The organism is Pallidibacillus thermolactis, from assembly GCF_025660415.1.
Classification (GTDB): Bacteria; Bacillota; Bacilli; order Bacillales; family Caldibacillaceae; genus Pallidibacillus; species Pallidibacillus thermolactis.
Genome location: NZ_JAOUSE010000004.1, coordinates 57672 through 115342, shown reverse-complemented (window position 1 = coordinate 115342; position 57671 = coordinate 57672). Strand labels below are relative to the sequence as shown.

Sequence of the window (57671 nt, the reverse complement as noted above, 5' to 3'; positions counted from 1 at the left end):
GTGCATTTTTACAAGAGGAAATTAAACAAGCTTGTTATAAAAACTGTATTATTATATTTCTTGATTTATCATTCGAATCTTGGAAAGACCGCATCAATCTCATCATCGATAGTCGTCCTGTTTTACAAGGGAAATCGTTGAAAGAAATGGAAAAATTGTATTATGAAAGACAACCCATTTATTCGACCTATCACTCGAAAATTAAAACAGACCGTTTGGATATTGAAGAAACGGCGGAATATATTAAGGATTCTTTGAAACTAGCTTGGGAGCTTTATGAATAATATTAAATCCAAGATGCTCATGCACTTCATGGTCTAAAATTTAAGAGTTAGTTCATCAATAAAATGTAAAACATTATAAAGGGCTCTTCCTTCGAGAAATCTTGACTTTAGGATAGCCCTTTTTAATTAATTGTAAGTTCCATTCCCACTCTCGCGAAATGAAAATCAATACCTGGTTGTAATTTATCGTATTGAAATTGTACAAATGTTACATTACTGGGTATTTTTTGTAATAAGGATTCAAACCTGGTTGGATCACCCAGAAACCCATTCCATTGTACAAAATCCATCCGATCTGATTTCCAATCTAATTCTTGTATCTTCATATCTAAAATACGATACTTCTTTGAAAAAAGACGTAAGCAACTTTGCTTACGTCAAAATATACTAGTACGTTAATTTTTCTCTTGTTCTTCTTTCCAAACTTTAGTTAACACTTGTACAAATGTATCAACTGGCTGTGCTCCAGATACAGCATATTTATTATTAAATACAAAGAAAGGCACACCTTGTACCCCCACACTTTGGGCTTCATAAATATCCTGCATCATCTCATTTGATGGGTCTTTATCGTCCAAGACGTTACGGACATCCACTTCGGTAAGCCCGATTTCACGTGCTAAACGAACAATTGTATCATGATCGCTTAACAATTCGCCTTCAGAAAAATGAGCGCGATAGAATCGCTTGAAAAAGGCAGTCCCTTTACCAAGTTTTTTTGCAAATTGGAACACACGATGGGCATCAACGGTACTTGAAAGTTTAGCAATATCGTAATTAATTTCAATACCTGCCTGTTTTCCCATATTCACCACTTGGTTTAACATCGTTTCAGCTTGTTGTAACGACAAACCTTTCAGTTCAGCAAACGTTTCTGCGTAACTTTTCCCTGATACATATTTTGCATCAGGCATTAAAAGAAAACTTTTATACTCAATTTCTACATCGTTTGCCTGTTCAAAATGTTTTAATGCTTGATCTAAATGGGATTGACCAATATAACAAAACGGACAGACAAAATCAGACCAAATTGTAATTTTCATTCCTTTACCTCTTTCTTTTTCGAAATCGGACCACAAACTCCCGTATTTACATCACAAGTGTAACCTTCAACTGTTTCATTCAGTTGTATGTCTTTTAAGTCAACGAATTGAATTGGAGTCGCATGTTTCTCTTTTTTCGGATTTTCTTTCACCGTTACACACTCCTTTTTAACGGTTTTTTTAATTATATAGGAAATCTTACGTGGAATCGAATCATCCGAATCGAAAAAGATTAGATTCTTAATGTTCCAATGTTGTCAAACGCTTCATTTCATTGTTTATACTTTTAAAATCATGTCCAGACGGATTTTGGAAAATCCGCAGGTCAAATTCTGGTGCAATCGCAAACAAATGATCGAAAATATCCCCTTGAATGGTTTCATATTCTCCCCAGTCGGTTGTATTTGTAAAACAATAAAGTTCAACAGGCAAACCTTTTTCAGTCGGCTCCAATTGTCTTACCATTAAGGTCATTCCTTTATGAATACCTGGATGATGGTTTAAGTAGTTTGTAATATACGCACGAAAAACACCTATATTCGTTAACGCCCTACCGTTTACCGGTGTGCTCCGATCAATATGATGTGTCTCATTATATTTTTCGATTTCTGCCAATCGCTCATCAATATAATCCGAAAGAAATTGTATTTTCCGAAATCTATTGATCATCTCATTATCACAAAATGAAATGGAATTCACATCAATAAAAATAGAACGTTTAATTCTTCGACCACCAGCTGTTTGCATCCCTCTCCAGTTAATAAAAGAATCGGAAATTAACGAATAGCTCGGAATTGTCGTAATCGTTTTATCAAAGTTTTGCACTTTTACCGTATGTAAAGAAATTTCAATGACATCCCCATCTGCTCCATGTTTCGGCATCGTGATCCAATCACCGACACGAACCATATCATTGGCAGATAATTGCACACCTGCTACAAGTCCTAATATGGAGTCTTTAAACACAAGCATTAGTACTGCAGAAAGTGCACCTAAACCGCTTAGTAAAATAAATGGACTTTTATTGATTAAAATGGAAATGATCAGAATGATCCCTAAAATTCCCATTACAATTTTTACAATTTGGATTACGCCTTTGATCGGACGAATCTTTGAAATTTCATAAGTTTGATAAATATCATTAAATGCATCGAGTGCCGTACTCATAATGATTAATCCAACTATGATAAGATAAATATTAGCCCCGTTTTCAATAAAATGTTGATAACGAGGAAAAGTTGGTGCGAAATAATAAATAATGATTGCAGGTACGATATGGGAGAGTTTATGAAAGACTTTTCGCTTTAAAAGAACATCATCCCATTTAAATTTTGATTTACTTACCATATGGGAAATAATACGGACAACAATCTTTTTCGTAAAAAAATTGGCAACAATACATAGTAACGCAACTAAGATAATAGTCAACGTTGTAGAAAAGTAAATAGCAATATCGGCGTCGACTCCTAAGTTAACAATCCAATGATGTATAAAATCCATAAAAACCCCTCCATAAGATAACTTCAAAATAATTATTCAAGACGTTAAAAATTACTTTATGTATACGAACTTCTAAACCTTCTTAATCGACTCACAACCTCCATTGATTATTTATAAATCACTTGAATCGCTTCTATCTTCTTTCATTATTGTTCATTATTTCACTTTACTTAAACCTCATCCACTATTTCCCTGCAAATTATTATTTTAACAAGAATGAACAACAAATTGAGATTAAAATTTGATTACAATTCATTGTATAATTTATATATTGCTTGAAAAACTAAGTAAACGATAAACGTTTTATAAAAATTTGTATACTTTTTGGATATTAAATATTTGACAAAAACTTTTATACAGTTGTATTATCATCTTTGTGCGCAAAAAAATTTACAGTAAGGAGAACGACATGGATATATTAATTGGTTTATTAGGGGTAATTTTTGCTATTGCAGTTGCATATTTATTCTCAAACCAAAAGAAAAATATCAACTATAAAGCAATAGGTGTTTTACTTGTTCTACAAGTGATTGTAACGCTGTTTATGTTAAAAACGACCATTGGTACAAAAATTATTGAAGTCGTTTCCAACGGCGTTTCTAAAGTCATCAGTTATGGATATGAAGGAATAGACTTTGTCGTTGGTGGATTAATTCCAGAAGGTGTATCTGTATTCTTTTTCAATGTCTTAATGGTCATTATTTTTACTTCTACATTACTTTCAATATTAACGTATATAAAATTTCTACCTCTTGCAATTAAATACGTTGGGGGATTTTTAGCTAAAATTACAGGATTATCCAAAGTTGTTACTTTTAACAGTGTAAACTCTATCTTTTTCGGACAAAGTGAAGCTATTTTAGCGATTAAAACTCACTTGGACAACATGAGTAATAATAAACTATTTATTATTTCAACAAGTGCCATGGCTTCTGTTTCAGCTTCCATTATGGGTGCTTATATGACAATGATCCCACCAAAATTTGTTTTAGTTTCGATGTTATTGAATGCGCTATCAGGATTAATTGTCGCATCAATGATGGCTCCAATTAAAGAAGAGGAAGACGAAAATATTAATATAAAAGATATTTCTACTTCTAATTCACTATTTGGTGCCATTGGTGACGGTGCTCTTGATGGTGGAAAAGTGGCGTTAATTGTTGCAGCACAACTCGTTGCCTTCGTTGGTTTAATGGCGTTAATTAACGGGATTTTTACAGCCCTAATTAATATTTCCTTTACCGAGATACTGGGATACATCTTTGCACCGATTGCTTTTATAATGGGTGTTCCTTGGAGTGAAGCGATCACAGCAGGATCCATTATGGGGACGAAATTGGCAACCAATGAGTTTGTTGCTATGTTACAACTGCAACCGCTCGTACCTGATTTATCAGCGAAAACAGTTGCAATCGTTTCATCATTTCTTGTTTCTTTCGCTAACTTCTCATCCATTGGAATTATCGCCGGCTCGATTCAAGCTGTACATGCAGAAAAAGCCAGCATCGTTGCGAAATATGGCCTTAAAATATTACTTGCCGCAACATTGGCATCTGTGTTAACAGGTACAGTTGTTGGTATTTTCATTTAGTTTTTCAAATATAATTTAGACTAAAAAAGAACAGAGACCAAGGTGATCATTCCCTTGGTCTTTATAAATTTTATATAGTTATCAAAAACAAAACCAAATGTTCAACTCATGTTTTTGTTAAATCTAGACTATTTAGAATATCTGCTTTATAAATCGCATTTTGACTGCTTGTTCGATTGCGTGGCCTTGGTTCATTGAAACAAATTTCTTTTACCACTTCACTTGGCTTTCCTCTTAAGATAATAACCCGATCACATAAATATATTGCTTCATCTATATCATGGGTTACTAATATAATGGTTGGATGATAAGATTCCCATGTCTCTAGTAATAAGTCCTGCAATTGCATTTTTGTAAATGCATCAAGGGCACTAAATGGTTCGTCTAATAATAAAATTTCAGGGGAAGTAACAAGTGCTCTAGCAATCGCTACCCGTTGGGCCATTCCACCAGACAATTCCCTTGGATAAAGTTCTGAGCTATCTGACAAACCTACCTGCTCTAAAATTTTTAACCCTTTTCCCTTTTTTTCATCTTTACTTCCTTTTAAACCAAACGTGACGTTTTCTAAAACATTCAACCAAGGAAACAGTCTTGGCTCTTGAAAAATAAAACTGATGCTACTATTCATTCCCTCAAACTGTTTATCATTCATTATGATTTGACCTTCATACTCTGTATCAAGACCAGAAATAACACGAAGTAGTGTACTTTTCCCAGAACCACTAGTTCCAACGAGTCCTATAATTTCACCCTGTTTCGCACGAAATGATACATTACGAATGACAGTCTTTCCATTAAAACTTCGATTTATATTTCTCAGTTCTAAACTCATCAAAGATCTCTCCATTTTATAAAATTATTGAGGTTACTCAGCCTATTCAAACTTTATATCACTCGTCAATCCGGTATGATTACCAAACTTATTGTTGAACAAAACCGTCTTGCCATGTTAAAGTACGTTTTTCAACTAGCTTTAACATCCAGTCTGAGAGTTTTCCAATAATTGCAAACAAAAGAATACTCGCAATGATTAATTCAGGTGACAATGTATTCTGGCCGAGAACGAGCAAATAACCTAAACCTTTACTTGCCCCCATTAGTTCCGCTGCAACAACAAACATCCAACCCAGTCCTAAACCACTTCGAAGCCCAACAAGAAACAATGGAAGTGCTGCTGGTAAAATGACTCTCCAAATAAGTTGAAAACTCGAGAGACCATACATTTTACCAACTTCAATAAGTTTTCTATCGACTCCCGTTATTCCACTTACGGTGTTTAAATAAACTGGAAAAAAAACACCGACAGCAATCATTGTAATTTTTGAAGTTTCACCAATTCCCATCCAAAGGATAAATAATGGAACCCATGCTAGAGATGGAATAGAACGAAAAGCCTGGATCATCGGATCAAATAATTGCTCAGCTTTTTTATATAAACCAACAAAGGAGCCAAGTATAACAGCCAAAGCACTGCCGAGAATAAAAGCAATGAACACCCGTAATGTTGTAATTCCAATATGCGTCCACAAACTTCCGTCTTGAAACAAAGTGATAATTGTTTTTAAGATTACACTTGGCGCAGGTAATTGATAGGTTGGAAACACACCTTGTCTACATAATAACTCCCAAAGCATAATCAGTATTGTAGGCGTTAAACTTCCGAATATAATCGTATGAAGCGTATTTGTTTTTTGTTTCTTTTGTGATTTTTTCACTTCTTTCGTTGTAGTAACAGTCGCCAATAATTTACCCATTTGATGTTCACCCCCATAAATTACTTAATAGTACTCTCTGCTATCGAAGAATCAATTAATTCTGTTGCGATTTCCTGTATATTGACAGTTTTATCTATCACTTCACTTTGTTGTAAAATCTTTCCTGCTTCTATAATTGCTTTCTGGTGAGCATTCCCTGGAATACTCTCAGTAAAATCATTCCGTTCAAGTTGTAATTTTGCCACTTCAAGATCAATTTGTGCTTCCTCAGCTAGAATTTCAGCTACTTTTTCAGGATTTTCCAATGTCCATTTTCTAGCCTTTTCATATGCTTCAATTACTCTTTTAACATACCCTGGATATTTTTTGGCAAAATCTTCTCGCACATTTAAAAAACCGTATGTATTAAAATCGGGATTTCGATATAAAAGTTGCGCACTGGATTCAAGCTCTACTCTTGCCATATGGGGATCAAGACCGGCCCACGCATTTACAGAACCACTCGTTAATGCAGTTGCCCCATCACCGTGTTGGAGATTTACAATTTCTACTTCAGATGGGTCAATACCTTGTTCATTTAAAGCACGTAATAAAAAAATATAAGGATCTGTACCAATGGTTGCCGCAATTTTTTTCCCTTTTAAATCCGCGACTAAGTCTATATTTTCATCTTCCAACGTAACAAGCGCTGTCCACTCAGGTTTTGAGAAAATGTAAACATTTTTAATTGGTGCACCATTTACCTTTGAAATTAGCGTAGCTGCTCCAGCTGCAGATCCAAAATCCACACTGTTACTATTTAAAAATTCTAGTGCTTTGTTGCTTCCTTGACTAAATACCCACTCAATTTCGATCCCTTCATCTTTTAACTCTTCTTCTAAAAATCCAAACTCTTTTAATACAAGACTTATTGGGGAGTAAGTTGCATAATCCAATCTGATCTTATTTGGTTTTCCATCTGTATTTCCTTCAGAACAACTAACAAGTATAAAACTAATGAGTCCAATTAAAATAAACAGATACCTTTTCATGTGCTCCCTCCTATCCTCTCTACTTTCATAAATGATATTTTATTGTAATTGATTACAATTAAACTTATATGTTTACTTGGTTTTTGCACAAAAATATCAATCAGTTTTAAATTGTGCCAGCCATCCCTCCCCTTAAAATCAAAAACCCCCTTCATTAAGAAGAGGGCTGAATCGCGATCTCTTCTTATCTTTCAGAATTACTTCTGCAGGAATTAGCACCTTGTTAAACGAATTTAACAGGTTGCCGGGTTTCATTGGGCCAGTCCCTCCACCACTCTAGATAAGAATCCAAAAAAGTATTTGTTTTTTTATTTTTTTAAATTATTAAAATAAAATTTAACATACTACATATTTTTTGTCAATTTAAGTATAGAAATATTTTTCATGACAAACACATTGATGATCTCTCTTCTCTTCATATTTCCTTTAAATTGATCAATATTTTGCCAACATAGTGGGCCAGTGACTGGACTAAAAAGGTGAGGAACGCCAGTTTTGAAGGCAATTCATTTCATAACCTATATATGTATCAAATTGATCAACTTGTTGAATTCCCATGTGACAATACCAATTTTGCCCACTTATTATTACGTGATGTCTCGAAACGACTTAAGGCAATATGTTTTCCCCTTTTTCAGCCTCATTAAGCAAGCATCTTCTGATTCCTCGTCAAGCAAAAAATGGTTTTGCACTTTAAAACAATAATGTCTGGATTATCCCCGACAATAACATTGTCTGGCCCATCCTTTGTCACGACAGATTCGGATGCAATAACAACATTATTCCTATGAACAGACTATATTTCATGGTCGTTTTGTCATTTGTTATTTTTTAAATCCCCCCATTTTCCCATTCAAAATTTATCCTTGAAACCATAGTTTTTTCACTTTTGATTTTTTAATTCTTGGACCTCCTTTTCTAGTTGATCTAATTTTTCTTGTAGTTCTTGTTTCGGCTCAGTCATTCTTAGACTGTATGCTTTAACTAGGCCAAGCCCCGCTATAACTATGCCCAAAAGACCAACAACAATCAAAATAATCAATTCCATCTACCTCATTCACCTCAATTGGAAATACATATTATCTTCTTTTACGAATTTTAAAAAAATAGTTGCATCGTTCAGAATTATATTAATTAAAACAAAGAACATAATAAATTATCCTGTAAATTTAGTATATTCCTATTATTAAGTTTATTTGTAGAACAAAAAAGTGCTAAAATCTCCAACGATTTAGCACTTAAACTAAAAATGATGAAAACTAAGGTTCTATTTGTTTAATAATTTTTGCTGGATTTCCCCCGACAATAACATTGTCTGGCACATCTTTTGTCACGACTGATCCGGATGCAATAACAACATTATTCCCAATCGTTACACCAGGATTAATGATTGATCCTCCGCCTATCCAAACATTATTGCCAATTTTAACAGGTTTCCCATATTCCCTTCCGGAATTTCGTTCAAAAGGATGGATTGGGTGAGTTGCAGTATAAATATGCACATTTGGGCCAAGCATACAATTGTCGCCAATCCGCACTTCACAAACATCTAAAATTGTACAATCAAAATTTGCATAAAAATTCTCACCGACATAAGTATTATAGCCATAATCAAATCGAATATTAGGTTCCATTTTGATATTGTCTCCTGTTGAACCAAGCAAATCCTTCAAAATTTCTTCCCGCTTTTCTATTTCCGTTTCAAGTGTTTGATTATAGATTCGAACTTTTCGTCTTGCTTCCTCACGTTCTCTTACTAATAGTGAATCAGCTGGATCATACATCTGGCCCGCAAGCATTTTTTCCTTTTGCATGAATTTCCCTCCTTTTCAGCTTCATGATACATATATTTTTATGTATAAAGTATACAATCCTTTTTTATAAACAGATATTGTTGACCCGTATGGACTAACAAATGGTGTGTAAACATTTTCCAAATATCCGATTAATACACCAAACTGATTGGGCTTGTGGCCAATTGCAAAAAATTTACAACAAACACAATAGAATCATACAAAAGATAAATTTAATTTTTAAATAGTAAGTCACCCCATGGATAAAAAGAAAATTTCCTGCCAAATTTTTGATTAGTCATGGCTTGTACGCATGAATAGACGGTAAGAAATAAAACAAGGTTTGTTGAGCGTCTAATATATTTGGAATGTGTCAACTCTCGGGTCCATGCAATTCTATATCACGAAGAACAATAATTTAATGAAGCAAAATAGATTAAAAGGCTTCTCTAAAACAATGATCACTACTCATCATACTCTCCCCTATCTCATTCCAAGTAACCCTTTGATTTTTCTAGTTTACATTTATTAAATTATAATTATATTAGAATTTTCTAAAAAAAGTGACCCTTTTTATTTGTTTTTGTCGTCTAATAATGAAAGGGGGGAAAATTGTGTTAAGCAAGCAGGTAAGTCAAGGATCGCATGAAAAGGAATTTAAATTTCTAATTGAAGAATATGCTACGTATATCAATCGTCTAGCTTATATATATGTGAAAGACTGGGCAATTGCTGAAGATATTACCCAAGATGTATTTTTAAAATGCTTTGTAAAACTGGATCGTTTTCGAGGAGAAAGTTCCTATAAGACTTGGCTTTATAAAATAACAGTAAATAAATGTAAAGATTATTTAAAGAGTAAATGGTACCGAAATATTTTCCCAACGGATTACATAAAAGACGTTTTATTATCGACAAATCGGACACCGGAACATCAAGTGGTCGCTAATGATGAAAAACAGGCTCTCATAACATTTATTCTGTCTCTACCAAGCAAACATAGAGAAGTAATTATTCTATATTACTACGAACAATTAAAAATCAAAGAAATTGCAGAAATTACAGGTATGAAACAAGAAACGGTACGAACCCGTCTTAAACGTGCGAAACAAATCTTACAAAGTAAATACGAAAGGAGGCATTTTAATGAACATGAATCAGCAACTTAATCATTTAAAAGAAATTATGGATCAAACAATCTTTAAAAAAGACACACTATCGTCTAAGAAAAAACAAGAAATCTATGAAAATGCAATAGTTACTAAAAGAAAGAAAAGACATCATTTTTCCGCCCCTGTTCTTTCAATCGCGTTAGCTTCTTGTTTCATTTTACTCATTGTTGGACTTTCACTTACTCAATTATTTTATAAACAATCACAAAACTTATCCCACTTACCCGAACCGCAAAATCATTTCCGGTCAATCATTGCCAATGAAAATAAAGAAGACAATAAGTCTGATTATGAAGAAACTGTATATTATTTACCATTTCAAAACTATAATGATCCCGTTGTCGATGGTAATCAAATGTTCGTTCATGTTCACGGTGATCGTAATAAACATTTAGATATTGATACGTTTATTCAATATAATTTAGAAACTAATGACTATAAAGTTTTATATAAATCCTCTTTTTCTCAGGCTGATATGGGAAATACACAATTAAATGAAGATTGGATAATTTGGAAAGATTTCAGTCGTTCAGGTAAAAGCAAAATCATGACTTTGAATCGCTCAACTGGTGAAATGAAAAAAATTACTGAAATAAGCGGTAAAAATGAAGCACTTCGATCCCCTACACTCTATAAGGAATACATCGCTTGGATCTATTTGAATATAGCTAATAAAGAAGCACAAGTTCATTTGCATCATTTATTGACGGGTGAAACAATAATATTGGCAAATCTTATTTATAATCCAGAAAGTTACCCTACTGTACATATGGGAGATGGGAAACTAGTCTGGGCAAGTCATGAAGATGGAAAAGGCTTTTTTTATTTATATGATCTTGAGACAAAAAACAAGGAAAAGTATGAAGCACCAGCTCCATTTGTCATTTATGCGAAATATAGCAACGGAAAAATTTACGCTATAAATAGCAGTGGAAAAGTCTACCCTCAAGAAGGTAGAGTTACACAATACTGGGACGAATTAAACTACGGTTTTCTTGATATAAACAAAAAGGAATTCCATACGATTATTGCTAATGGCAAACGTGGTTGGTTTGATGCTTATGATGATAAAATGGTATTTCTCGATACAGAAGATGTTTTATATGTCCACGAATTTCAAAAAAATCATCTCAACTCAACGAAAGTACCCTTAAAAAACGAAGATCCCACATCGGTTTCCTTTGATAATGATGGAAACATTATAATCGATTATATGATCCAATCCTTCGATAAGGGTCACATTGAAAATCAAAGTAAGGTTGGCGTTATAAGAGAAAACTAAGATTTTAGGGGGGGGGAAGTATGCGAAAGCTTTACAACTATATAACTATCGACCAAAAAAAAGAAGTCTTGAAGGAACTACAAAATTCCCTTAGCCAATTAAATGATGAATTAGAAAAAAACGCCCATCTTTTCTCACCAATTGTTCGTGAGATTTTACTAGATACAAAAGATCGCTGGAGATTTGAAATTGAGTGGTTAGAAGAAGATATTAAGAAACATATTCGTACTGAAAAACTGGAATAGATAAAAAGGGATGACAAAAAATCACATGTTACAATGTGATAAGGCTTTAGACCTAGCCTTATCACGACTTTCTTTATTGGATCTTATACTGTTTCAAAATTGATTCTAATTTCAATGCTTTTGAAATATCTCCTTTTAATTTCAATTTCCCTGTCATAAATGCTACCGTCCCACTTAATTTTCCAATGAGAAACTGTTGAAAGCTTTTGAACGACATCGTTAATACACAATCAGCTACTTCTTTATCCCCTTGAACAATTTTGGCTTGTCCACCTTGTAATTGAAGTTGAAATGTATCTTCTTCCTCACCTGTTATATGAAACTCGTAAATTGCCTTAACATCTGAAATTGGTTCAGAATTTTTATTTAGTTCTTCTTCTATAAAATTTTTAATTTCCTCAAGTGTTGCATTTTTTAATTTTCCACTCATACAAACATCTCCTTTTTCAGTTGTTTGGTGAATGAGAATTCATTCATTATGTTTTTCAAAAAATAACAAATGAATTGATATTTCATATTTTAACATATATGCTGCATTATTATAATTAAATTTTTGTATATTTTTTATATTCGAATATTTTTTGTGATGAAATTAATAAAATTGAAACAAATAATGTAAAATCGCTTTTATGATATTCATTTTTTTATTTTTTTAGAAACAGAGGTTAAGTAATGCACCATTCTATTAATCTTTTTTTCGAAATAATTACTGATATCAAAAACATATAAATTATATAAAAATAGAAACTCTTTTTACTTTGGGTTACTTTACTCCATTACATTGACATAGTAAGCACTTTTGTAATACTATAGAACAATAATAAAGGAGGTTTATTTTTCATGTCTTCAAACAATAGTCAAAAAATTTGGGAAACTGTTCCTCAAAAAGGATTTTTTGGACATCCTAAAGGTTTATTTACTTTATTCTTTACAGAGTTTTGGGAACGGTTTTCTTATTATGGAATGAGGGCTATCCTCCTCTTCTATATGTATTATGAAGTGACAAGAGGTGGGCTCGGATTAGATAAAGCAACCGCCCTTTCAATTATGTCGATTTATGGATCATTAGTATATATGTCAGGGATCATTGGTGGTTGGATTGCCGACCGATTAATTGGTACACAGAAAGCGGTATTTTACGGCGGTATTTTAATTATGCTTGGACATATTGCTCTAGCGATACCTGGTAATGTGCCATTCTTCTTCGTCTCAATGGTACTCATTGTTTTAGGAACAGGTTTATTAAAGCCAAACGTTTCTTCTGTCGTTGGTGACATTTATTCACCTGAGGATAGACGTCGTGATTCAGGTTTCAGTATTTTTTACATGGGAATTAACTTAGGTGCGTTTATTGCGCCATTTATCGTTGGAGAAGTTGGAATGAAAGTGAATTTCCATTTAGGTTTCTCCATTGCTGCTGTTGGTATGTTTATCGGTCTTGTTGTGTTCATGGTGACAAGAAAGAAAAATCTTGGACAAGCTGGACTTGAGGTTCCAAACCCTCTTACTGCCGAAGAAAAGAAAGCATATACAAAATGGGCCATTATTATTGGTGCGGCCTTGGCCATCTTAATTGCGGTCACTATTTCTACCGGAATTTTAACATTTGATAGTTTTGTTGCATTTATCGCAATTTTAGGGATTATCATTCCAACTGTTTATTTTGTCGTTATGTATCGTAGTCCAAAAACATCAAAAGCAGAACGTTCACATGTACTTGCTTATATTCCGTTATTTATCGCATCTGTAATGTTTTGGTCTATTCAAGAACAAGGTGCAACAATCTTAGCAACGTATGCCGATACTCGCACAGATTTAACAGTTGGTAATTATGAAATTTCGCCAGCTTGGTTCCAATCAGCCAATCCATTGTTCATAATTGCATTGGCTCCTGTTTTTGCTTGGCTATGGGTGAAACTTGGAAATAAAAATCCGTCAATTCCGAAAAAATTCTCTTTAGGTATTTTATTTGCGGGTTTATCTTTCCTAGTCATTTTAATTCCAGGTTATTTTGCTGGAGAAGATGCCTTAGTTAGTCCAATTTGGCTTGTATTAAGTTATTTAATTGTTGTCTTAGGTGAACTTTGTTTATCACCAGTTGGTTTATCTGCTACAACAAAATTAGCGCCGAAAGCTTTCTCTGCGCAAACCATGAGTCTATGGTTCTTATCAAATTCAGCTGCACAAGCAATTAATGCTCAAATCGTTAAGTTTTACACGCCAGAGACAGAAAATATTTACTTTGGTACAATCGGAGCTGTCGCAATTATTTTAGCAATTCTACTATTCGTTATTTCACCTAGAATTGAAAAATTCATGACAGATGTTAATTAATAAAAAATTGGACTTCCTTTAACGGGAAGTCCAATTTTTGGCTTTATCTCATTTCATATGGGATTCGCACAAAAAATCGTAATTTCGCACGAAAATATAAAAATGCGCACGCGTTTTATAGGTTTTCGCACATAAATTTTCATTTTCGCACGTTTTTTTCGAATTTCGAACAGTTTCCTTAAAATTTCGCACAAAACCATTAACAATAATGCGAAATTTTACAAGAATCTTAGATAATAAGTCAATATTGCTCAGTTTCATTCTCATTTTTAAAAAAATGTTATTATTCGTGCAAAAAAGCCACACAAACTGGGGAAGGAACTTTAATAGTATTATCGATTAGTGTTAAACGCCCAGATTCAGTGTCACGTTTATAAAGGACTAAGTTCCCACTTTCTTGGTTTGAACCAATTACATATTCTTCAGTTGGGTCGAATTGGAAATCCCGTGGCCAATTTCCTCCTGACGAAGTGTACTCAATGAATGACAACGTACTGTCCTCTTCATTCACTTTAAAACTTGCAATACTATTGTGACCGCGATTACTTACATAAACAAAACGGCCATCTTTTGTTACTCGAATCGCAGCACCTTGACTATTTTCTGTAAAATCTTCTGGTATCGTCGAAATATATTGTAGCTCTTGAAAAGTACCTTCCTCTTGATTATATTGTAATACAATAACTTCATTACTTAATTCTGTCATGCAATATGCAATTTTTCCATTTGGATGGAAAGCTAGATGTCTTGGACCAGAACTAGGACGAACTGTTAGTTTACTTACTTCTTTCAACTCACCACTCGAAACCTCAAATGTAATAATTTGGTCAATTCCTAAATCGACAGCAACGACATACTTTTCATCCGGTGTAAACTGTGCATAATGGGTGTGTGGTTTTTCTTGACGATCTTTATTCGGTCCATTTCCGGCAAATTGTACTACAGACTTACGTGGTTTTAAAGAACCATCATGATTCGTTTCAAATAATTCGACTGAACCACGATGGTAATAAGCAGCTAAAACTTTTGAATTTGTACGATTAACACCAACATAACAAGGAGAGGAACCCTCTGTCATTTGGCGATTCAACTCTTGTAACTTTTTCGTTTCTTGATTTATGGCATATGCCACAAGGCCACCTTGGTCAACATCTGCCCCTACGGCATATAAATAGTGATTGTCTTCACTAATGGTAACATAAGTAGGATTTTTCACTTCAGCAACGAGTTCGATATCGGTAATTTGTTCTTTTTCTTTGTCAAAGACAAAGGAATAGATTCCTTTACTGTCTCCTTTCGTATATGTACCAATAAATCCGTTAAATTTCCTTTTGCTCATGTTGTAGTCTCCTTTCTATGAAATTAACTATATTGTAACCGATTTTGCTTGTGAAAAGAATATAAATATAACTGCTTAAAAATATACACCTTAACCATTAACAGTTAAGGTGCAATATGAGTTAAGACTTTATTTTTTCTTGTTTTTCCTTCTTAACTTCAACGTCCTGTATAAACTCATCAAGTGATTGTCTTTCTGAAGTGTTAAAAAAACGAGTAATATGTGATGTCGTTTGTTTAAATCCTTTTTCAATTTTTTCAACAATGACACCTGCACGCTCAAAAATAACCGAACGTAAATGATCTAATTGGCGGAGAATTTTATCCGTATATGCTTCTTGCGTTTCTAAACGGTTTAAAATCCCTGATTGATAATCTCCTTGTTCTTCCATTTTCGATGTTAAATGCTTTTGATTTTTATCTAAAGATTGAAACATCTCAAGCAACTCTTGTTGAGCCTTTTCAATTAATTGAAGTTGCTCCTTAAAAACATTTCCTAAAGCTGCAAGGTCCTTCATATTTATCCGTATTTCTTCTTGATTGAAGTTACCTTGTTCTAAATGCTTTTGGTGAGTCGCTTGTTGTTCAATGATTTCTGTAAAATATGCTTGGATTACGTTGCGTAAATATTCTTGTTCTGACTCTATTTTTTCAAACAGTTTCTTAATATTTTCATCTGTTTCATTATGGTTATTGAAAAGATGCTTTAATCGTGTGACTACTTCTTCATGAGATTGACTTTGTTCTTTTAAAAGCAAATCTAATGTTTCTTTTATATTCTTGTCAGAACTTGCTTGTTCTACTTGTTTATTTTTTACAATTTGTACAGATGAATTAATATCTTGTAATTGCTTGGAATGCTTGTTGCCGTATTGTTCAACCATCTGATTAATTGAATGAATCGACTTATTAATATTTTTATTTATATTTTTTTGTTCAGTTAAAAGTTTCTCTAGAAAGTCAACTCGATAAACCTCTTGATGTTTCTCTGGAATCCTTTGTTGACTTTGAAAGACAGTTGGATGCTTTTTTATATTGAAATAAAGTCCCATTTTCCATATCTCCTTAAAATCATTCCTGTTTTAAGTTATGCAAAGAAAATTTATTTTGGGACTGAAGAAATAATTGGAAATCAATTCATCCTTTAAAACGATAGCACCGCTACTGTTTTTTGAAAGAACGGCACTATTGAATATTTATAGCCTATTTCCGTCTTAACTCTATTCATGATGTTGATCAACAATGAATTTAAATTTAAACTCTTCGTGCCTGGCCATTACTTTCTCTTGCTCCAATCCGCCCCTTCATCTAAATGGACAAACGGAATATCCGTATCAACCTCACCATAAATTTTTTGTAACTCAACATCCTCACCAATTAGCCACTTGCCAAAATCAATTTCCGTAGGTTCTTGGTCACCACCTAATGCAAACCAAGCTTTCATTGCTTTCGGAAAATAAGCTGACGTATGAATTGTCCCTGCCCACGAACCATATAAATCAGAGAAAACACCTTTATCTGTATCATTTAATAAACGAAATGCTTCCATTGCTCCTAATCGACCGGCTTTTTGTTGTTCTTTTTGAATAACTTCCAAACGACGCTTTGAATCTTTTAAACTGAATCGATTTTCCTCTTTCATAATTTCAAAATGATTCGTACAAGCCATCGACTGTCGAACGACAACGTTTCTAGGAGATGTTTCAATCATGTAAGTCCTTCCTGAGCGGTCAGAAACGATATAGGTAAAGGAATGACGATGCGGGATTTCTTTTAATAGAGATATGGCATCCTCAACATCGGCACATGTTTCTAAAATCAATCGACCAATCATATTACAAACAAAACCGTCTCCCGGATTTTTTCGATTCATAAAATTATAACCCATCGCCAAGCCTTTTTCATTTAAACCGTCCATCCGTCCGGTAATTTTTTGACTTGGACCTATAATTGCCAATCCACCATCCGTTGGTTGGAAAATGGTAAAACGTCCATCATACGTTTTCGGATGGTAATCATAGTTTCGTACGATATAATCATCACCTGTTACAATGGAACATCCTGATTGAAAATAGTTGACGCGATACCCACCAAATTCACGTAACACTCGTTCCATTGGCCATTGTAAGGCATCCTTTAATCCTATAATCTCTTCCCAAATTTTTGGTGCAAAGCGAGTAATTGCACGCTTTACCTCCTCCTCAGGAACGGTAAAACGTGGTTTTCTTACTTTCCACTGTTGTTCACGATTTTTAAGTGTCAGTGAATTTTTAAGTAGTGTTCCTTGTAAATATCCGAAATCATAATGAGTTCCACGAAATTGAATCACATCACTGTAAATTTGTCTCATTTGTTTACTCCTTGTCATATATCTTTTTGTATCTACATTCACTATTTTACATAACTTTTTCATTATAAAAAAACGCTTGGTCTTATCGAGCCAAGCGTAAACGGGGGGTAAAATCGACAACAGAATACTTGTAAAGGTATTCAATTATTTTAATTCAGCTAAAATCTCATCAATTTTCTTCATTTCAGATTGTAATCCGCCACCGGCTAAGTACCATAGTGGACCATCTAAGTAAACAATACGATTGTTCTTATAAGCTGTTGTTTTTTGAATAATTTCATTCTCCAAGTCTTTCTCAATATTTGAATCGCCACCAACAGCAGCCGTACGATCAATAACAAACAATACTTCGGGATCAAATTCTAAAATAGCTTCAAATCCAAAGTTAGAACCGTGGGATGACGCTTCAATGTCTTCAGTAACTGGCGTAAATCCATATACATCATATACATATCCAAAGCGTGAATTGGTAGCAAAACCTGATAATTTACCTTCGTTGTACATTGTAACGAGTGAAGTATCAAAGTTTCCAGCTAATTCATTAATTTCTTCTAAAGCTTCGTCAAATTTTGCAACATACTTATCAGCTTCTTCTTGTTTATCAAAAATTTGTGCTGCAATATCTACAGATTTTAGGAATGTATTCCAGTAATCATCCTCTGTTGCACCTACAAATAAAACGTTAGGTGTAATTTCTTTCAATTGGTCATAGAAAGTGGCTTGACGACCTGAAATAAAAATGACATCCGGTTCTAAAGCTGCAATATCTTCTAATAATGGTTCTTTTAACGTACCAACACTTGCATATTCATCAGAATTGTATTTCTCTAAGTGATCAGGTAATGTAGAATCTTTTGCTACACCTACTATGCCTTCAACACCTAGTGCATCCAATGTATCAAGAAATCCGTAATCAAAAACAACGATACGTTCTGGCATTTTTTCTAATGTAATGTCATCAAATTGAGTTGTTTCGCCTCCATCACTAGAATTGGTCTCAGATACCGTTGGTGATACGGTCATCGGAAATGCACCATTGCTTTCTGTTGATTCTGAGTTGTTATTATTTTTGGAGGATTGATCCTCGGAACTGCATGCTGCTAATACTAGTAGCATGGCTAACAGAATCATGGAAAACTTGAACTTTCTCATAGGTATTTCGCTCCTTTGTTGTTTTTTATGAGAATGAGAATCATTTTCAATTAATATTATAAGATGATCATTTACAAACGTCAATATATTTTTATCCAATTTTTAGCAATTTAAAGAGAAGTTAACGGTTACATTTTAAATTTTTAAAAAACGCCTAGAGAAAATAATCACAATCAATTATTATCTCTAGGCTTAGTTAGAAACTAATATTAGTTTGCGTGAGTATGGGAATTAAAATACACACAAATGCGGCAACCATTCTGTTCATGAATTGGGATATCCATATCATAGATCTCTCGTAACGCTTTTGAATTAATAATTTCGTGGGTTGGTCCATCTTTCACAAGTTTTCCATTTTTCAAAGCAACAATACGGTCAGAATAGACCGAGGCAAAGTTTATGTCATGCAATACAATCACAACTGTTTTCCCTAATTCATCCACTAGTTTGCGTAAAATTTTCATAATTTGAACGGAATGTTTCATATCTAAATTATTTAACGGTTCATCTAGTAAAATATAGTCAGTGTCCTGAGCAATAACCATGGCAATAAAGGCCCGCTGTCTTTGACCACCAGATAATTCATCTAAAAATTGATCTTGCATATCTGTTAAATTCATATACTCAAGGGCTTGGTTAACAAACCTTTCGTCCTCAGCATTTAATCTTCCCTTTGAATATGGATAGCGTCCAAAAGAGACAAGTTCACGAACGGTTAAACGAACATTAAGATAGTTAGACTGCTTTAAAATTGATACTCGTTTTGCAAAACGATCTGATTTCCATTTTTTCACACTCGTCCGATCAAGTAAAACATCGCCTGTATCGGCATCTAAAAGACGACTAACCATCGAAAGAAGTGTTGATTTTCCAGCTCCATTTGGCCCAATAAAGGACGTGATGGTCCGCGGTTTTATTTTTACCGTCACATTATCAACAACCGTCTTTTTACCAAATCGTTTTGTTAAACCCTTTATCTCAATCATCTCGCAGCCCTACTTTCTTTTAGTAATAAGTAAATAAAGTAAATGCCCCCAACAAAATTTATAATGACACTTAATGTGGTTCGTAGCTCAAATACATGTTCAAGAAGAAACTGTCCACCGACTAATGCGATCACACTGATTAAACTTGCTCCCAAAATTAATATTGTATGCTTATAAGTTGCAAAAAATTGATATGCAAGATTCGCTACAATTAAGCCTAAAAATGTAATCGGTCCAACTAAAGCTGTAGCAGTGGCAATTAGTACTGATGATAAAATAAGAACAGTCATCATCATTCGATCATAATTTATGCCAAGGTTTATGGCATTCTCGCGCCCTAAATTCATTACATCTAATTTATGCATGATTAGGAATCCATAAATAAAGGCGATGAAAATAATTGCAGCAGCGACTAATAGTAAATCACCATTTACCTTGCTAAAGTTAGCAAATAATAAGCTTTGTAAACTTAAGTACTCGACGGGATCAATGAGGACCTGTAAAAAGGTTACTAAATTTCCCAATAAGGTACCTAAGATCATTCCTATTAACAATAGGAGAAAAATTGGATATTTATCTGCTCGAAATAGAAACCGATAAAGTAATAAAGCAAATAAGATCATGGCGAGTATCGCTATAGCAAAATTTAAGTATTTATTAACAACCCATATTGATGTTGCCCCAGCAAAGAAGAAAATTAAAGTTTGGACAACTTCATACATGGAGTCAATTCCCATTACAGATGGCGTTAAAATACGGTTTTGCGTAATCGTTTGAAACACAACCGTTGAATAGGCGATGGCAATTCCAGTAATGACCATAGCACCTACCTTTATCATCCGTCGAGGGAAAGCATAGTCAAATCCACCTTTAATATCATAAAATCCATAGAGTAAAATAAAAATAATAGCAACGATGGCTAGGATGATCAATTTCGTACTATTTTTTCGCATATGCTCTCCCCCTAAATAATAGAATTAAGAAGATCACACTGCCAATGACTGCCACGGTTACGTTTACCGGTATCTCATATGGGTGGACAACCACACGACCAATAATGTCACAGGTTAATAGAAAGACAACACCAAGTGCCATTGTATGTGGAATCGTCTTACGTAAATTGTCTCCCATATATAGTGATACAATATTCGGTACGATTAAACCTAAAAAGGGAATCACACCAACGGTAAGCACGACAGTCGTTGTTATCACGGCTACGATAATTAAGCCAAGATTTAGTACGAATCGATAACTTAAGCCTAAATTTTTCGCAAAATCTTCACCCATCCCAGCCACTGTAAATTTATTCGCATATAAATAAGCAATGATTATTGCTGGTATCGCCACATATAATAGTTCATAACGACCTGCAATAATAAGCGTGAAGCTCCCCATTAACCAAGAAGTAATATTTTGAAGGATATCTGCTTCATAACCAAAAAAGACAGTAATGGAGCTTAAAATATTACCGTACATAATTCCGATTAATGGTACGAAAATGGCATCTTTAAATTTAATTCTGTCTAGAATTTGCATAAATACAATTGTTCCGAGTAAAGCAAAGGCAAAACTAAAAATAACCTGCTGGATAAAAGTAGCATTTGTAAAACATAACATCGAAATCATTATCCCCAACCTTGCCGCATCTAAAGTTCCGGCTGTCGTTGGCGATACAAATTTATTCCGACTCAAACTTTGCATAATCAAACCTGCAATACTCAAGCCTGCACCAGCTAAAATAATCGCCATTAATCGAGGGACACGACTAATTAAAAAAACTTGTGTTTTATCAGAATTCAAGTCTAGTAAATCTGATGGTTTAATATCAATTGCTCCGATAAATAGAGAGATTATCGATAGAACAATTGCTGTGAGTATTAGTATCCAAAGTCTCATATCAATATCCCCGTAGTTCCAATATTCTCAATTATTCATTGATAATGATTATCATTGTAGATTTAAATTTATTATATTAAAAAACAACAGAAATAGCAATCATTCTTTTGAAATCGGTACCAATTCCAAAGGCAAATTTTCTCTCCTTTTCTATTCTAATATTTATTAAATTAAACATTTATAGATTACTTTTCTACTTATATAGTAGAACCTTTCATGACTTTCGAAAAGTTTTTTGATTTAAATCCCCTTTATACAAATCAAAAAAAGTGCTGAATTTTTCATTATCCAGCACTGCACTGTTGGTATTAATTATTACAAAATCGAAAATTGTTCATTTTTTAAATCCGTGATAAACATATGACCAGGTGAATGAGTAATCATGATTTCTGGTTTAACATACATCGCGATTGCTTGAGGTGTTACTCCACATGCCCAAAAAACAGGGACTTCACCTTTTTTTATTGGAACAGCATCTCCAAAATCAGGTTGATGAATATCTTTAATACCGATCGTTTCTGGATTACCTATATGTACAGGTGAACCGTGAACGGATGGAAAACGACTGGTAACTTGCACAGCACGGATTGCATCCCTTTCTGTCATTGGTCGCATACTAACAACCATCGGTCCTTCGAAAATTCCAGCTTTTTCACATTGAATATTCGTTAAATACATCGGTACATTGCATCCTTCTTCAAGATGTCGAATTGGTATTCCATTGTCCATTAACGCCTGTTCAAAGGTAAAGCTACAACCAATTAAAAATCCAACCATATTTTCATTCCATAAATCAATTACGTCAGTCCGTTCCTCAACAAATTTCCCATGTTTATATATTCGATATTTGGGGATTTCTGTTTTTACATTTGCATTAGGTGCAGCTTGTTTTGGAGCATGCTCTCCAGGCTCAACTACATCAATAATTGGACACGCTTTGGGGTTGCGATTACAAAATAATAAAAAGTCAAAGGCATATTCTTTAGGGAGAACTGCTAAATTTGCCTGAATATACCCTTTTGCCATTCCTGCCGTTGGCTTCGTCCACCTTTGTTCACGTATCATTTGTCGTGCTTGCTCTGGACTTAATAATACTGGATTAGTCAAGGGTTCTCCTCCTTCCTTCGAATGAACGAAATGATTTTCCATTCATGATGCAAGTAACCTCAAAATTTTACTTTTAAAAAATATTACTTAAATAATTGTGGAATTCCATTTATTAATGAGTTTAATCCCATAATTGACATTGCAATTACAATTATAATTCCAAATATTGTCAACCATAGTGGGTGCTTATAGTCACCAACAATTTTCTTACGATGTGCAGCAATAAGCATAACACCTAAGGAGATAGGCAAAATCAGTCCATTTAATGAACCCACTAGTACAAGAACTTTAGCTGGTTGACCAATAGAAACAAATACAATGGTCGAAATAAGAATAAATGTGACAATAACCCAATTATAATTATGATTTATTTTTTGACTGAATGTCCGAATAAATGAAACGGATGTATAAGCACAACCTACTATAGATGTTACTGCTGCAGCCCACATAATAACCCCGAAAATTTTATATCCCATATTACCTGCTGCAAGTTGGAAAACTGAAGCGGCAGGGTTTGACGGATCAAGAGCTAGACCTTGTGCAACAACAGCTAAAGCAGCTAAAAAAAGTACAAAACGCATGATTGCAGTAACACTGATACCTGTCACCGCACTTTTTCTAACTGTAGAAATATGCTCTCTTCCTTTAATTCCTGCATCAATTAATCTGTGACCTCCGGCAAAAGTAATATACCCCCCTACTGTACCACCAACGAGAGTCACAATTGCCAAGAAACTAATTTCATCTGGAACGAAAGTCCTAACTACAGCTTCACCATAAGGTGGTTTCGCAGTAAACATTACGTAAAGCGTTAGGGCAATCATGACGAAACCCGCAATAAGAACGAAACGATCCATAATTTTACCTGCTTCTTTAATAACAAAAATCCCAACCGCAATAAGTGCACTGATTATAGCTCCAACTTCAGGTGAAATGCCGAAAATAACATTTAATCCAAGACCAGCACCACCGACGTTTCCAATATTAAATGCTAATCCTCCCATAACCATAAGCAATGCAAGAAAATAACCAAGTCCTGGTAAAATATCATTTGCAATATCTTGAGCACGTTTTTCGGAAACTGCAATAATTTGCCAAACATTCATCTGTACACCAATATCAATAATAATTGAAATAAAAATGGCAAAACCAAAGTTTGCCAATAGCTGTTCGGTAAAAGTTGTTGTTTGTGTCAAAAAGCCTGGACCAATAGATGATGTAGCCATTAAAAACGCGGCACCCAGCAACACACTTCGTTTAGCTGTATTTTTTACCATAACATCCACCTATCTCTAATATTCTATTTTTTTAAAAAAAGGCTGCCCAATATTTCATAAAAATGAGTTTGATTGGGGGTTGGCTGCTCGAAATATGCGTTTTTTTGCCAACAACCTCCAAAGTAAACGTAATGGAAAACCCAGCATACGAATAATAGATTTTTTAATCAATGAGATTTATGTAACAATGATTCTTCTAGTTTAAAAAGTTACTGATTTTTGTAACTTTAATATCAGCATCTTCTAGACTTTTCGTAATATATTTAGCAAAATCAAGGGCGTTAATACCATCACCGTGTATACAAATTGTATCTGCTTGAATAGCAACATCAACACCTTGTAATGATTGAACTTTTCCCTCTTTAACCATTCGGATAACTTGTTGGACTGCTATTGTATGATCCGTTATTAATGCATTTTTTTCCCTTCTTGATGTAAGTGATCCGTCTTGTTGATACGTACGATCAGAAAACACTTCATTTGCTGTGCGCAAGCCAATTTTTTTACCAGCTTTTACTAGTTCGCTACCTGCTAATCCAAATAAAATCATCTCAGGATCCACTTTATAAACCGCTTCAGCAATGGCTTCAGCAAGCTGGGCATCTTTTGCAGCCATGTTAAATAGGGCACCGTGTGGTTTGACGTGTTGAATTTTACCGCCTTCAGATTTCACAAAAGCATATAACGCACCAATTTGGTATACGACAATATCATAAGCCTCCTCTGGAGATAGATTAATTTCTCTCCTACCAAATCCAACTAAATCTTGAACACCAGGATGGGCACCGATACCAACATTTTTTTCGAGTGCCATCTGAACAGTTCGCTTCATAGTAGATGGATCACCTGCATGAAATCCACAGGCGATATTGGCACTTGTTACATAGTCTAAAATCTCTTCATCTCGTCCAAGTTTATAAGAACCAAAGCTTTCTCCCATATCACAGTTAATATCAACTGTATACATATCTCATTCCTCCTAATTGAATTTTAATTGAATGCCATTTTTTATCTCATTTATATACTTTTCTCTTTCCATATACAGATAATGGGCTTCTGTTAAGGATATTTCTGAAAAGCAAAGTTTCTCTCCCGGTTTTGCTTGTGCAATAATAGGTAAATCCACTTGAATGACTTGTCCAATTTTAGGGTAACCACCGGTCGTTTGACGATCAGCAAGAAGGATGATAGGATTTCCATCGGGAGGAACTTGAATCGTTCCAAAATTAACAGCTTCTGAAATCATCTCTTGCTCAGTTGCTAAAGTTAATTTAGCCCCTTGTAATCGATATCCCATCCTGTCCGATTGGTTTGTAATTGTATATGGGGAACGAAAGAAATGTTTTTGACTTTCCTCAGTAAACCAATCATATTGTCGCCCTCGAATTACACGAATTTCCTTTATATTCTTATGTTGAGTTGCGGTTAAGCGTTTAGGATTAACTCCCCATTTCGATTCAAAATAGCCATTTTTTACCTGTTTACTAAGTGAGGAACTGATTTTTTTGGCTAAAATACTATAGTGTCCAACGGACAATTGATCACCCGTTTGCAAAGCTGAGCCATTGAGCCCACCAATACCTGCCCTTAAATAAGTGGATTTACTATTTAAAACCTTATCAATCTTAAAACCTCCTGCAACTGCTAAATATGCGCGACAGCCATTTCGACATGCACTAAATTTTAATTCACTATTTTTCTTAACATAAATTGGTCGCCATAAATGAACAGGAATTCCATTAATTGTTGCCGATAAATCCCCTCCACAAATTGCAATAAGTGCATCTTCTTGAAATTGAAATGTTGGACCAACTAAAGTCATTTCAACAGTCGGCTCATTTTCATCATTGCCAACGAGAATATTCGCAATGCGATGGGACGTCTGGTCCATTGCCCCACTAACAATGACACCGTACTTTTGAAACCCACATCTCCCTAAATCTTGTATTATTGTCAATAGTCCAGCTCTTTTTACTGTTATCATAGTAATTCATTCTCCATCTTGACGTATTCTTCATAACTAATCGGTGTAAATTTTATTTTGTCACCAGCCATCAGTAAAGTTGGTGGATTATTTTCAGGGGTAAACAGTCGGATAGGTGTACGGCCAATTAATTGCCAACCACCTGGGGTCTCAATTGGGTAAATGCCAGTCTGCATCCCAGCAATTCCAACGCTTCTTTCAGGGATCTTTAAACGTGGGGTTTTTCTTCTTGGAGTTGCAATCTTTTCAGACATACCTCCAATAAATGGAAAGCCTGGTGCAAATCCAAGCATATAAACGATGTATTCACCAGATGAATGGATTTGAATTACTTCTTCTGGTGTTAGTTGATTATATTCAGCAACGACTTCTAAGTCGGGACCAAAATCTCCACCGTAACAAACGGGGATTTCAATATTTCGAGGCTCATTTTCATCACCAATCGGTATTTTTAGTAATAATTTCTTGATTTCTTTACAAACATATTCGTATATATTCTCAGTACCGAATGTTGAATAAATATAATAAGGTTCATAATAAATGGTAAGCGTTGTAAAAGCTGGAATATATTCAATCATCCATTCGGGAGGATTATCATTTAAAAACTTGGCAATCCCTTTGATTTTTTGGTGTGTTTCTATGTTTATTTCCTTACCTAATTCAATAAGAACCGCATTTTCTCCCAACGGATAACAATTATATTCCAATTAATTCCCTCCCTCTGTGTTTCAGTACTTTTTTAGACATAATTTGAAAAAATAATATCCTTTTAATTCAAAGGATAAATTATATTGAAAAAGATTTAAATTTTACAAAAATAAAAGGTGAACTGATTATCTAGTAGATATTTTCAGTAAACTCAAATAAAATAATTGTGTATATTCTAAAAACATAGAATATAATTATTTTTCTTGTATTATATATGAAAACTTTTTCAAAATCAACATTGAATACTGAGTTATAGAACATTGTTTTCACTATATTCGATTAGATCTGAATCTTAAGAAACAAACTCTATGAAATCAAACAGGACCACGTAGATTTCAAAATAATCTCTGTGGTCCTGTTACTTATGGTTTATTTTATTATGAACTTCGTTTTACTAATCCCTTCTTTCATCTTATAAACTTCTAAAATAGCCGGGATTGCATTTTTTAGCTCTTGAACGTGAGAAATGATACCAATCATTCGACCGGTTTTTTGTAAATCAATTAAAGTATCAACAGCCTTCGTTAAAGATTCCTCATCTAACGAACCAAATCCTTCATCAATAAACATCGTATCAATTTGTACCCCGCCTTGATAGCTTTGGATCACATCAGACATTCCTAAGGCCAAAGATAGAGATGCATTGAATTTTTCACCGCCGGATAATGTTTTCACATCACGAGTTTGACCAGTGTATGCATCATATACATCAAGACTTAGACCACTTTGTTTACCTCGTGCTTCTTGTCGTTCACTACGTTTTAACACGTATTGACCATTGGACAAACGACTTAATCTTGCATTGGCCGACTTTAATATTGTTTCAAGAAATTCAATTTGTAAATATCGTTCAAAAGAGATTTTCTGATCATTTTGACCGCGAATCACATCATATAGATCGGCGATCATATTTTTCTTTTTTTCTAAAAGAGCTACTTGCTTATCGGATTCACTAATTTTTTCTTTTAAATCATGGATATGTTTTAAATATTGTTGTGATTGTCTTACATTTTCTTTTAATTGTTCGTATTCGGACTTCAGTTGTTCAAGTTTTGTTCTCATTTCATTTATATCTACTTTTTGCTTACCTTCTAATACGAGTTGTAGTTCTTTTACTTGTTGCTCCAATGTAGCGATATTTTGATAATACTGATCGATTTCCTCTTTTAATTGTTTTTGGGCAGCATCTGTCATCTTTGCTTTACGATAATCTTCTTCCTCCTGGAATCCTGCTTGATTCATTATTCGGATAAACTGTTGTTCTGCTTTCTCTTTCTTCTCACGGCTTTCATTTAATTGTAGTTTAGCATTTTCTAAGTTTGCGTTTGTTTTGGCAGCTTCCTCTTTAGCGGCTTGCAACTGTTGTTGAGCTTGTTCCCAAGCTTCTTCCATTGCCTTTAATTGTTTTTCAGTACGATCTATTTTCTCTTCTAAAACTGAAAGTTGTCGCAACTCCTCAGGAATTTGTTTTAATTGTTCCTGATAGATCGCTTTATTTTTTTCATAAGTCGTATTTTTTTTCTGATATTCTGTCGTAACGGTTTCATATTCAGCTTCTAAGCGAGATAGCTCTTGTTCCAGTTCCTCATGTTGCTGTTTCAACTGTGAAAGTTTATCTTTTTCTTCATTTAAAGAATCGATTTCCGACTTTACTTGTTTACCTTCCAATACAATTTTGTCATATGCTTCTTTTACATAAGCAACATCAAAGCCAATTTTACGCACTTCATTTTCTTGTTCCACAAGTTGCAATTGGTATGATCTATAGCTTGCCTCTATTTCTCGATAAATATTTTCGACTTGGTTAAATTGCTCTTTGGCCATATCCAACTTTTCCTTCGTCGGCACATTTCCTTGGCCTTTCGCTTTTTTCGGATGTTCTTTACTTCCACAAACAGGACAAGCTTCACCATCGTGTAAATGAGCGGCAAGTATGTATGCTTGACCGTTAATCCATGCTGCCTCGAGTGATTGATAGCGTTGTTTTAAAATAAGATATTGTTGTTTTTTTTCATTTACATCATGTTTGAGCTGTTCGATCTGTTGTTGAATTTTAAAATAACGATGTAAAATCGCTACTTGGTTCCGCAGTTCATGATATGTTTGTTGTTTTTTAGGCAATTGTTCTACTTTTTGCTCTAACGCTTTGATTTGTTCATTTAATCTTTGTTTTGTTCCCTTTGCTTGTTCAATTTGCTGAACAATTTTCTCTTTCGTTTTTGCCAATTGATACACCAACGTTTGTTGATCAACAAGGGCTTTCTTTTTTGTATCCATTTGTTGAACGGCAGGTAATAATTCTTGATATCGATTCAGTTGTTTACCGAGTTCTTCTCGTTCCTTTTTTTGATTTTCTTGCACTTTAAAAACTTCTTCTGCTATTTTTAAGTTCGAAACAGCTTTATGGTATGCCTTTTCCGTAACTTCCAACCGATTTAGCTTTACATTCTCATCTTTACGCCATTCATTGACTAGGTTTTCGTAGCTTTCAATTTTACCTGCCGTTTCTGCATTTTGAAGCTGGATTTCTTTTTCCTTATATGTTTGTTCTTTCTTCCGTTCATCTGTTAGTGATTCTTCTTTTTTCTCCAGTTTCGCAAACTCCGCATTCAATGTTTCAGCTTTATGAAATTCTTCCAGTTTCTGATTATAGACTTTCTCGGCTAAAGTTTCTTTTTCTTGCTGATCATTAATCAGCTTTTCATAATGAACCGCTTCATCAACTAGACCTTCTAATACTTGATACGTATTGAAATTTTCTTTTGTAAGTGTATTAAATAATGATGACTCTTCTCGAAACGGTAATAATGCTTGGATATCTGAAATATAACGGTCACGATCTTGTTTTTTTGCATGATACTCTTTTTCGGCCAAATCTTTTTTTTCTTTTAATCGTTTACTAATGAATGTATACTTTTCGGTCTTAAAAATTTTCCGAAGAATTTCCTCCTTATTCTCTGTCTGCGAAGTTAATAATTTACGAAACTCTCCTTGTGGAAGCATAACAATTTGTATAAATTGTTCACGGGTTAAACCAATTAACTGTTCTACCTTTTTATTAATCTCAGTTACGATTTGTCTATCAACACATGGAACTTCTTTGTCCCCTATCTTCTCATAAAACTCTTGCGCATGCCCAGTTTCTGTTTTATTCCCCTTCTTCTTATGCCCAAGCTGTCTTTTGATTCGATAATAATGCCCTCGAAGCTCGAATTCCAATTCGACGGATGTGTATACATTATCTTCAGCAAAATCGCTCCGCAGACCTCTTATATCTCCACTCCTATCCTCACCACTAGCTGAACCGTAAAGTGCAAAACAAATCGCATCAAAAATGGTCGTTTTCCCAGCACCTGTATTACCAGAAATAACAAACAATCGATTTTCTTTTAATTCGGTAAAATCAATGACTTCTTTATCTCGATAAGGCCCAAAAGCTGTCATCGTTAGTTTAATCGGTCTCATAATAGCGCTCCTTCCTTTTCCGTTACTTTGTAGCCGCTACTTCATTTGAAGCTTTTTTCAGTTCTTCACGATTTTCTAGTTCAATTTCTTGTAATATTTCTTTAAAAATTTCTTCCGTCTCTTCCGACACTTCCGTTTGTTTGATTTCTCGATAAAATGCACGGAATAAAGAAAGGTCATCCATTTGATGACGAGCGATACGTTCTCCTTCAAATTTCCTTTGCTGATGATTGGATAAAATTATTTTTCTTTCTACATGCATGGCATTTGGATATACCGAACGAACCTTTTCCATTGGCGAAAGGACAGGAGTTTCATCTAAAAGCTGAACAAAAACATAGTCTTCATTAACCGGATGTTTGAACAAATCATCAATTGTTGTTTCTACTGTCCGCATATCTCGTAAAGGTTGAAGAACCTTTTTCTCAATCTGCACATTTCCCTCTTCGTCTAGTTCAACAATCAAATACCCTTTTTTATGCTTTTCCTCTGAAATCGAGTATTTTAGTGGTGAACCTGCATATCGAATTTTTTGATCTAATACATAGTGGGCTAGATGCAAGTGACCAAGTGCTGTGTAGTGAAATTTCATAAAATGTCTTGCATCCACATATTCTGAGCCACCAATGGCAAGCGGACGTTCCGATTCACTAGTATTTTCCTGTTCTTCACCATACGGGGTAACAAAGGCATGTCCAACAAAAACATGACGGGCATTCGGGTCCATTTTACTTGTTATCGTTTCAATAATTTTTTCCATTGCCTTATTATGGTTACGAATTTCCTCATCTCCATATTCGTTTCGAACAACACTCGGGTCGGTATATGGAACTAAATGAAAATGAACTTCACCAAATTGATCTTGTAAAATAACTGGTTCTAAATCCTTTGAAAATTCACCAACGATATGAAGACCATTTGCTTTCATCATTTTACTGCCAAAATCTAATCGTGTCGGGCTATCATGATTTCCTGCAATAGCAAGGACGGGTGTTTTTAGTTTTAAGGTAATTGTTTGTAACACTTCATCTAACAAATCAACGGCTTCTGTAGGCGGGACAGCCCGATCATACAAATCCCCCGCAATTATGACGGCATCCGGCTTTTCCTCTTCGATAGCTTTAATAAATTGATCAAGGACATAACGTTGATCTTCTGTCATGTATACTCCTTGAACGAGTTTCCCTAAATGCCAATCGGCCGTGTGGAAAAACTTCATATAAGATTTCTCCTTTCCAAGTGTGAACATAATTTTATTTAATAGAATAGCTAATATTCTTATCCATCTTATTTTGAGTGAAACTTCCAAATAGGATCGCCTAAAATGGGAGATACCATTTACAAATGAAATAGACCTAGATTAGTAGATAAAATGATTGAAGAAATGAGTTAATCAAATTACACCCCAGTTCCAATAACAAGGACTGGGGTGACTCTGTTGTTACATGATGTCATTTATTTTATTCCTCTAAAGAAATTTGATTGGTGTAATCTTTATATTCATTCATTCCTTCATCAATATACTGGATACCGCTGTAATGAAGCGTGCCATCTTCTATTTGAAAATCCGTAATTTGAATATCGTCTTTATAATTCGTTAATGCTTCCTTTTCACCCGTTTCAATATCGACACGATAAATGTTTCCTCCAACACTGACTGTTCCATAAGGGTAACCGATAATAACAAGTACATGTTTATCATCTTCCCAAATCACTTTTTTCGGTTTACTTTCGGAATTTCCCTCCACTAATTTCTTTTGGCTACCGTCTTTCAAATTTACTAAAAAAAGATCACTTATTTCTTCCCATTCAAAAGGAGCAAGATAGACAGCATATTCGCCATTCGGTGAGTTTATAGGTTCAGAAGGTTGATTATCAGCCAAAACAATCGTTTTGGTACCTTCTTTTTTTAACTCTAGCGCATTTGTTTCATGATTTAATTCAATATCATAAAGGTCACCGTCATCCTTTTCTTTTTCTGTTGGAGTTTTTTCCTCAGTACCACTTTCATCTTCAACTTGAGATGAATGTTCACCGGAAGAATGTTCTTGTTGTTTAGATGCACATGCAGTTAGTAGAAAAACAATGAATAGAATAAGTAATAATTTTTTTTTCATGTTTCTCCCCTCCAGATTCAATTTCTAGTTTAAGAATAACATATAATGTTTTCCAGTTATTCGTTTTTAAACAATTATTGTTTTTTAAATTTATATTATAGCTTCGATTTCAAAATATGGTTAATAATCATTGTATTTTTTAAAAAGGGTAACCGTTTACATTGTAAAATGTAATAATGAAATGTAAAATAATTACGAGGAATATTTTTTCTCATTCGATATTATATAATGAAATTTTTTTTAATAGTTATCCTTGTGAATCTGTTTTTGACAAAAAAGGAGTGTACATACAACATGGCTAGTAAACGTTATTATATTGGCGTTGATATCGGTACGACAAGTACTAAGGCAGTTTTATATGATGAAACGATGAACGTGATTGAGATGAATTATAAAGGTTATCCATTATATAGTCCTTCTTCATCTATTGCTGAACAGGATCCAGATGAAATATTTCATGCAGTTCTTACGACAATAAAAGAGGTAATGAAAAAGATTGACCCATCTAAAGTTGAATTTGTTTCTTTTAGTTCAGCAATGCATAGCTTGATTGCCATCGATCATAAAGGAAAACCACTCACTCTTTGTATTACTTGGGCGGATACGCGGGCAGCAAAATGGGCGGAAAAAATTAAAAATGAACAAAACGGCCACAACATCTATCGACGGACTGGAACACCAATTCATCCAATGGCACCACTTGCTAAAATTTGTTGGTTAAGAAATGATCATCCGGAAATTTTTAATAAAACAGAGAAATTTATCGGTATAAAAGAATACGTTTTTTATAAATTATTTGGGGAATATATTGTCGACTATTCCATTGCATCTGCCACTGGAATGTTTAACTTAAAGGACTTGAAATGGGATAAAGGTGCATTAGAAGTTGCAGGGATCGGGGAAGAAAAACTTCCAAAGCCAGTCTCCACTACCTTTACTATAAAAGGGATTTATCAATCTTATGCCGAAGTACTTGGTTTACCTGCCGATACACCATTTGTAATTGGAGCAAGTGACGGGGTTTTATCGAATTTAGGAGTGAATGCCATCGATCCTGGTGTAGTCGCAATCACAATCGGAACAAGTGGTGCGATACGGGCTGTTACGAATAAACCGGTGACTGATCCGAAAGGAAGAGTCTTTTGCTACGCACTAACTGAAGATTATTGGGTAATCGGCGGCCCTGTTAATAACGGCGGAGGAACATTCCGTTGGATACGTGATGAACTAGCAACAGATGAAGTTGAAACGGCGAAACGGCTTGGTAAAGATCCGTATGAAATCTTAACAGAATTAGCATCGAAAGTTACACCTGGATCGGACGGATTGTTATTTTTACCATATTTAACTGGAGAACGTGCTCCCCTTTGGAATGCAGATGCGAAAGGTGTTTTCTTCGGATTAGCTCTCCATCATAAAAAAGAACATCTTATTCGTTCGGTAATGGAAGGGGTTATTTTAAATCTGTATACAGTTATGCTTGCCCTTCAAGAAATAATAGGTATACCAAAGAAAATTCAAGCCACTGGTGGTTTTGCTCGTTCTGATTTATGGAAACAAATGCTTGCAGATATTTTTAATCAAGAAGTCAATATACCGGAAAGTTTCGAAAGTTCATGCCTCGGTGCAGTAATTTTAGGGATGAAAGCTCTTGGTAAAATTGATGATTTCTCTGTTATTTCTGAATGGGTTGGTACCACAAACGTTCATATTCCAATCCCTGAAAATGTTAAGATATATGAGGAATTAGTGCCGATCTTCATTCGTGTTACAAGAAACTTGCAAGATGAATTTGGGGAGATTACAAAGTTTCAACAAAAATGGACGAAATAAATTGTTACATAAAAAACGCTTGAATTCATAAGAATTCAAGCGTTTTAACCTTTATACCTTCATATAAAGTGAATCGTGTTTCTGTTTATTTTATAACATCATGACCACCAAATTGATTACGTAATGCAGCGACCACTTTGCCTGCAAACGTATCTTGTTCCAATGAGCGGTATCGCATAAGTAAAGAAAGTGTTATGACAGGTGCAGGGACCTCAAGATCCAATGCCGTCTCTACGGTCCATTTTCCTTCACCTGATGAGTGCATAATTCCTTTCATATCATCCAACTTCGCATCTTTTGCAAATGCTTGTTCAGTTAATTCCATTAGCCAAGAACGAATAACAGATCCATTATTCCAATTGCGTGCTACTTTCTCGAAATCATAATTAAACTCCGATTTATTTAAAATATCAAAACCTTCTGCAATAGATTGCATCATTCCATATTCAATCCCATTATGTACCATCTTTAAAAAATGCCCACTGCCGCTTTTCCCTGTATATAGGTACCCGTCTTTTACACATAAATCAGCGAATATCGGTTCAAGATAATCGAAGCCCTTCTTTTCTCCTCCAATCATCATACACGCCCCATTACGTGCTCCTGACATACCTCCGCTTGTACCGACATCCAATAATACAATACCTTTTTCCTTTAAATCTTCTGCTCGTGCCATTGATTCTTTATAATTAGAATTTCCGCCATCAATGATAATATCACCCGGCACCAATAATTCTTTCAGTTCATCAATGACATCCGAAGTAATTTTACCAGCAGGTACCATTACCCATACCACTTTTGGTTGTGGTAATGCTGAAACTAATTCCTTAAGTGTATGGACGCCTGTTGCCCCATCCTTAGTTATTTGCTCCACGGTGTTCCCATTTTTATCATAGGCAACAACATCATGTCCATGCTCTAATAAATTTAAGGCTAAATTGTATCCCATTTTTCCTAAACCGACTAACCCTATTTTCATAACTAAAAAACACCCTTTCAAATTTATTTCAAAACGAATACATTTATTAAAAAAATTTTTTTAATTAGATTTGATTATGATATAATCGTCCCATAAATATATTATGCAAACGCTTTTTTATATATAAGGAGGTTCAAAATGGAATCGAACTGTTTAAATAAAATCCGCTCTCACTATGCCCGTTTAAGTGATAAAGAGAAAAAAATTGCCGATTACATTTTAAATCAACCACAACTCGTCATACAACAAACCATTAACGATTTAGCAGAAAATTTACATGTTGCCGATGCGACCGTTTTCCGTTTCTGTAAACGAATTGGTTACAAAGGTTTTCAAGCAATGAAAATTGCATTAGCTGCTGAAATCAATCAACCAAACCAACCTATATATGAAGAAATAATCAATGAAACAGATGATGAAATTACAATCGCTAAAAAGGTTTTCCAATCAAACATGAATACACTAAAACGAACCGTTCATCTACTTGATGAACAGGCGATTAAACAAGCGGTCCGTTTTATACTAAATGCTGAACATGTCGCCTTTTTCGGTGTCGGTGGTTCATCGATTATCGCAATGGATGCATATCATAAATTTATGCGTGCTGGTATCAAATGTCATTCTAATTTTGATGCTCATATTCAATTAATGTCTGCCTCACAACTTACGAATAAGGATGTTGCTATCATCATTTCACATACTGGTTCAACAATCGATACAATCAATATTTTAAATGTAGCTAAGAAAAACGGCGTGAAAATTATCGGGATTACGGGATATCCAAAGTCACCGATTGCAAAAGAATCGGATGTTGTATTTTTTACGAGTTCGGAAGAAACAGAATATCGGTCCGAAGCTCTTTCCTCAAGAATTGGCGAGTTATCCATCATCGATGCATTATTTGTAAACATTATGATTCAAAATAAAAATAAGGCATTTCAGTCATTAACAAAGTTACGTGAAGCAATTTCTTTAATGAAAATGTAACTGATGTTGGAGCAATACATATAATCCCTCTATTCCAAGATTTTAACTAAACAAACAAATCTAGAATTAAAACGATAAAGAATGCTCCGAAAGACAAGATGGTTTCTAAAATGGTCCAAGTTTTAAACGTTTCTTTAATGTTTAACCCTAAATACTCTTTTACCATCCAGAAACCTGCATCATTAACGTGGGAAAACATTAAAGAACCAGCACCCGTTGCGATGACGAGTAATTCTAAGTTAACACCAGACATTCCCGCAATTATTGGGGATACAATACCAGCTGCGGTCGTTAAGGCAACTGTAGCTGACCCCGTCGCTATCCGAATTAGACCAGCAATAACAAAAGCCATCACTAATGGTGATAGATTTAGAGCTTGTGACATTTCGCCTATGACATTTCCAATACCACTGTCGATTAAAATTTGTTTAAAACCACCACCAGCTCCAACAATTAATACAATTGAAGAAACCGGTAATAAACAATCTTCAATAAGTTTTTGGATCATCTTTTTATCCATTCCATTGCGGAAACCTAATAACCAAAAAGCGACAAATACCGAAATGAGCATGGCAACCAATGGACTACCAATTAATTCCAAAAAACTTATAACATGATCATTGACAGGAAGATACGGTGCAAATGTACCGAATAGCATTAAAATAACTGGAAGTAGAATGGTTAAAAATGAAACTCCAACACTAGGCATTTTTCGGTTATCAAATTGATCATCTACTTTAATTAAGGTTGGTTCCCCTTCCGGAATAACCTTTTTTTCTGCCCACTTCGCAAACAAAGGTCCACCTAATATTCCTGCTGGTAAAGCAATAACGAGGGAATATAATAATACCTTTCCAAGATCTGCCTCATATATTCCAATGGCAGCTAACGCCCCTGGATGAGGAGGAACGAGTCCATGAACGATGGATAATCCTGCTATCGCAGGGAGACCTACCCTTAATATATTCTGCTTTGAAGCTTTTGTAATTGATATGACAAGAGGTAATAGAATAAGAATACCAACTTCGAAGAAGACAGGTATACCAATAATAAAACCAGAAATAAACATGGCCCATGGAAGTCGCTTTTCTCCAAAGGTGCGAATAAAAAATTGAGCAATAACAAGACCAGCACCTGATTCCGCTAGCATTTTCCCTAAGATCGTTCCAAGTGCAATAATTCCGATTAAGTGCCCAAGTGTACCGCCAACCCCATCTTCATAAGCGCTTACAATTTGGGCAAAGTCCATTCCAGAAAAAATTGCTAAAAATAAACTAGCCAATAGTAAACTTATAAATGCATGCCATTTAAAATATGAAACTCCGACTATAACAATAAGAATAGCAATCAACGTAATCAATAATAAATATATTTCCACTTTTCAAAACTCCTTCCAAATGTTCATTAAATCATACATTCATTATATGGAAAAAAATTTCTCGTGTAAACCCTTACACAAGAAAAAATATTTCTTGCGAAGATGAAGGGCGATCCTTTCTACATGTTATATAGTATAAAAATATCCACTATCATTATGGTTAAATACTAACAAAAACGCCTGAACATATAAGTCCAAGCGTTCTGCATACTGTTTTATGATATTAACTTCCAACTCACAAGGATATCTAGCGAACATATAACCCTGCTATTTCATCATGATCATTAAATGAAATCGTATATACCCGATCTTCATTACTGTATTTTGCAACTAGGACAACAACATAAAAACCATCTTGTTCTTCCACCGTAGATTTATCAAACGTTTCAAATTCACCGGATTTTTCGATAACAGTTTTTAATTGTCCCATCTGTTCTACTGGTAAGGCGTTTTTCATTGTTTCATCAAATTGATGATAAACCTCTTCATATGAACCATCATTTAATAGCTTAACAACTTCTTCTGCCTTAGGAACATATTTTTCCATTAAACTTGTATCATTACTTCCACAGGCAACGAGACCAACCAGCAAGAAAATACTTAATAAAAATATAGTTTTTTTCATTCGAATATCCCCTTTCTTTTAATCCAAATTGTATAACTGAATACCGCTAATGCGACAACGGCAAGCACCACTTCTATCACAACAACAGCATCATCTGCTGATATATATAAAGGTAAGATGCCGACTATCGCATTGACTACAGTATGAGTTAATATTGCAACAAGTATATATACTATTTTTCGTTGAACAACCGCCTGTAACACTATGATTGAAAGACCAATATGTAAAATGATCGCAAAGAAACGTTCAACCCCTCCGATAAAAAATGGCGCCCCAAATGGATTGAAAGTCGCTGTGAATGCGTATTTTAATACAGGTATCCCAACAAATATCAGGGCTTCAATACTCCCGTGACCTATACCAAAAAGAAAACCTGACTGCCACTCCCGTTGTTTCATGAAAAATCGCATTGCAACAAATCGAGCAGTTTCCTCAAACAGTCCTGCTGTTAAGCCAAGAAAAGTTGCAAAAAGAAAAGGATGAGAAAGGCTGAAAAATATATAATCAGTACTATTTCTATCTAGAAAGTCAAGTAAAGGTATACGCAACATCACTTGTGATACAACAAAAGCTACCATTCCTAATAAAAATGGAATTAATCGTCTTTTTTTACATGCATAAAGAAACGCCATAATTGGTATGCCAACACTGATAAGGATGGCAAATGCTAAGCCTAACAATCAAATCACATCCTAAGATTACTCTTTATAAATATGAAAGTGAGCTTCCCATATTCATTTCAATAGCTTCATTTTTAAGAAAAGCTTAAATAACATCTTTATATAAAAACGAAATGGACATAAAAAAGTTTCATTTATCTTTTTCTATCTTAAATGATGTAGAAAAAACGCTTGGATATTCCAAGCGTTTTTGTTTGCAGGAAATCTGTTATTTTTAGTTGAAACACTTATGAACAAACTTTTTGTAAAATAGCCCAATGTTATTTATAACGGATCATCGTCCACATTCCGATATCTTCAAAACCTAAACGTTTATAAATTTTTCCGGCCTTCGGACTATCATAAAATAAACAAAGTGTTTTCCCTTCTGCTATTAAGTCACTACAAAGTTTTTCCATACAACGAGTAGCATATCCTCTTCTTTCATATCCTGGCCGTGTGCCAACTGAAACGATCATTGCTGATTGGGAGTTCTCAGCTGTTGATGATGCTGTAGAAACCATAACACCTTCTTCATTACGAATGATATATGTTCTTCCCGTTTTATGTTGCTCAGCTCGTTTTCTGGATTCAACACTTATATTCCCATAGGCAAATTCCGGTATTGAACGCAACAAGTTAATATTTTCCTCATATTCGGACGGTTGTAAGTAGGTTACTTGTTGTAACAGGTCTCGATTTATCTCATAATTTAACTTTGTACATTTCGTATAATACATTTCTCTATCTTCTTTAATTTCCCGATTAATTAACTTACGTAACGGATCAATTAAGTGCTTTAAACCACTAATTTCTATCGGATTCGGATTGCTATTAATGATTTTTGCAAATCCTTTAACATCATATGTTTGTTCACTATACGGGATATAATTATTGTTATAACGTAATAAAACGGCGATTAACTTATCATCATTAAATTGACCCCAAAGTTCTTGATACTCGGACTCATAACCGTAGGCTTCAATATCACCGATGATAAATAAATTTTCAGCTGGTTTTTTACCGACAAGTTCCATAACCACTTCATGATCATTTTGTGTTAATTTACGTATCATATTACTCCCCCTTGCCCCCTTCTAGACTTGAACATCAAGTACTAATTTTGTGTTAAATATTTCTTCTTATTATACTGAGAAATTAAAAGAATGGTAGAAAAATTCCATATTAACTGCATCAAACATATCCTCACGTAGTTTTATAGTACCTTTTGCAACTTTATCCCCGCTTCTTTGATGGAATGTTGAAAAAACAAAAATTCCTGATTACCATCTTTTATTCTCAATATATAACCATTAACTTTTGCTTAGAGACATTCACAAACACCTTATCATCATGGCTGAATTAAATTTCTTTTTATTATAATGCATATTCTGATTTATTAAAATATTTTTCTTGAAATTATCAGCTCACTTAAATCTATATTTAGACATTGGATTGACGCATTTAAAAAGGGATATAACATAATCAAACTAGTTGCATCGGCAAATTTGTTTATCGAAGATATTCGTTTTATTTATGACTCAAGGCTTTTTAAAAACGAATGATTCCCATTGAATAATCAAACAGATTGGAGAAGTTTTACTTATAGGGCTAGGAATAAATGAAAACTGGAAAAACTTGACTAAATTCGATAAGAAATCACCGAAACAAGTTGGAATTATAACCATTACTATCGTTTAAACTTCACTACCTATCATAACCCCGCTATATTAGCTAAGATCGTATGAAATGGGCTTTGAGCCTATGATTAATTTTATTTATAATAAACCCATTGGTTTGGTAAATACTATGTTATAAATTATATTGAGAGGGTGTTTACAATTTTAAAAAATTCATTTTTCAAAAAAATAATAACCTTTTCAAGCATTGTTTTTCTCCTATTGCTTATGGGTTGTCAAAGCAGTTCTAACGGGGGAACGAATAAGGAATCGGAAATCACAGAAATCGTCGGTATTGAACCAGGTTCGGGAACAATGAAAATTGCAGAAGAAACAATTGAAGCATACAATCTTGATTTAAAATTGTTACCGAGCTCAGAACCAGCAATGCTTACGGAATTGAGAAATGCCATTAAAAAAGAAGAGCCGATCGTCGTCACGTTATGGCAACCGCACTGGATTTTTACAGAATATGATTTAAAATTCTTGGAAGACCCGAAAGGAACCCTTGGTGCTTCTGAAAATATACATACAATGGTTCGATTAGGGTTAAAAGATGATCATCCTTCCGCTTATCAATTTTTAGATAACTTCTACTGGGAAGTAGATGATATGAATGAAGTTATGTCGAAATTTGGAAAAGATGAAAGTGTCGAACCACGTGATGCCGCTCTGGAATGGATTGAAAAAAATCGAGATCGTGTCAATAAGTGGATAGAAGGAATTAAGCCGGTTCATAACGAGACGATCAAGCTAGCTTATACTAATTATGAAACAGAAATTGCTTCAACCAATGTCGTCACACTTATTTTGGAAGAATTAGGTTACAATGTTGAATTAACACCACTTGATATGGGAATTGCCTTTGAAAGTCTAGCGAATGGTGAAATTGACGGCATGTTGATCGCATGGTTGCCAGTTGGTGCCGCTTCTTATGCTGAACAGTACAAAGGTCAAATCGACGATCTTGGACCGAACCTTGAAGGGGCTCAACAAGGTTTTGTCGTTCCAACTTACATGGATATTGACAGTATCGAAGATTTACCAACGAAATAAGAACAAATTGACATATTGATTTCCAATTGTCTTAGGGTAGGAATTCATAGCCGAATTCTTACCCTTTTTACTACCTCTACATCCATTAATTATAACTAGGACATATACATGAAATGATTCCTTAATAATTTTTTCACATTTTTATGCAATAATATCTCTTGAAAAGTGAATACAAACTTACTTTCTATTTTAATAGAGAAAGGAAAAATAAACTATGCAAGCAGAAAAAGTGTTGAATAAAGAATTTGTTGAAAATCTACGAGAGCAATTTACAAGGTTTGGTCTAGTCTATAAATTTGCTTTAGAAGAAATAAGTACGAAAGTAAATATTTTAAAAGATGAATTCCGTTTAATTCATGATTATAATCCGATTGAACATGTAAATACCCGAATAAAATCTGCCGAAAGTTTAATAAGAAAGATTCAAAAGAAAAATATCCCCTTTTCACTAGAAGCAATAAAAGAAAATATCCGAGATATTGCTGGAATTCGTATTATCTGCTCTTTTGTATCTGATATTTACCGTATCAGTGAAATGATTCAAGCTCAATCGGATATCGAAGTCGTAGAAGTGAAAGATTATATTAAAAATCCAAAACCCAATGGCTATCAAAGCTTACATATTGTGATGAAAATCCCTGTTTTTATGTCTGATCGAGTGGAACGTGTCTTTGTAGAGATGCAAATTCGAACAATTGCAATGGACTTTTGGGCAAGTTTAGAACACAAAATTTATTATAAATACAATAAACAAATTCCAGAACATTTAACAAAACAATTAAAAGAAGCGGCTGATACAGTTGCAGAACTCGATCGAAAAATGGAGGATATAAATAACGAAATCAATATTCTAAAGGAAAATGACAAGTCTTCTGAAATGGAAGCTCTACTTTTAAATCCGAGAGATTTATTGTTAAAGATGATTAAGAATATTGACGTGACAGGAAATTACGACATGTAAATAATTTTATGGTTGTACAGAAAGTCCGCTTTTGGGGATAATGGTTCGGTACGTTGGCGAACACGCTGCCAATGGCATAGTCTCAGCCACTACATGAGTGCAAACGCGTTTGCGAGTTCCTCGACTCGTGTGCCTGGCGCTTACGCTGTCGGTCACAAAATTTTTTGCTGTTTCCGCTCGATTTGCGGTCAACTCTCTTTAAAAAGCCCGTTTATAAAAAAATCTATGAGCTACTGTCAGTATGGAAAATGATTGGATTGGACTTAATTAGAGGTACAAAATTACAATCAGCTTCTATACGATCCGTATTTGCGATTTTCTTTCTTATCGTCTATTGCCAAATTATGGTATTCTATAATCGAAAGGAGTGTTGTGTTCATGGTTCATTCAATTCCAGAGTTTACACTAAATGATGGACTAAAATTGCCTGCAATTGGTTTAGGCACATATCAATTGAAAGGAATAGACGGGGTTCGTGCGATCACAAATGCGATCGATATCGGATATCGTTTACTTGATTCTGCATACAACTATGAAAATGAAGGTACGGTAGGTGAGGCCGTTCGTCGCAGTTCAGTGCCTAGAGAACAATTGTTTATTACTTCGAAACTTCCAGGGCGTTATCATGAATATGATCTAGCTGTAACTGCAATCCAAGAATCCCTGTACCGTGCCAATTTAGATTATTATGATTTATATTTAATTCATTGGCCAAACCCGAAACAAGGAAAATTTATAGAAGCTTGGCAAGCTTTAATAGATGCCAAAAAATGGGGACTAATTCGTTCGATCGGAGTTTGTAACTTCTTACCGGAGCACATTGAACAGTTAGAAAAAGAAACCGGTGTCAAACCGAGCATTAATCAAATCGAACTCCATCCATACTTTAATCAAGCTGAACAAAGAAAGTGGCATGCCGAACATCATATTCAAACTCAATCTTGGAGTCCGCTTTTCCGAGGCGTTGAATTACTTGAAAATGATACATTACAAACCATCGCCAAAAAGTACAATAAAACTGTTGCTCAAGTCATTTTACGTTGGCACTACCAACTAGGTTCTATCGCGATTCCAAAATCCGCATCTTTTGAGCGACAAAAAGAAAATATAGAGATCTTTGACTTTGAATTAAATGAAACCGATATGGAAACAATCTCTAGTTTTAGTCGTCCTGATGGTAGACGAAAAAATCAAGATCCAGCTGTTTATGAAGAGTTTTAACGAATATGGGTTCCAAATTTTCTCTACGAAAATTTATGGAACCCATTCCTCTGTTATTAAATAATTGGAAGATCGTCTTATGCCCATCATTTTAATTATTCTTCTGATCCTACTGTAGAATAATTTTTTTCTCACAAATGTCGATCAAATGTTTTTTTGGAAATAGAAAAAAGTCAACAAATCTCTATTGACTCATTTATTATCACTCACTCTTATCCTCATCGAGCAACTGATCAACCGTACCAGTTGTATAGTTGTCGCTAACTTGTTCATGAGTTTCTGCAAGCCCCTTTTCAACCTGAGTAGATCCTTGATAATAAGATGGGTGATAAAAACTTCCACCAACTTCTGTTACATTCCTATTTTTTAAATTTTTATCCTTTTTAATTGGATATCCCTCCCTTCCTGCCATTAGTATTTCAATTTCAACCCATTTTATTTGTTTTTTACATATAAATGATTAACTTTTATTCGTATTTCTCTATGTATGTATCGTTTATAAATATAAACCCACGATCTTCCCGTTTCTTTTGACGATTCGTGTCGATTGTGTAAAAATAGAAGAAAATTCTTGAGGCATGAATGAATAAAGGAGAATTTTATGATTCGTTTTGAAAATGTAGCAAAGAAATATGAACATGGTTCCTATGCAGTCAAGCCTTTAAATATGGAAATTCAAGCCAGTGAACTTTTCGTTATTATCGGTCCAAGCGGTTCGGGTAAAACGACAACTTTGAAAATGATCAATCGATTAGTGCCAATGACCGAAGGAAAGATCCTAATCGAAAATCAAAATATTCTCGAATACGATATAAATGAACTCCGTTGGAATATAGGCTATGTGCTTCAAGATATTGCACTTTTTCCCCATATGACGATTGAAGAGAATATTGCAATTGTTCCAGAACTTAAAAATTGGGAGAAAGCCCGTATTCAACATCGGATAACCGAACTATTGGATATGGTTGGATTAGATCCAGATGAATATCGAAATAGAAAACCGCACCAATTGTCGGGTGGAGAACAACAACGGGTTGGGGTCATTCGCGCTTTGGCTGGTGACCCGAAAATCATTTTGATGGACGAGCCATTTTCTGCACTTGATCCAATCAGTAGAACGAAGTTACAAGATGATATTTTAAAATTGTATAGTAACATACAAAAGACGATTGTATTTGTCACCCACGATATGAATGAAGCGTTGAAACTAGCGACACGTATTTGCGTTATGAAAGATGGAGAAGTTCAACAAATCGGAACACCTGAAGAAATCCTCAACCAACCAGCAAACGATTTTGTTAAAACATTTGTTGGTACCCCAAAGCGTGTTTCAAACCCGATTGTCGAATTAGACCCGATCATTCAATTGACTGACACAAGCAAAGATTTGAATCCAGAATTCGCGCTTTCAAAGTCATGTGACTTAAAAACGATTGTTGACCGTCTGGCATATACAGATGAATTGCCGGTTGAAAATAACGGTGAAATTATTGGAACGATTAATCGCGCATCATTTTACAAGTTAATGTCCAAACGCTTAAATGAAAGCGAGGAAGTATGATGATTCATTTTGTTCAATCTATAGAAAAAAGACAAGACGAACTTATTGTAGCGCTTGTCGAACATATCAGTATTTCCCTAATATCATTATTGATAGCAGTAATCATCGCGCTTCCTCTTGGAATTTTTTTAACAAGACATGAGAAATTTGCAGGACCTGTCATTGGTATCACTTCTGTACTTCAAACCATACCTTCCCTTGCACTTTTAGGATTAATGATACCGTTAGTAGGTATTGGCAAAATTCCTGCGGTGATTGCGTTAGTCATATATGCCTTACTGCCAATTGTTCATAACACTTATACCGGGATTAAAGAAATAAATACCTCGTTAATAGAAGCAGCGACGGCAATGGGAATGAATAGTCGGAAACGCTTGTTAAAAGTTGAATTACCTTTGGCCATGCCAGTTATAATGGCAGGGATACGAACAGCGATGGTGTTAATCATCGGTACGGCAACATTAGCAGCCTTTATCGGCGGTGGTGGACTTGGTGATTTAATTTTACTTGGTATAGATCGAAATAATACTTCACTAATTTTACTAGGGGCTATCCCAGCTGCCCTATTAGCTATTTTATTTGATTTCATGCTTAAGAAAATGGAAAAACTTTCAATGAAACGAATTATACAAATCGTGGGCAGCTTTTTCGTTTTAGTTGGATTAATCGGTATGATCTCATTTTTTAATAATAAAAATGATGATACTCTTGTCATTGCGGGAAAACTTGGCGCTGAACCCGAGATTCTGATTAATATGTATAAAATTTTAATTGAAGATGAAACCGATCTTCAAGTTCGATTGGAACCCGGTTTCGGAAAAACGTCCTTTGTATTCAGTGCACTAAAATCTGGTGAGATTGATCTATATCCTGAATTTTCCGGTACCATCATAACAGAGTTTTTAAAGGAATCAGCGGTAAGTACTGATCGTCGAGAAGTCTACGAACAAGCAAAAGAAGGAATTTTAGAACAGTTTGATATGGTGTTGTTAAAGCCAATGCAATACAATAATACATATGCCTTGGCGGTACCTAAAGATTTTGCCAACAAGCATCAAATTGAAATGATTTCAGACTTAAAACGTGTGGAAAATGAAATTCAGGCTGGTTTTACGTTGGAATTTAATGACCGAGAAGATGGTTACAAGGGAATCCAAGAACTTTACGGATTAAGTTTTCCTAATGTGAAAACGATGGAACCAAATTTACGCTATCAGGCAATTGAAACGGGTGATATAAATTTAGTCGATGCATATTCAACAGATAGTGAGTTAGCCCAATATCATTTAAAAGTATTGGAGGATGATTTAGGACTATTCCCACCTTATCAAGGGGCACCATTGATGCTCAGCCAAACGGCTGAAAAATACCCAGAAGTGGTTGATGCTTTAAATAAATTAGCAGGAAAAATTACGGACGAAGAAATGCGGAACATGAACTATATGGTAAATGTAGAAGGAAAATCGGCTTATGATGTTGCAAGAACTTATTTAATGGATCAAGGGATCATCGATTAAAATTAGGGAAAAGGCCAATCTCATTTACAAGGAGTGGCCAGTTCCCTTTTTTTATTAACGATAACTCAATAGCAATCCAATCCGTATTCCCCATTCGGTTGAGTCCATTAGATTTAAATAAATTTTTCCAATAATTTAGAGCACTTATGGAAAAGCTCAAGCATAAATAACGTACAAAAAATAGCATCATTATCCCCATACTATCGTACGTTAATGATCTAATACATCCTTCGCTAGATTATAAAGTATCATATCATCAGAAGGTGGATTGTGAAGACCCGCACGTACATCGCGAAAATATCGCTGAAGTGGATTTTTTGCAGAAAGGCTTCGCGCTCCAACTATACGCATAGCTAAATCTACAATTTTATTTGCACTGTTCGTTGCAATATGTTTAACAGCAGCAAGTTCTGAACCCATCTTCCTTCGTTCTTCTGGTTGTTCCACCCATTTTCTAGCAACCGAATACAATAATTCACGAGCCTTAAACAATTCCAGCTCCATTTCCCCTACTTTTCTCCTTACTTCTGGTACTTCTTTTATCGGACCTGATAAAGTATTTGGTTTATATTCTGAGGCAAATTGTATTGCATAATCTCTTGCTGATGAAGCAATACCAATATAGCAAGCAGGAATTTGTAACATCCATCCCTTTGGGTAGTTCTTTTTCGATCTATCTTCTACATGTAACAAAGCATCTTCCGGTACAAGTACATCATTTAAAATGAGATCATCACTTTTAGTTCCTCTCATTGCAATACTATCCCACGTTTCCTCTATGTGAACACCTTCTGTTTCTTTTTCTACTAAGATTAAACCAATTTTTCCCGAATGATTGACATCAACGGTAACAAGGTAATAATCTAAAGCAACCGCCATAGACGTGAAAGCTTTTTTTCCATTTATACGCCAATTATTTTTTTCTTTTATGGCCGTTGTCGTCGGCACTCCACCTCGAGAAGGACTTCCTGTTGCCCGTTCTGATGAAGCCGTATTAATAAGGGCTTTATGTTTTACAATCAATTCACAAAGCTTAGCAAAACTCTCTTTTCGCCAACTCCGATTTTCACTTTGTTCAAGGATAATACCAAGATGCCAACCTAATGATAGAGCCGTTGAACCATCTCCTTTCGCAATTTGTTCAATCACTTTTAAATAGTCTAGTAGATTTAAACCATAGCCGCCATACTCTTTAGGTACCGTTAATGCAAGAAAGCCGTTCTGTTTTAAGTCTGCAAAGTTTTCATATGGAAATGTTCCATTTGTATCATATATTGCAGCTCTTTCTTTAAATACGGTGGCCAGTTCTTCCGCTTTTTTAATAAAGTTTTGTTGATCTTTTCTAGTAAAACGTTCCATCCATTATCCCATCCTCTAAATTTTTTTATATTTCAAATTTATACATAACATTATAACATTAATCGCCATACTGACGATGGAAATTCGCAATGTTTATTGTAAATAGACAAAATCCCTAATCTTTATATTTCTATAAAATTTATGTACTTCTTGATCCTACTTTAATTGAATGATAGTCTATATCAGTATCAACTTACTTTCATTTGGAGGAAAAAACATGCAGGGGAACACACACATACTTGGCGGAATAGCAACAGGAACCATTTATCTTCATTACGTAGGGCCCGTCGATGGTGAGGTGCTCTTTTTTAGTGGATTAATGTTCGGTGCACTATTACCCGATATTGACCATAAAAGTTCAAAGATTGGTAGAGCTGTTCCACTTATTGATAACATCATCAGTTCAGCTTTCGGCCACCGAACATTTACGCACAGTTTACTAATTTTATTATTAGGATATTGGTTGTTTCAAACGATATCTCTTCCCGTATCATTAGAATTGGGTATACTGCTTGGCATGGTAAATCATATTTTACTTGATATGTTAACTGTAGATGGGGTCAAGTTTTTATGGCCGTTCAAAGTTCGTGTGGGCATTCCCGTTGGAGTTAAAAGCGGAGGTCCATTTGAACAGGCATTGATCGTTTTCTTCGTTATCATGATTGGGTACTTTGGTTATCAAATTTATTTTTGATACATATTTTTCTTACAAGTCCATTAATTTCACCTTATTTAGTGAAAAAATGAGCCAAACTATGCTTCAAACGAACTGAACAGCCTAAAAATTGAACGAGTTTGTGCGAATTTTAATTTATAACGTGCGAAAGCCACAAAATATGTTCGAAAATTAATGAAATGTGTGCGAAAATCACAAAAAGTGTGCGGAACTTGAAATTTGTGTGCGATCTACTAACTTTTTGTGCGATTTACGATTGTGCCAATTAAAAAAGGAGGTGATCTCCTCCTTTTTTGAAAATCAAGCTTTCCCATAAATATCTATCTTCTATCCCAGAAGCGTTGTGTAGCAATAGCTTGAAGGAAATCCCTTTCAAAGTTTGGATTACCTGATGCAAATACAACACCTGCTAAATTATTTTTTGAGGAACGACGGATATAGGATTGACCAGTTGAGGCTACTCCAATCGGTTTAAAATGTGAGTAGGCATGTTGCACATAATCAAATACGTTTTGCATAAATCCTGCTTGGTTTTGAGCATTTCCACCTACAATATAAACAGAATCAAATAAATATGGACTCGCCGTAATAAATGTGTGGGTAACTTCTATTTTCGTTCCATCATCTCCTATGACAGAACCCAGTTTATCACTGACAATATCTACCCAAACACCATTATTTTTCAAAAATTCAATGGTGTCCTTTACTTCTTTCCCGTTAAAACCATCTCCAATTACTACACCAACCCATTGGGTTTGTGCATATTTCGGAGTATTTTCTTGACTTAGTGAAGGATAGCTTGTTGAAACAGGAACATGGTTACCACTTGGACGACTAACCCCTATATTATCTGCAACAATATCAGCGAGGCCTTTATCCACATTGACTAATAAATCGACGTTTCTTTGGCGTACTGATTCACTTACTACTTTACCAAGTTGGTAACTAAATCCATCTATCGTATGTTGTTTTTCTATTGGTGTTAAGCTATTCCAAAAAATTCGTACTTGCGAAAAGACATCATCAAATGATTTGCTGCGCCATCTGCCGACTCGTCCTTCGACTCGTTTCGGATACTCGAGATAGCCGCCTTTTTGTGGTGGTGTCGTGTACGGTGTATTATTGGCAAGCTCATTATTTCGGTAGTTGACATGGTCAACATCAATCCGATACCGCATATATCCACGACGTGTATTGTTATGGAATGGACAAAGTGGTTTATTTATCGGCAATTCATCGTAATTGGCGCTACCAAGTCGATGATGTTGTGTATCACGATAGGCAAATAAACGACCTTGTAATACCGGATCATTAGAAAAATCAATACCTGGAACTACGTTGGCTGGGTTGAATGCAACCATTTCGGATTCTGTATGGTAATTTTCAATGTTTCGATTTAATGTCAACTTTCCAACTTTTTGAACAGGAATTAATTCTTCTGGCCAAAACTTTGCAGGATCAAGAATATCGAAATCATACTTAAATTCATCTTCCATCGGAATGAGCTGAACACCTAATTCATATTCAGGATATTGTCCAGCATCAATAGCTCTACGTAAATCTTTACGATGATAATCAGGATCGATACCTCCAAGTTTTATTGCTTCATCTTGTAGTAATGAATGAACACCAAGAACAGGTTTCCAAACAAAACGTACAAAGGTCGCAACGTTCTGTTCATTCACAAATAAATAAGTATTGATGGACCAAGACTCCATCATTCGATAACTTCTTAAAATGCCACGTGGAGACATAATCCACGTCACCATATGGAGTGATTCTGGGTTACTTGCAACATAGTCCCAAAACCGATCATGAGCTCCTGTACCAGTAGGGATGTCATCGTCTTGCTTCGATTGATACGCATGAATCACATCTGGGAATTTCATCGGATCCTGTACAATAAGAACAGGCATTGCAATTGTTGTTAGGTCGTAGTTCCCTTCCTCTGTATAAAACTTAACTCCTTTACATCGTAAATCTCTTACTGTATCATAAGAACCCTTTGGTCCTTGTACAGTAGAAAAACGACAAGTAACAGGCGTCTTTTTTCCAGCTTCCTGTAAAAAACAGGCCTTAGTGACATGCTTCATAGATTGATAACATTCAAACTCTCCGTGGGCACTATATCCCCTTGCATGCACAACTCGTTCTGGAATCTCTTCCCTGCTAAAATGACCGAATTTTTCAAAGTAGTACCAATCCTGCATTAACCCTGGGCCACGTTCACCTGCTTTTAAAATTTCACTATCATTTGCAAATTTTAAATCTTGTTTTGTTGTTAACGGTTTTCCAGTATTTTGGATGCGATATTTATTTAATTGCTGTTGTTTTGCATCATCATTAACTTGCTTCTTATTTCTTGAATTTTTCTCGTCCATGTTTCTCACCCGCCTCAATAGTTTTAATCCATTTATATACTTATGAAAGTTTTTATCATTTAGAACAATGGACTAGCTATGATGTTTCATTGTGATATAAATGGATAGCACCACGGCTCTAATGATAATGAAAAGAAGATTGGCGGTCCGCTTCACAAGTAGAATCACTAAATTAACTTGTATAAAAAGTAACATGATTTACTAATCACTGGTGGTTTGGTTCAAGGTTCCAAAAGTAAATGTTTCGCATATAACCTATAGTGAACAAAAAACAAATAATTTAAATGATAAACATCTATTTACTAAGAAGTTAAAATGGCGAAATTATTAAGGAACATAGCCCAAGAAATACGTAGTGTTAATTACGATATTTTTGCTACTTATAACACAATATTGCTTGATAAAGATGTCAGCTATATTGAAAAAATAAGAGAATAATATTATTTAGAAATATCTAATATAGAGGATAAAGAATTAAAAAGCAATTTATCATCATTATTTGAAAGAAAATGGAATGTTTCGTTAGAAGAAGTCATCAAAAAATGTAAAGCAAAATTATAAATGCTTATGGAAGATGTCTAAAACCGTCTTTAATTCCTCAACTGAAATTTGTCCAGGAGCAGATATATCTTTCCCTGCTCCAAAGGTAAAGGCAGAACCAAACAATTCTCCGGCTAAACGACTGATCATTCCCGTTGCTCCCATAGAAATTGTTATGATTGGACGATCGGCATATTTTGTCTTCATCGTATATGTTGCATCTAAAAGTGTAATGACATCTTGTACAGAGTTAGGCATTACAGCAATTTTAGGAATATCCGCACCTAGTTCCTGCATTTGACGTAAGCGAGATATAATTTCATCTTTATCAGGAGTTTTAGTAAAATCATGATTTGACATAATAACATACACGCCATTTGCCTTTGCTGTTTCTTGAATGCTTTTAATGACTTCTTCTTTATTAAATAACTCAATATCAATAAAATCAATTTGACCGGTTAATATAGCGGCTTGGTTCAATTCTACATAATAATCATCGCTGATTACTTTATTTCCACCTTCTTTATGACTGCGAAATGTGAAAAGGAGAAGTTCATTAGAAAAAATAGCCCTTAACTCACGAAGTACATCTTTAACGCTTTGTATATTTTCAACTTCGTTGTAACAATCGACACGCCATTCAACCATATCTGGCTTAAGACGGTTAACGGCTTCTGCCTCATTTAAAATTTCTCTACTTGTCTTTCCAACAAGTGGAACAATAACTTTCGGTTTCCCTTCTCCGATCGTCATATTTTTCACTTGTAAGGTAGCCATTCCAATATGACCTCCATTAAAAAAGATTCACAAAGAATAGATTAATAGATCGATCAACATAAACTCGCATAATAACGCTAAATTTAAATAATAGAATTATTATAACAATGCAAGTTCAATCCAACAACCAAATATATTCATTCTTCTAAATCGATTAAAGATTTAATACCTTCATACCCTATGAATTTTATTTGATTCATCTAATCCACCAATCTTATGGCAACCCCATTAATCTATAACTTAAAGAGGACTAGTGACCATATTAAAAAAGCCCCACTATTTTAAAGAAGGAGCTTATCTTAAACGTATTAATCCTTTTCAAACAAATAGCGTACAACAACATTTCCGGCCGCTTTTGCTGCAACTAGAAGACAATCTTCGTCAATTTCAAATTTCGGATGATGGTTGAAGTAAGGTTGCTCAACCCCTTTTGGCGTGCAACCAATAAAGAAATAAGAACCTGGTATTTTTTCTAGATAATAAGCAAAATCATCAGACGGTGACATTCTCGGGAATTCGATTACCTCTTTTATCGTATGATCTTTATATTGTTCTATCATGAAGGTGCCGTCTTATTTTTATCATTTCGTCTTCTCGCTCTTCCAACATTCTCATTAATACTTTTCGCATCTTAATAAACTCCTTTTTTCTATTTCCCTTTACGATCATCGTTGATTCCAAAAGCAATTGAACTTAACTTTGACACATATAACAATAAAATTATTATTCGCAAAAATACTTCCTTACTTTAGATGCTGTACCGTAACTCGTGTGATGTAAAAAATAAGTTATCCCATCGATTATTTTATCAATTATATTTTTATCATCTCCATAAAATGCTCGCTTGTATTTATTTATCATGTTTCATCCTATTTGAATATGAGTGCAATCGGAAGTATATGTTAAATTTTGTAAATTTACATAGCAAAAAAGAGCGCTTGAACGCTCTTTTTGTTATAATTTTTGACCGCAGTTTGGGCAGAAGTTGGAACCCGTATTTTTTTCACCGCAGTTCGGACAAAAGTTTGGTTTTTTCGTACCTTCTGTTTGTTGTGGCTGACTTGATGCAACCTTTGATGATGGATCGTTTTCTTTTTCATCCATATCTTTCATCATTTCTTTCGCCATTTGCATTCCCAACATGGCACTGGTCATATCCGATGCTGCACCACTTCCTTGCATTTTCCCACTCGACATTCCATCTATGATAGAAACTTGCTTATATTTATTCATATCGCCGACCATACCAAAGGAAGCATTTTTCGTAACCATATCTTGGATTTCTTTCGGATAGTTGAAGCTCATAATATTAAATCGAGTAATCGTAAATCCATCGTCCATTACTTGCATATCTAAATCTTCGCGAATTCCTTTCGCAATTTCGTAAGCATTCGCTTGCAAGTTAAACATATCTTTTCCTTCTTTAGTTATCCACTTCATTAACAATTGATCTAAAATGGCTGTAATCCTGATTTTTACATCTTCAACTAAATAACTACTACGCACCCCTGCCACTTTATCAATTAAGGCAATATAGTCATTTACTTTAAATTGAAAAGTACCATTTGCCCGAATCGGCATTCCGCCAGGCATTCCAAGGGTAGGAATATTAATCGGATTTTTTGTACCCCATTTGACAGTAAATTCTTTCGTATTCACGAATAATACTTCAACACGCATTCCACTATTAAAACCGAATTTGAATCCTTTCAAAGTTGACAGAAATGGAATAATTTCCGATTCGATTTTATACTCTCCTTCATCGGTAAATATCCCTTCAATTTTCCCATTATTTATAAAAATGGCATCTTGGCCAGGACGAATAACTAATTTACTTCCTTTTTTAATTTCTTTATTTGCCCATTTCCAAAAAATCATATCATCGCGAAATTCTTCCCATTCTACAACATTTGCAAATTGGTTTTTAAAAAACGCCATCACTTTCGTTCCTTTCTATCATAATTGAGTACTCAACATTTGAAAATTGATCCCATATCGTAAATCTTTAACAATTAAAACTTGCGACCTCCACCACTAAAGGAATGTCCACCCGGAGTTGTACCGCCGCCACTGCCACTACTTTTTTGTGACGGTTTCTTTTGTTTTGTGACTACTGTACGAATATATCGATCTTTTTCCTGTAGAACCCGTGATTTCTTCGTATCTAAGTATGTTCGTGACGTAACGGTGACACGCCCACCTACATTTAAGGCTAATCCGACGACAACAATCGCACCAATTCCTAATGATACAAGTATTTGAAACCACCACTGTAAATACCATTTTGCAGGCTCACGCCCCATATAGTCATTTACTTGATAAAGATATTCTCTAAAAGCTTCATAATAATTTCCGTTTGATAAATAGGGCGTAACCTCATCTAATATTTGATCGATACGTTTTTCATCGATATATAGTTTTCCTTTATAAAAGGCTGACAAATAAACATCACGATGTTTCATATCTAGAGATAATATAGTGGCATTCCATTTTGATAATCCTTGTTCATCAATTTTTTCATCATAAAAATTAGCCATATAATCTTTTATATATAGACCGTTCGTTTCATTCGTCGTTAATATAAGAAAGTCCGTATCCCACTTTTCACCTAGCTCTGTCGCTAACGATTCTAGTTCAGCAACTTCACGATGACTGAGAATACCTGCTTCATCATATACTTTACGGTCAATAGCTTTGACCTGTTCAAAAAAAGGAATAAAGCAAATAAAAGTAAACATAATGATTGCCATGAAATAAATGTAAACTTTTTTCATTTTTATAAAAAGCCACCCCCCATAATGAGGATTATAATACGAAAGACAAACAATGATGCCACCGATACGCCACCAAACCAACTGGCAACCTTTCCCCAACTAATTGGTGGTTTTCCAACGACTTTCCCTGTGTTTCCATTCATCGCAAATGTATATTCTGATTTTTCGTAGTCATAAACAACCATCCAAACTGGTAATAAAACATAATAGCTTTTCAACTTTTTCGTATCGATATCTTTATACCGGTAATTCACTGTTTCATACTCTCTAACCGTTGAACGAATATAATCTTCTATAAAACTATCAATTTTCTCGTTTACTCGAGGCAATAATTCTTGGTCGGTGTAATTGTATTTTTCAGCAATAAACCCTGCTAAATAAGGTGTTTTAAATTCTTTTAATTGATCGTATGGGAAGGGCTCTAATTTGTCCATTAACTCATCATTCATCTTTGCTGAAGCATCTACAGGAACTTTCAGATAATCAAGGTTTATATCACGAAAAATATCATAGTACTTTGTTTCCGTATAAATATAATCCCCATGGGAATATGTCCTTACCTTTGTTGCTGTACCAGAAACCTTTACTCGGCTATTTATGTCATATAACCAGAACGGTACATACATACCGGTAATACTTTTTACCCTATCAGCACTCATGAAACCTTTTGGTGTGAGCAATCCGTTTCGACACCATTTTTTAAATGCTTGAACGGCCTCATCTTTACTAATAGTGAAAGGAATCACTAAACTCGGTGCTAATGTTCCCGAAACACGGTCAGAAAGGACAACACCTGCCCCGCAAAAACTGCACTTTGTCGCCACTGTGTCGGCATCGGTTAAAAGGACAGCACCACAATTTTCACAATTATATTCTCTCGCTTCTTCCTCAGAAAAAGTAGTTGTAATGTTTTCTTCTGGTAGCGTTTCAATCGTTTCTTTCGTACCACAAGCCTCACATAATAATGTTCCAGACTCACTGTCATAGGCCATGTCATTACCACAGTTTGGACATTTATAATGGATGACCACGCAACCTGTCACCTCCAATTACGCTATAACTTGCATTTTATTTCTCGAATGGAGCTGCCTTTATGAGAAAGGCAGCTCCAAAAATTCTAGTCTTTTTTATCTAACCGCGCTTTTAAAGCTTCTAATTCAGCATCAACACTTGAACTAGATGGGTTGCTATCATATTTGCTCATTAAATCTTCAACATCGTCTTTTGGTTCTGCATTCAATTCGGCCATCGCATTGGCTTGATCTAAGGCAGTGTTAATTTTATCCTCCATACGATTAAAAGCAGAAAGGGAACTTTTCGCGTCTTCAGTAGAATCACCAATTTTATTCATTCTTTCTTTTGTTTTTGCAACAGCCCATTTTGCTTTTAACATTTTTCGTTTCGATTCTAATTCAGCAATATCGGATACAAGTTTATCGTGCATTTGTCGCATTTGTGAAGCATTATTTGCTGCGATATCATACATTTGTTGAAGTTGGGTTTCCTTTGCCGTTAATTGATTTTTCCGCTCGAGGAATTTCCTAGCGTCTCCTTCATTACCTGCTTCAAGTGCCTTAATAGCATAGTTTTCCATTTTTTGTATATCCTGTCGACATTCATCTAATTCACGTTTTGTCCGTCGTTCTTCAGCCATAACCGAAGCGGTTTCGGACTTCACTTTCCCTAAATCACGATTTAGATTTCGAAGATACTGGTCAATCATTTTTTCTGGATTTTCCGCCTTATCCAATAACGAATGTATATTGCTAGCCATAATATCTTTAAATCTTGTTAAAATACTCAATCTTATTCCTCCCCTTTTATCAACAACTGATAATATTTTAACGTATTTACAAATGAAAAAGTTTCATGTTTTTTAAGATTTTATAAAAAGGACTGACAAATTAGACTCCGCAAATAGCAGCGCTTTTTACAAAAAAGAAAAACCACAAATATTGATCATTCAATTTTTGTGGTTTTCTAAAAAAGGAAGTGGCTATATTTCTACTTGAAAAAAATGGACTTGATATCCGCCCTTACGTTTCCATACCTATGAACTTTTCACCATTCCTTCTGTTAATTTAATAACTTTTTCCTCAGAAAAAGTGGAGCCGATTTCCTCAATAATAAGAGTGTATCGAAGACCTTCTTCATCCCAAGTATATGCATTAATTTCTTTCATATATTCCGCATTTTGACCACGAATCTTCATATTATGATTGATTGCATACTCGTCTTCTTCAGGCGTTGGAAATATAGAAAGACTGATTTCTGAAATGTCATCTTCATATATATACGTGAGAGTAATTTCAGATTGATTGATGTCTCCACCCCT

51 protein-coding genes, 2 pseudogenes and 1 riboswitch (2 of these 54 cut by a window edge) are annotated in these 57671 nt (G+C 34.7%); of the genes and pseudogenes, 14 read left to right on the top strand and 39 right to left on the bottom strand.

Annotation, left to right across the window (positions count from 1 at the left end; translation table 11 throughout):
* Positions 1-284 carry the 3' portion of a shikimate kinase gene (locus OEV82_RS02860; protein WP_173661527.1) on the top strand. It extends 250 nt beyond the left edge of the window, so only the last 284 of its 534 coding nucleotides appear in the window; the start codon falls outside the window, past its left edge; it ends in the stop codon at positions 282-284.
* Positions 285-679: 395 nt separating this feature from the next.
* On the opposite strand, the gene OEV82_RS02855 is transcribed toward OEV82_RS02860, so the two are convergent.
* From OEV82_RS02855 to OEV82_RS02845, 3 genes are all read right to left on the bottom strand, one after another.
* Positions 680-1327: a DsbA family oxidoreductase gene (locus OEV82_RS02855; protein ID WP_173661525.1), complete on the bottom strand. Its 648-nt coding sequence runs from the start codon at positions 1325-1327 to the stop codon at positions 680-682.
* Positions 1324-1479: a hypothetical protein gene (locus tag OEV82_RS02850; protein ID WP_173661523.1), complete on the bottom strand. Its 156-nt coding sequence runs from the start codon at positions 1477-1479 to the stop codon at positions 1324-1326. Before OEV82_RS02850 ends, OEV82_RS02855 begins: the two co-directional genes overlap by 4 nt.
* A gap of 88 nt (positions 1480-1567) precedes the next feature.
* On the bottom strand, positions 1568-2827 hold the full coding sequence (locus tag OEV82_RS02845) for a mechanosensitive ion channel family protein (protein ID WP_263060945.1): 1260 nt from the start codon (positions 2825-2827) through the stop codon (positions 1568-1570).
* A 409-nt stretch (positions 2828-3236) separates the two neighbouring features.
* Between OEV82_RS02845 and OEV82_RS02840 the strand changes: the two genes are divergently transcribed.
* The gene (locus tag OEV82_RS02840) at positions 3237-4418 is read left to right on the top strand and encodes a NupC/NupG family nucleoside CNT transporter (protein WP_263060944.1); all 1182 of its coding nucleotides are present in this window, start codon (positions 3237-3239) and stop codon (positions 4416-4418) included.
* Between the two features lie 106 nt (positions 4419-4524).
* Here the strand turns inward: OEV82_RS02840 and OEV82_RS02835 are convergent, their stop codons facing one another.
* The 5 genes from OEV82_RS02835 to OEV82_RS02815 all read right to left on the bottom strand — a co-directional run bounded on the left by OEV82_RS02835 (position 4525) and on the right by OEV82_RS02815 (position 8981).
* Positions 4525-5253, bottom strand: a complete 729-nt coding sequence (locus OEV82_RS02835; protein ID WP_263060943.1) for an ABC transporter ATP-binding protein — start codon at positions 5251-5253, stop codon at positions 4525-4527.
* 88 nt (positions 5254-5341) lie between these two features.
* On the bottom strand, positions 5342-6175 hold the full coding sequence (locus OEV82_RS02830; protein ID WP_263060942.1) for an ABC transporter permease: 834 nt from the start codon (positions 6173-6175) through the stop codon (positions 5342-5344).
* 20 nt (positions 6176-6195) lie between these two features.
* Entirely contained in the window at positions 6196-7167 is a 972-nt protein-coding gene (locus OEV82_RS02825) for an aliphatic sulfonate ABC transporter substrate-binding protein (RefSeq protein WP_263060941.1), read from the bottom strand.
* Between the two features lie 181 nt (positions 7168-7348).
* Positions 7349-7454: riboswitch (SAM riboswitch) on the bottom strand.
* 596 nt (positions 7455-8050) lie between these two features.
* Complete coding sequence (locus OEV82_RS02820) at positions 8051-8215, bottom strand: hypothetical protein (RefSeq protein WP_173660688.1); 165 nt, start codon at positions 8213-8215, stop codon at positions 8051-8053.
* Positions 8216-8426: 211 nt separating this feature from the next.
* Positions 8427-8981 carry a sugar O-acetyltransferase gene (locus OEV82_RS02815; protein WP_173660690.1) on the bottom strand — a complete coding sequence of 185 codons (555 nt, stop codon included), beginning with the start codon at positions 8979-8981 and terminating at the stop codon, positions 8427-8429.
* Positions 8982-9574: 593 nt separating this feature from the next.
* Between OEV82_RS02815 and OEV82_RS02810 the strand changes: the two genes are divergently transcribed.
* The 3 genes from OEV82_RS02810 to OEV82_RS02800 are packed head-to-tail and all read left to right on the top strand — an operon-like array spanning position 9575 to position 11659.
* On the top strand, positions 9575-10129 hold the full coding sequence (locus OEV82_RS02810; protein ID WP_263060940.1) for a sigma-70 family RNA polymerase sigma factor: 555 nt from the start codon (positions 9575-9577) through the stop codon (positions 10127-10129).
* Positions 10107-11414 carry a TolB-like translocation protein gene (locus OEV82_RS02805; protein WP_263060939.1) on the top strand — a complete coding sequence of 436 codons (1308 nt, stop codon included), beginning with the start codon at positions 10107-10109 and terminating at the stop codon, positions 11412-11414. Before OEV82_RS02810 ends, OEV82_RS02805 begins: the two co-directional genes overlap by 23 nt.
* Before the next feature lie 20 nt (positions 11415-11434).
* Positions 11435-11659 carry a hypothetical protein gene (locus OEV82_RS02800; protein ID WP_263060938.1) on the top strand — a complete coding sequence of 75 codons (225 nt, stop codon included), beginning with the start codon at positions 11435-11437 and terminating at the stop codon, positions 11657-11659.
* 73 nt (positions 11660-11732) lie between these two features.
* Here the strand turns inward: OEV82_RS02800 and OEV82_RS02795 are convergent, their stop codons facing one another.
* The gene (locus OEV82_RS02795) at positions 11733-12089 is read right to left on the bottom strand and encodes an SCP2 sterol-binding domain-containing protein (RefSeq protein ID WP_173660100.1); all 357 of its coding nucleotides are present in this window, start codon (positions 12087-12089) and stop codon (positions 11733-11735) included.
* Positions 12090-12499: 410 nt separating this feature from the next.
* Here OEV82_RS02795 and OEV82_RS02790 point away from each other — a divergent pair, with 410 nt between their 5' ends.
* Positions 12500-13993, top strand: coding sequence for a peptide MFS transporter (locus OEV82_RS02790; RefSeq protein WP_263060937.1), 1494 nt, complete (start codon positions 12500-12502; stop codon positions 13991-13993).
* Positions 13994-14276: 283 nt separating this feature from the next.
* On the opposite strand, the gene OEV82_RS02785 is transcribed toward OEV82_RS02790, so the two are convergent.
* The 15 genes from OEV82_RS02785 to OEV82_RS02715 form a co-directional block, all read right to left on the bottom strand.
* Positions 14277-15332, bottom strand: coding sequence for a lactonase family protein (locus OEV82_RS02785; protein ID WP_263060936.1), 1056 nt, complete (start codon positions 15330-15332; stop codon positions 14277-14279).
* Positions 15333-15453: 121 nt separating this feature from the next.
* Positions 15454-16383: a hypothetical protein gene (locus OEV82_RS02780; protein ID WP_263060935.1), complete on the bottom strand. Its 930-nt coding sequence runs from the start codon at positions 16381-16383 to the stop codon at positions 15454-15456.
* Positions 16384-16607: 224 nt separating this feature from the next.
* Positions 16608-17681: a C45 family autoproteolytic acyltransferase/hydolase gene (locus OEV82_RS02775; protein ID WP_263060934.1), complete on the bottom strand. Its 1074-nt coding sequence runs from the start codon at positions 17679-17681 to the stop codon at positions 16608-16610.
* A gap of 144 nt (positions 17682-17825) precedes the next feature.
* Positions 17826-18833, bottom strand: coding sequence for a siderophore ABC transporter substrate-binding protein (locus OEV82_RS02770; RefSeq protein WP_263060933.1), 1008 nt, complete (start codon positions 18831-18833; stop codon positions 17826-17828).
* Between the two features lie 209 nt (positions 18834-19042).
* On the bottom strand, positions 19043-19819 hold the full coding sequence (locus tag OEV82_RS02765) for an iron ABC transporter ATP-binding protein (RefSeq protein WP_173657693.1): 777 nt from the start codon (positions 19817-19819) through the stop codon (positions 19043-19045).
* Positions 19816-20772, bottom strand: a complete 957-nt coding sequence (locus OEV82_RS02760) for an iron chelate uptake ABC transporter family permease subunit (protein WP_263060932.1) — start codon at positions 20770-20772, stop codon at positions 19816-19818. The genes OEV82_RS02765 and OEV82_RS02760 overlap by 4 nt, the downstream gene beginning before the upstream one ends.
* Positions 20759-21715 carry an ABC transporter permease gene (locus tag OEV82_RS02755; protein WP_173657695.1) on the bottom strand — a complete coding sequence of 319 codons (957 nt, stop codon included), beginning with the start codon at positions 21713-21715 and terminating at the stop codon, positions 20759-20761. The genes OEV82_RS02760 and OEV82_RS02755 overlap by 14 nt, the downstream gene beginning before the upstream one ends.
* Positions 21716-22030: 315 nt before the next feature.
* Positions 22031-22822 carry a putative hydro-lyase gene (locus OEV82_RS02750; protein ID WP_407672724.1) on the bottom strand — a complete coding sequence of 264 codons (792 nt, stop codon included), beginning with the start codon at positions 22820-22822 and terminating at the stop codon, positions 22031-22033.
* 83 nt (positions 22823-22905) lie between these two features.
* The gene (locus OEV82_RS02745; protein ID WP_263060930.1) at positions 22906-24099 is read right to left on the bottom strand and encodes an NRAMP family divalent metal transporter; all 1194 of its coding nucleotides are present in this window, start codon (positions 24097-24099) and stop codon (positions 22906-22908) included.
* Between the two features lie 196 nt (positions 24100-24295).
* Positions 24296-25066: a LamB/YcsF family protein gene (locus OEV82_RS02740; RefSeq protein WP_173657698.1), complete on the bottom strand. Its 771-nt coding sequence runs from the start codon at positions 25064-25066 to the stop codon at positions 24296-24298.
* Between the two features lie 12 nt (positions 25067-25078).
* Positions 25079-26083 (bottom strand): 5-oxoprolinase subunit C family protein, encoded by a 1005-nt coding sequence (locus OEV82_RS02735; protein WP_317634296.1) that lies wholly within the window; start codon positions 26081-26083, stop codon positions 25079-25081.
* Complete coding sequence (gene pxpB, locus OEV82_RS02730; protein WP_173657700.1) at positions 26080-26790, bottom strand: 5-oxoprolinase subunit PxpB; 711 nt, start codon at positions 26788-26790, stop codon at positions 26080-26082. Before pxpB ends, OEV82_RS02735 begins: the two co-directional genes overlap by 4 nt.
* 370 nt (positions 26791-27160) lie before the next feature.
* On the bottom strand, positions 27161-30256 hold the full coding sequence (locus OEV82_RS02725; protein WP_263060929.1) for an AAA family ATPase: 3096 nt from the start codon (positions 30254-30256) through the stop codon (positions 27161-27163).
* Positions 30257-30278: 22 nt separating this feature from the next.
* Positions 30279-31475: an exonuclease SbcCD subunit D gene (locus OEV82_RS02720; RefSeq protein ID WP_263060928.1), complete on the bottom strand. Its 1197-nt coding sequence runs from the start codon at positions 31473-31475 to the stop codon at positions 30279-30281.
* A gap of 241 nt (positions 31476-31716) precedes the next feature.
* Positions 31717-32373: a DUF4652 domain-containing protein gene (locus tag OEV82_RS02715; RefSeq protein ID WP_263060927.1), complete on the bottom strand. Its 657-nt coding sequence runs from the start codon at positions 32371-32373 to the stop codon at positions 31717-31719.
* A 294-nt stretch (positions 32374-32667) separates the two neighbouring features.
* Between OEV82_RS02715 and gntK the strand changes: the two genes are divergently transcribed.
* Positions 32668-34206, top strand: a complete 1539-nt coding sequence (gntK, locus tag OEV82_RS02710) for a gluconokinase (protein ID WP_263060926.1) — start codon at positions 32668-32670, stop codon at positions 34204-34206.
* Between the two features lie 85 nt (positions 34207-34291).
* Here the strand turns inward: gntK and gnd are convergent, their stop codons facing one another.
* Positions 34292-35185, bottom strand: coding sequence for a phosphogluconate dehydrogenase (NAD(+)-dependent, decarboxylating) (gnd, locus tag OEV82_RS02705; protein WP_263060925.1), 894 nt, complete (start codon positions 35183-35185; stop codon positions 34292-34294).
* A gap of 138 nt (positions 35186-35323) precedes the next feature.
* Between gnd and OEV82_RS02700 the strand changes: the two genes are divergently transcribed.
* Positions 35324-36172, top strand: a complete 849-nt coding sequence (locus OEV82_RS02700) for a MurR/RpiR family transcriptional regulator (RefSeq protein WP_173658920.1) — start codon at positions 35324-35326, stop codon at positions 36170-36172.
* A gap of 46 nt (positions 36173-36218) precedes the next feature.
* Here the strand turns inward: OEV82_RS02700 and OEV82_RS02695 are convergent, their stop codons facing one another.
* The 4 genes from OEV82_RS02695 to OEV82_RS02680 form a co-directional block, all read right to left on the bottom strand.
* On the bottom strand, positions 36219-37550 hold the full coding sequence (locus OEV82_RS02695; protein ID WP_263060924.1) for a GntP family permease: 1332 nt from the start codon (positions 37548-37550) through the stop codon (positions 36219-36221).
* Between the two features lie 247 nt (positions 37551-37797).
* Positions 37798-38175, bottom strand: coding sequence for a DUF3887 domain-containing protein (locus OEV82_RS02690; RefSeq protein ID WP_263060923.1), 378 nt, complete (start codon positions 38173-38175; stop codon positions 37798-37800).
* Positions 38172-38855, bottom strand: a complete 684-nt coding sequence (locus tag OEV82_RS02685) for a YhfC family intramembrane metalloprotease (protein ID WP_263060922.1) — start codon at positions 38853-38855, stop codon at positions 38172-38174. The genes OEV82_RS02690 and OEV82_RS02685 overlap by 4 nt, the downstream gene beginning before the upstream one ends.
* 260 nt (positions 38856-39115) lie before the next feature.
* A complete protein-coding gene (locus OEV82_RS02680) occupies positions 39116-39910 on the bottom strand; it encodes a GNAT family N-acetyltransferase (protein ID WP_263060921.1) in 795 nt (264 codons plus the stop codon).
* Positions 39911-40741: 831 nt separating this feature from the next.
* On the opposite strand from OEV82_RS02680, the gene OEV82_RS02675 reads away from it, so the two are divergent.
* The 3 genes from OEV82_RS02675 to OEV82_RS02665 all read left to right on the top strand — a co-directional run bounded on the left by OEV82_RS02675 (position 40742) and on the right by OEV82_RS02665 (position 43751).
* Positions 40742-41569 carry a glycine betaine ABC transporter substrate-binding protein gene (locus OEV82_RS02675; protein ID WP_263060920.1) on the top strand — a complete coding sequence of 276 codons (828 nt, stop codon included), beginning with the start codon at positions 40742-40744 and terminating at the stop codon, positions 41567-41569.
* Between the two features lie 214 nt (positions 41570-41783).
* Positions 41784-42530, top strand: a complete 747-nt coding sequence (locus OEV82_RS02670) for a GTP pyrophosphokinase (protein ID WP_173661216.1) — start codon at positions 41784-41786, stop codon at positions 42528-42530.
* Between the two features lie 378 nt (positions 42531-42908).
* Positions 42909-43751 carry an aldo/keto reductase gene (locus tag OEV82_RS02665; RefSeq protein ID WP_263060919.1) on the top strand — a complete coding sequence of 281 codons (843 nt, stop codon included), beginning with the start codon at positions 42909-42911 and terminating at the stop codon, positions 43749-43751.
* Positions 43752-43953: 202 nt separating this feature from the next.
* On the opposite strand, the pseudogene OEV82_RS02660 reads toward OEV82_RS02665, so the two are convergent.
* Positions 43954-44124, bottom strand: a pseudogene (locus tag OEV82_RS02660) (DUF4025 domain-containing protein); the annotation flags it as partial.
* Positions 44125-44352: 228 nt separating this feature from the next.
* Here OEV82_RS02660 and OEV82_RS02655 point away from each other — a divergent pair.
* On the top strand, positions 44353-45312 hold the full coding sequence (locus OEV82_RS02655) for an ABC transporter ATP-binding protein (RefSeq protein WP_263060918.1): 960 nt from the start codon (positions 44353-44355) through the stop codon (positions 45310-45312).
* On the top strand, positions 45312-46829 hold the full coding sequence (locus OEV82_RS02650; protein ID WP_263060917.1) for an ABC transporter permease/substrate-binding protein: 1518 nt from the start codon (positions 45312-45314) through the stop codon (positions 46827-46829). Before OEV82_RS02655 ends, OEV82_RS02650 begins: the two co-directional genes overlap by 1 nt.
* 210 nt (positions 46830-47039) lie before the next feature.
* Here OEV82_RS02650 and OEV82_RS02645 read toward each other — a convergent pair whose 3' ends face one another.
* Entirely contained in the window at positions 47040-48188 is a 1149-nt protein-coding gene (locus OEV82_RS02645; protein ID WP_263060916.1) for an acyl-CoA dehydrogenase family protein, read from the bottom strand.
* A gap of 217 nt (positions 48189-48405) precedes the next feature.
* On the opposite strand from OEV82_RS02645, the gene OEV82_RS02640 reads away from it, so the two are divergent.
* Positions 48406-48882, top strand: coding sequence for a metal-dependent hydrolase (locus tag OEV82_RS02640; protein WP_263060915.1), 477 nt, complete (start codon positions 48406-48408; stop codon positions 48880-48882).
* A 302-nt stretch (positions 48883-49184) separates the two neighbouring features.
* Here the strand turns inward: OEV82_RS02640 and OEV82_RS02635 are convergent, their stop codons facing one another.
* The 8 genes and pseudogenes from OEV82_RS02635 to OEV82_RS02600 form a co-directional block, all read right to left on the bottom strand.
* A complete protein-coding gene (locus OEV82_RS02635; RefSeq protein ID WP_173660678.1) occupies positions 49185-51245 on the bottom strand; it encodes a catalase in 2061 nt (686 codons plus the stop codon).
* A 555-nt stretch (positions 51246-51800) separates the two neighbouring features.
* Complete coding sequence (gene aroD / locus OEV82_RS02630) at positions 51801-52562, bottom strand: type I 3-dehydroquinate dehydratase (RefSeq protein WP_263060914.1); 762 nt, start codon at positions 52560-52562, stop codon at positions 51801-51803.
* A 308-nt stretch (positions 52563-52870) separates the two neighbouring features.
* Positions 52871-53089, bottom strand: a pseudogene (locus OEV82_RS02625) (amidohydrolase); the annotation flags it as partial.
* A 427-nt stretch (positions 53090-53516) separates the two neighbouring features.
* On the bottom strand, positions 53517-54500 hold the full coding sequence (locus OEV82_RS02620; protein ID WP_173662260.1) for an SPFH domain-containing protein: 984 nt from the start codon (positions 54498-54500) through the stop codon (positions 53517-53519).
* 74 nt (positions 54501-54574) lie between these two features.
* Positions 54575-55336 carry a TPM domain-containing protein gene (locus OEV82_RS02615; protein WP_173662261.1) on the bottom strand — a complete coding sequence of 254 codons (762 nt, stop codon included), beginning with the start codon at positions 55334-55336 and terminating at the stop codon, positions 54575-54577.
* A gap of 2 nt (positions 55337-55338) precedes the next feature.
* The gene (locus OEV82_RS02610) at positions 55339-56367 is read right to left on the bottom strand and encodes a TFIIB-type zinc ribbon-containing protein (RefSeq protein WP_263060912.1); all 1029 of its coding nucleotides are present in this window, start codon (positions 56365-56367) and stop codon (positions 55339-55341) included.
* Between the two features lie 86 nt (positions 56368-56453).
* Positions 56454-57140, bottom strand: a complete 687-nt coding sequence (locus tag OEV82_RS02605; RefSeq protein WP_173662263.1) for a PspA/IM30 family protein — start codon at positions 57138-57140, stop codon at positions 56454-56456.
* A gap of 246 nt (positions 57141-57386) precedes the next feature.
* A protein-coding gene (locus OEV82_RS02600; RefSeq protein WP_263060911.1) for a LolA family protein crosses the window boundary here: on the bottom strand, positions 57387-57671 show its end. Its footprint extends 789 nt past the window's final position; only the last 285 of its 1074 coding nucleotides appear in the window; its start codon lies beyond the right edge, outside the window; the stop codon is at positions 57387-57389.

Bases quoted from the DNA above. Each gene is read 5' to 3' on its own strand.
- OEV82_RS02795 (WP_173660100.1), bottom strand. From the start codon at position 12,089: ATGAGTGGAAAATTAAAAAATGCAACACTTGAGGAAATTAAAAATTTT.
- OEV82_RS02725 (WP_263060929.1), bottom strand. From the start codon at position 30,256: ATGAGACCGATTAAACTAACGATGACAGCTTTTGGGCCTTATCGAGAT.
- OEV82_RS02700 (WP_173658920.1), top strand. From the start codon at position 35,324: ATGGAATCGAACTGTTTAAATAAAATCCGCTCTCACTATGCCCGTTTA.
- OEV82_RS02690 (WP_263060923.1), bottom strand. From the start codon at position 38,175: ATGAAAAAAACTATATTTTTATTAAGTATTTTCTTGCTGGTTGGTCTC.
- aroD (WP_263060914.1), bottom strand. From the start codon at position 52,562: ATGGCTACCTTACAAGTGAAAAATATGACGATCGGAGAAGGGAAACCG.
- OEV82_RS02640 (WP_263060915.1), top strand. From the start codon at position 48,406: ATGCAGGGGAACACACACATACTTGGCGGAATAGCAACAGGAACCATT.
- OEV82_RS02765 (WP_173657693.1), bottom strand. From the start codon at position 19,819: ATGATTGAGATAAAGGGTTTAACAAAACGATTTGGTAAAAAGACGGTT.
- OEV82_RS02790 (WP_263060937.1), top strand. From the start codon at position 12,500: ATGTCTTCAAACAATAGTCAAAAAATTTGGGAAACTGTTCCTCAAAAA.
- OEV82_RS02670 (WP_173661216.1), top strand. From the start codon at position 41,784: ATGCAAGCAGAAAAAGTGTTGAATAAAGAATTTGTTGAAAATCTACGA.
- OEV82_RS02815 (WP_173660690.1), bottom strand. From the start codon at position 8,981: ATGCAAAAGGAAAAAATGCTTGCGGGCCAGATGTATGATCCAGCTGAT.
- OEV82_RS02715 (WP_263060927.1), bottom strand. From the start codon at position 32,373: ATGAAAAAAAAATTATTACTTATTCTATTCATTGTTTTTCTACTAACT.
- OEV82_RS02805 (WP_263060939.1), top strand. From the start codon at position 10,107: ATGAACATGAATCAGCAACTTAATCATTTAAAAGAAATTATGGATCAA.
- OEV82_RS02770 (WP_263060933.1), bottom strand. From the start codon at position 18,833: ATGAGAAAGTTCAAGTTTTCCATGATTCTGTTAGCCATGCTACTAGTA.
- OEV82_RS02635 (WP_173660678.1), bottom strand. From the start codon at position 51,245: ATGGACGAGAAAAATTCAAGAAATAAGAAGCAAGTTAATGATGATGCA.
- OEV82_RS02735 (WP_317634296.1), bottom strand. From the start codon at position 26,083: ATGATAACAGTAAAAAGAGCTGGACTATTGACAATAATACAAGATTTA.
- OEV82_RS02720 (WP_263060928.1), bottom strand. From the start codon at position 31,475: ATGAAGTTTTTCCACACGGCCGATTGGCATTTAGGGAAACTCGTTCAA.
- gntK (WP_263060926.1), top strand. From the start codon at position 32,668: ATGGCTAGTAAACGTTATTATATTGGCGTTGATATCGGTACGACAAGT.
- OEV82_RS02780 (WP_263060935.1), bottom strand. From the start codon at position 16,383: ATGGGACTTTATTTCAATATAAAAAAGCATCCAACTGTCTTTCAAAGT.
- OEV82_RS02645 (WP_263060916.1), bottom strand. From the start codon at position 48,188: ATGGAACGTTTTACTAGAAAAGATCAACAAAACTTTATTAAAAAAGCG.
- OEV82_RS02655 (WP_263060918.1), top strand. From the start codon at position 44,353: ATGATTCGTTTTGAAAATGTAGCAAAGAAATATGAACATGGTTCCTAT.
- OEV82_RS02650 (WP_263060917.1), top strand. From the start codon at position 45,312: ATGATTCATTTTGTTCAATCTATAGAAAAAAGACAAGACGAACTTATT.
- gnd (WP_263060925.1), bottom strand. From the start codon at position 35,185: ATGAAAATAGGGTTAGTCGGTTTAGGAAAAATGGGATACAATTTAGCC.
- OEV82_RS02820 (WP_173660688.1), bottom strand. From the start codon at position 8,215: ATGGAATTGATTATTTTGATTGTTGTTGGTCTTTTGGGCATAGTTATA.
- OEV82_RS02855 (WP_173661525.1), bottom strand. From the start codon at position 1,327: ATGAAAATTACAATTTGGTCTGATTTTGTCTGTCCGTTTTGTTATATT.
- OEV82_RS02830 (WP_263060942.1), bottom strand. From the start codon at position 6,175: ATGGGTAAATTATTGGCGACTGTTACTACAACGAAAGAAGTGAAAAAA.
- OEV82_RS02675 (WP_263060920.1), top strand. From the start codon at position 40,742: ATGGGTTGTCAAAGCAGTTCTAACGGGGGAACGAATAAGGAATCGGAA.
- OEV82_RS02760 (WP_263060932.1), bottom strand. From the start codon at position 20,772: ATGCGAAAAAATAGTACGAAATTGATCATCCTAGCCATCGTTGCTATT.
- OEV82_RS02785 (WP_263060936.1), bottom strand. From the start codon at position 15,332: ATGAGCAAAAGGAAATTTAACGGATTTATTGGTACATATACGAAAGGA.
- OEV82_RS02840 (WP_263060944.1), top strand. From the start codon at position 3,237: ATGGATATATTAATTGGTTTATTAGGGGTAATTTTTGCTATTGCAGTT.
- OEV82_RS02615 (WP_173662261.1), bottom strand. From the start codon at position 55,336: ATGAAAAAAGTTTACATTTATTTCATGGCAATCATTATGTTTACTTTT.
- OEV82_RS02775 (WP_263060934.1), bottom strand. From the start codon at position 17,681: ATGAGACAAATTTACAGTGATGTGATTCAATTTCGTGGAACTCATTAT.
- OEV82_RS02680 (WP_263060921.1), bottom strand. From the start codon at position 39,910: ATGATACGTAAATTAACACAAAATGATCATGAAGTGGTTATGGAACTT.
- OEV82_RS02740 (WP_173657698.1), bottom strand. From the start codon at position 25,066: ATGTATACAGTTGATATTAACTGTGATATGGGAGAAAGCTTTGGTTCT.
- OEV82_RS02825 (WP_263060941.1), bottom strand. From the start codon at position 7,167: ATGAAAAGGTATCTGTTTATTTTAATTGGACTCATTAGTTTTATACTT.
- OEV82_RS02845 (WP_263060945.1), bottom strand. From the start codon at position 2,827: ATGGATTTTATACATCATTGGATTGTTAACTTAGGAGTCGACGCCGAT.
- OEV82_RS02620 (WP_173662260.1), bottom strand. From the start codon at position 54,500: ATGGCGTTTTTTAAAAACCAATTTGCAAATGTTGTAGAATGGGAAGAA.
- OEV82_RS02800 (WP_263060938.1), top strand. From the start codon at position 11,435: ATGCGAAAGCTTTACAACTATATAACTATCGACCAAAAAAAAGAAGTC.
- OEV82_RS02665 (WP_263060919.1), top strand. From the start codon at position 42,909: ATGGTTCATTCAATTCCAGAGTTTACACTAAATGATGGACTAAAATTG.
- OEV82_RS02835 (WP_263060943.1), bottom strand. From the start codon at position 5,253: ATGAGTTTAGAACTGAGAAATATAAATCGAAGTTTTAATGGAAAGACT.
- OEV82_RS02755 (WP_173657695.1), bottom strand. From the start codon at position 21,715: ATGAGACTTTGGATACTAATACTCACAGCAATTGTTCTATCGATAATC.
- OEV82_RS02745 (WP_263060930.1), bottom strand. From the start codon at position 24,099: ATGGTAAAAAATACAGCTAAACGAAGTGTGTTGCTGGGTGCCGCGTTT.